Below are 57,671 nucleotides of genomic sequence, written 5' to 3'. Positions count from 1 at the left end.
TTTTTCGCAGCCCGGGCGGGTGATGAGCTTGAGACACTGGAACACCTCGTCGGTCTGGCGGTGCTCGATGCCGGCGTACAGGTCTTCCTCGTTTTCGCGCACGATCACCAAGTTCAACTTGGGGTGCTTGGTGGCCACAAAGGGGCTGTAGCTGACGCAGGGCCGCACGTTGGCGTACAGGCCCAGGGTCTTGCGAATGGTCACGTTCAGGCTCTTGTAGCCGCCGCCGCTGGGGGTGGTGATGGGGCTCTTGAGAAACACTTTGGTGCGGCGCAGGCTGTCCCAGGCCTCAGGGGCGATGCCGCTGCTGTGGCCGCTGCGGTAGAGTTTTTCACCGATCTCGATCATTTCGGGTGCGATGCGCGCACCGGCGGCCTGCAGCACCTTCAGCGTGGCCTCCATGATCTCCGGGCCGATGCCGTCTCCGTAGGCGACGGTGATCGGTGTCAGAACCTCGAGCGCGCCGGCCTCGGCGGCCCCGCCACTGACCAGCGTCTGGGATGGGTTGTCGATTTTCATGCAAGCGCCTTTCGTTATGCGGGATGAGACGGGCCGACTATAAAACGATCGACTCATGAATAAAAATACATTTTTTTGATGCAACGAATATGACCGGACCTATGAATACACGCCTGCTGCGCGCATCGCCACAGCAACTGCGCGCCTTCGAAGTCACCGCACGCCTGGGTTCGGTGACGCAGGCGGCGCGCGAGATTCACGTCAGTCAACCCACCGTCAGCGTGCATCTGCGCGAGCTCTCGGCGCTGGTGGGCGAGGCCTTGTTCGAGCCGATCGGGCGCGGCATCCGCCTGACCCCGACTGGCGAAGCGCTGCAGCAAACGGTGGCCGAAGTCAACGCCTGCTGGCAACGCTTTGAGAGCCGACTGGCCGACATGCACGGCCTGCTCAGCGGGCGGTTGCGCATCGCGGCGGTGACCACCGCCGAATACTTCGTACCCGACCTGCTGGGGCCGTTCGCGCAGCTGCATCCGGGCGTGGAGATCGATTTGGCGGTGGAAAACCGCGACCGCGTGATCGCCCGCCTGCACGACTGCGCCGACGAGCTGGCGGTGATGATGCTGCCGCCCGACGATCTGCCGCTGCAAAACCTGCCTTTCATGGACAACCCGCTGGTCGTGATCGGTCCCCAGCAGCACGCGCTGGCCGACGGCCCGCCGGTGCCGCTGCGCCAGTTGACGCATGAACGCTGGCTGATGCGCGAACCCGGCAGCGGCACCCGACTGGTGACCGAGCGCCATTTCAGCGCGCGCGGCTTTTCACCCCGCATCGCCATGAGCCTGGGCAGCAACGAAGCGCTCAAGCACGCGGTCGGCGCCGGCCTGGGCCTGGCGGTGATCTCGGCGCTGAGTCTGCGCTGGGGCGCACAGCGCGCAGACGCAGCCGATTCCTGCCCCTGGGTGCGCCTGCCGGTGGAGGGCTTTCCAATCCAGCGCCAGTGGTCGGTGGTCTGGCGCACCGACCGGCCTCTGTCGGCACCGGCGGCGCGCTTCGTCGCTTACTTGCAACAAGTACACAACGAAAACCCCGCCAGCGCCGACTGGTTGGCCTGTCAAGCCAGATAGCCTCACCACTTTCATGCTGCTGTGCACAATAGAGCGCGAACCACACCAGGAGTTTCCATGACCCGCAGCCACAGTCCCTCAGCGTCCGAGACGCCCAGCAAACCCCTGCAACTCGACCTCGCGCTGCAAGGCGGCGGCTCGCACGGCGCCTTCACCTGGGGCGTGCTGGATCGACTGCTGCAAGAGGAATGGCTGGAAATCGACGCCATCAGCGGCACCAGCGCCGGCGCCATGAACGCCGTGGCGTTGGCCGCCGGACTGATGGACGGCGGACGCGAAGGCGCGCGCCGCGTGCTGCGCTGCTTTTGGAGTCGCGTGGCCGAGCTGTCGCCGTTTCATCACATCGAGCGTCACCCCCTGGGGCCTTGGTTCAGCCCCCAAAACCCCTGGCTGGCGCCCTGGCTCGAGCCCATGAAGCAAGCCGGCCGACTGTTCGGCAGCCAGCTCTCGCCGTACCAGTTCAACCCGCTCAATCTGAACCCTCTGCGCGGCATTCTGGAGCAGACGGTAGACTTCGAGCGCGTGCGCCGTTGCCACAAAACCCGGCTCTTCATTGCCGCCACCCAGGTACGCACCGGTGCGCTGCGGGTGTTCAAGCAGACCGAACTGACACCCGACATGGTGCTGGCCTCGGCCTGCCTGCCGCTGTTGTTTCAGGCGGTGGAAATCGACGGCGAAGCCTACTGGGACGGCGGCTACGCCGGCAACCCCACGCTCATGCCGCTGATCGCCGACAGCCCGGCCGACGATTTGTTGCTGGTGCAGATCAACCCGATCGAGCGCGTCGAACTGCCCAAGCGCGCCTCCGATATTCTGGAGCGCATCGGCGAAGTCACCTTCAACACCAGCTTGCTCAAGGAACTGCGCTCGATCGCCCTGCTCAAGCAACTGATCGGGGAGGATGACCGACCGGCGCACCCATACCAACACCCCCTGTTCGAGCGCGTGGCGGCGCTGCGCCTGCACCTGCTCGACGGCGGCGCTTCGCTGGCACCGCTGGGCGCAGACAGCAAGACAAAGACCGACTGGGCGTTTTTGCACCAGTTGCATGAACTCGGGTTTGGCGCTGCCGAGCGCTGGCTGGCGCAGCACGGCGCTGCCCTGGGCCAGCGCAGCAGCTTCGATCTGACGCAGGTGATCGCCGCATGACCAGCATTCTGGGCATCGTACTGGCGCTGGCGCTGTTGATCGTGCTGGCCTACCGCGGCATCAGCGTCTTGCTTCTGGCGCCGCTGATGGCGCTGCTGGCGGTGCTGTTCAGCGCCGACGCGCCCTTGCTGGCGAGTTACACCCAGGTTTTCATGCCGGCGCTGGGCAGCTTCGTCATCGCATTTTTCCCCCTCTTTTTGCTCGGCGCGGTATTTGGCAAGCTGATGGAGGCCTCGGGCGCAGCGCAGGTGATTGCGCACGCCATCGTCACCGCACTGGGAAGCGGGCGCGCCATTTTGGCCATCGTGCTGGCCTGTGCGGTGCTCACCTACGGCGGCGTCTCGCTGTTCGTGGTGGCATTTGCGGTCTACCCAATAGCCGCCGCGCTGTTTCGCCAGGCCGATCTGCCCAAGCGGCTGATTCCGGCCACCATTGCGCTGGGCGCCTTCACCTTCACCATGAGCGCGCTGCCGGGCACGCCGGCGATCCAGAACGCGATTCCCATGCCCTTCTTCGGCACCACGCCGTTTGCCGCGCCCGGCATTGGCCTGCTGGGCGGCGCGCTGATGCTGGCGCTGGGCCTGCTCTGGCTGACACGCCGGGCGGCGGCAGCCCGGGCGCGCGGCGAGGGCTACGGACAGCACGAAGAAGCGGCGCTGCCGGTCGATCCGTCCGCCGGTCTGCCCAGCGCCGCCGTCAAGCCCGCCCCGGCGACCCGGCCCGGTGCCGACGCCAGCGTGGCAGCCGGCCGGGCGGCCTTGGCCTGCGCCCTGGCGCCGGTGCTGCTGGTGATCGTGCTCAACTACCTGCTGGCCACCTGGCTGCTGCCCGCGCTGGACACCGCCTACCTGGCCGAGCCGCGTTTTGGCGCCACCGACATCGCCAGCGTGCGCGGGCTCTGGGCTGTGGTGACGGCACTGAGCGCGGCCATCGTGCTGCTGATCGTGTTGCAGCGCAAGCGACTGGACAAGCTCAGCGACACGCTCGAACAAGGCGCCAGCAGTTCGGTGCTTCCCTTGCTCAACACCGCCTCGCAGGTCGGTTTTGGCGCCGTGATCGCCTCGCTGGCCGGTTTTGCACTGATTCGCGACGCCGTGCTGGGCATTGCGCCCGAGTACCCGCTGGTGTCGCTGTCGATTGCCGTCAACATCCTGGCCGGCGTCACCGGATCGGCCTCGGGCGGCATGACGATTGCGCTGCGCGAACTCGGCGAGCACTGGCTGGCGATGGGGCAGGCGGCGGGCATAGGGCCTGACTTGCTGCACCGCGTGACGGCGATCGCCGCTGGCGGCCTGGACGCGCTACCGCACAACGGCGCCGTCATCACGCTGCTGGGCATTTGCGGCCTGACGCACCGCCAGTCGTACGCCGACATCTTCGTCGTCGCGGTCGCCATTCCACTGCTGGCGCTGGTGGCTGTGGTGCTGCTGGGAACGGCGTTCGGGTCGTTTTAAATGAAAGTCCTGCCCGTTCTCCCTCACCCCCAACCCCTCTCCCGCACGCGGGAGAGGGGAGCGAAGTGAGTCGCGGCCCGACTTTCACGTTAACGGGCATCCGATCAACACCAGCAGCGGCCCCAGTTCGCGGTAGCGGTGGCTGGTGTGGCGAATGTAGTGAATGAAGCGCGGCGCGTCGGCCAGGTATTTTGGCTTGCCGTCGCGCAGCGTCAGGCGGGCAAAAATACCGGCTACTTTCAGATGCCGCTGCAAGCCCATCCATTCCACCGCACGGTAAAAAGCGCCAAAGTCTTGGTGCCAGTCTTCAAAATCCATCAGTCCAGCCGGACGCGCTTTTTCCCAATAGCGCACCGTGAGGTCGATGACGAAGTCTTCGTCCCAGCTCAGAAAGGCGTCGCGCAGCAAGCTGGCGATGTCGTAGCTGATCGGGCCGTGGACGGCGTCTTGAAAGCGCGCAAGGGTCGCAGAACAATCTCGGATAATCGGCGCAGATTCTACTCACCCGGGTGTCGCTGCCGTTTGCTTGCCACCTACACCTCTTTGCCGTGATCCGCCGCTTCGCACCACCGCTTCCTACCCTGCTCCACCGCCTCCCCAGGGCCGCACGCGCGCCGCTGGCACTGCCTGGCCTGTGGGCGCTGCTGGCTGCTGCCGCCTTGGCTGCACCGGCTGCGGGGCAGGCTGCAGAGAACGCCGCCGAGGCAGCGCCCGCTGCTGGCGTGCCGCTGCGCGCCAGCCCCTTGCTGCAAGAACACCTGCCGCCGCAGGTGCACGATTATTTGCCGATCTTTCTTTTTGGCGAACGCCTGTGGGGCCAGGCCGATGCGCAGGTGGTGCTCGAGGGTGCCGCCGAGCTGCGCCGCCACGACATCGTGATCCGCGCCGATCGGCTTGAATTCGACCGTCGCAGCCAGGAGGCGCGCGCGCTCGGGCAGGTGCGGGTCAACCGCAGCGGCGACCGTTTTTCCGGCCCGGAGCTGCTGTTCAACGTGCAAACCCAACGCGGCCATTTTGAGCAGCCCGAGTTTTCCTTGCTCGACGGCATCGGCCTGGGCGACGCCAGCCGGATTGAATTCCTGGGCGAAGATCAGACGGCGCTGGTCGACGCGCGCTACTCGACCTGCCCGCGCACACCCGGCGCCCAATGGCGGCCCGACTGGCTGGTGCGCGCTGCGCGCATTGACATCGACCACGCGCAGGAAGTCGGGCGCGCCCGCGGAGCCGTGCTCGAATTCCTGGGCGTGCCGATTCTGGCCGCGCCGTTTCTGAGCTTTCCCATCTCCGACAAGCGCAAGTCCGGCCTGCTGCCACCGACCTTCAACATCGACAACATCAGCGGCATCGAGTTGACGCTGCCCTATTACCTGAACCTGGCGCCGAACTTCGACGCCACGCTGTACCCGACCTTCATGAGTCGGCGCGGCCTGGACTTCGGGGCCGAGTTTCGCTACCTGCAGCCGCACTACAGCGGCCAGTTGCGCGCTTCCGTGATGCCGTCCGACCGCTTGCGCGACGACGCGCGCTGGGGCTACTCGCTGCAGCATCAGCAGCGACTGAGCGGCGACGGCCTGCGCTTGTTCGACCTCGAAGGCCCACTGGACCTGCGACTCAACATCAACCGCGTCAGCGACGACGATTACTGGCGCGACTTTCCACGCAGCCACACCGGCCTGACCGCGCGCTTGCTGGCCAGCGAAGCGGTGTTGAACTGGACGAACGGCCCCTGGGCGGCCTCGGCCGGCGTGCACCAGTGGCAGACCTTGCAAGACCTGCACGCCCCCATCGTGCCACCGTATGATCGCCTGCCCTCGCTGGCCTTGCGCTACACGCGCAACGACGCCCGCATCGCCGGCTTGGACGGCTGGGACTGGTCGCTGCTGAGCGAGCTCACCCGCTTCCAGTCCGACCCGGCGCGCACGCACCAAGTCAACGGTACGCGCGCGTTGGCGCTGGCGCAAATCGGTCGGCGCTGGCAAACGCCGGGCTGGTTCGTTCACCCGCGTGCGCAGTGGCACAGCACCCACTACCGCTTCGATGCGGCGCTGGCCGACGGCTCGCTCCAGGCCACGCGCAGCCTGCCGACCCTCAGCCTCGACAGTGGCCTGGTGTTCGAGCGCAGCGCGCGTTATTTTGGCCGCCCGTTCACCCAGACGCTGGAGCCACGCGCCTTCTTCACCTGGACGCCGTACCGCGACCAGCGTCTGCTGCCCAACTACGACTCGGCCGTCAAAGACTTCAACTTCAGTTCGATTTTTTCCGAAAATGCCTTCGGCGGCCACGACCGCATCTCGGACACGCGCGCGCTCACGGTCGGCGCCAGCTCGCGCCTGCTCGACCCCGACAGCGGCGCCGAAGTGGCGCATTTCGGACTGGCGCAGCGCTATTTGCTGCGCGATCAAAACGTTTTCCTGCCCCGGGCCAGCGGTCTGCCGGGCGGCGACCCGGTGCGCGAACGCCTGAGCGACACCCTGCTGGGCGCGCGCATTCAGTGGAGCCCGCTCTGGTCGCTCGACGCCAATGTGCAGTTCAACCACCAGACCAGAAACTCGGTGCGCAGCACGCTGAGCGCCAGCTACACGCCCGGCCCGTTCCGGTCTGTGAGCGCCGCGTACCGCCTGCAGCGCGGCGTCAGCGAACAAGTCGACCTGAGCTGGCAGTGGCCGCTGTCCGCTTTGTGGGGCCCGCCCGCCGCAGCGCAACGCCAGCCCGGCGGCGGCCGGTGCGCGCGCCAGTGGTACAGCGTCGGCCGCATCAACTACAGTGTGACCGATGGCAAGGTGGTCGATCTGGTGGCCGGGTTTGAGTACGATGCGGGTTGCTGGATCGCCCGTCTGGTGCTCGAACAGTTGCAGCGCGGCCAGGCCGCTGCGAACCAGCGCGTGCTGTTTCAGCTCGAATTGAACGGCTTTTCGCGGCTGGGCTCGAACCCTCTGCAGGTGCTGAGAGAACACGTGCCACGCTACCAGCCCCTGCGCGAAGAAATCAACCCACCAAGCCGCTTCCACCGATATGACTGAACCCACCCCTCGCAAATCTGCGCACCGGTCCCGCTTGAAGCTCTGCTTGCTGGGCCCGGCCTTGTTGTGCGGCGCGCTGGCGCAGGCACAAACCCTGCGCCCGTCGCCCCAGCTCAGTCTGGCGGCGCCGGCGGCGGCGCGCAGCGCCGACTTCATTGTCGTGCTGGTCAACGCCGAACCGATCACCAACAGCGATGTGCGCCAGCGCCTGCTGCGCATCGAACAGCAACTCAGCCAGCAAGGCAGGGCGCTGCCACCGCGGCCCCAACTGGCGGCCGATGTGCTCGAGCAACTGATCAACGAACGCGCCCAACTCCAACATGCGGCTGCGCTTGGCATCCGCGCCGACCCGGCCACGCTGGCGCAGGCCGAACAATCGATTGCCGCGCAAAATCGCATGAGCGTGCCCGCCCTGCACCGCCAACTGGCCGCCGACGGCATCGACATCCGCCGTTTCCACGACGAGTTGCGCACCCAGATCGTTTTGCGTATGCTGCAAGAGCGTGAAATTGCCGCCCGGGTGCGGGTGAGCGAAAGCGAGATCGACGACGCCCTGCGCGAGCGCCAACCGGTGGGCGACGGCGGGCTGGAGCTCAACCTGGCACACGTGCTGGTGCGGGTGCCGCAAGACACGGCTGCAGACCACGTGCAGGCGCTGCAAGCGCGCGCCCAGAGCGTGGCCGAGCGGGCCCGCGCCGGCGCCGACTTCGCCGCCCTGGCGCTCGAATTCTCCGACGCGCCCGAGCGCGTCCGTGGGGGCGAATTCGGTCTGCGCCCGGCCGATCGCCTGCCCGAACTGTTCGTCCAAGCCACCCGCGCGCTGCCGGTCGGCGCCGTCGTTGGCCCGCTGCGCAGTTCGGCGGGTTTTCATATCCTCAAAGTGCTGGAAAAGCAGCAGGCCGGCCGGCCCGACGTGCTGCTGACCGAGACACGAGCCAGCCACATTCTGCTGCTCCCGAGCGCCCAGCTCAGCCCGCAAGCCGCACTCGACCAGCTCGGGCAGTGGCGCCAGCGCATCATCAGCGGTCAAGACAGTTTCGAAGCGCTGGCGCGTGCGCACAGCCAGGACGGCTCGGCACCGCAAGGCGGCGACTTGGGCTGGGCCCGACCGGGTCAGTTCGTGCCCGAATTCGAGCAAGCCATGAACACGCTGCGCCCCGGCGAGATTTCAGCGCCGCTGGTCTCGCGCTTTGGTGTGCATCTGATCCGGGTCGACGAACGGCGCCAGGGCACGCTGAGCGAGCGCGAGCAGCGCGAGATCGTGCGCGAGCAGTTGCACGAGGAAAAGGCCGAGCAGGCACTGATCGCCTGGGCCCAGGATGTGCGAGGCCGCGCCTTCGTCGAACAGCGCGAAGCGCCGCAGCCCTGATGAAGCATCGGGCGCGCAAACGCTTTGGACAGCATTTCCTGACCGACGCGACCGTCATCGACGCCATCGTCAACGCCATCGATCCGCAAGCGGCAGAGGCGGTGATCGAAATCGGTCCCGGCCTAGCGGCGCTGACGCAGCCGCTGCTGCAGCGCCTGGGTCGGCTGGCGGTGATCGAGCTCGACCGCGACCTGGCCGCCCGGCTGCGCAGCCAGCGCCAGCTCGAGGTGATCGAGTCGGACGTGCTCAAAGTCGATTTCAGCGCCTGGGCGGCGCAGCGCATGTCCACCCGCATCCGCGTGGTCGGCAACCTGCCCTACAACATCTCGACCCCGATTCTGTTTCACCTGCTTGAGCACGCCAGCGTGGTGCAAGACCAGCATTTCATGCTGCAAAAAGAAGTGGTCGAGCGCATGGTGGCGCGCCCGGCCACGTCCGATTACGGTCGCCTGTCGGTGATGCTGCAATGGCGCTACGAGATGGAGTTGCTGTTATTGGTGCCGCCGACCAGTTTTGATCCGCCGCCGCGCGTCGACAGCGCCATCGTGCGCATGCGGCCGCTGGCCGCACCCCCAGCCATAGCCCAAAAGCGCTACGGCGAGCTGGTGCAAACCGCATTCAGCCAGCGGCGCAAAATTTTGCGCAACACCCTGGGCCCCTGGCTGGAACAAAGAAACTTTGCCGGCCACTTCGACCTGCAGCGCCGCGCCGAGGAGGTGCCGGTGGCCGAATACGTGGCGCTGACACAAGCGCTGCCGCCGTAAAGCCGCTCAGACCGCCGCCGTCCAGTAACCGGCGTTGAACGGACTGCTCATGCGCAGCGCCATCGGACTGACGTCGAGCAGCTTGTCGGTTGGCATCGGATCGTCGCTGGCCACGGCAATGGGCTCTTCGCCCTTGGGCGTGCGCGCAACCGAGAACGAATAGAAACAGCGAAACGCAATTTTGCGTTCGGCCCAGTAGTCTGCCGTGTCGCGGAAGACGTCGAGCAACTGCTCGCGCGCTTCCTTGTCGAACTTGGCGTGCGCCGGAATGTGCTCCAGCACGACGATGAAGCCGGTTTGTTGCCCCGACTTGTTGACCAAGTCGGTCATGCAGTCGTAGAGCGCATCGAAGTTCTTGCCAAAATGCGTCGGCAGCGTGTACTGCGACCCAATGCGCTCGAGCACATCCTGCTTGCTCGTGGCCTTGGCCAAGTTGGCGTACAGAAAGTGGTGGCCCAATTGCTCGGCCGCGGCCTGCAGTTCCTTGACGCTGTAGGCGCGAATCGACTGCACGATATTGGGACGTACATTACGAAGGGGCGTGTCCATCTGCGCGTCTCTTTCTAAGTTCAAAGTTGAAAATCTGTTCGGAACCCCATCTCACGGCACGATCAGCCGAAAGCTGTTGTAGTGGTCCTTGGTATAAAAACACGCATCGGTACGCTGTGGCTGCAAGCCGCCGCAAACGATTCGCCGCGCACCCCGGTCACGCTCCCCCGGCGTGGGCACGGTGTACTGGCGGTAAAAACCACGTTTTTGCAGCGGCAACAGGCGCTCACGGTTGCCAAAGACAGCGCCGTCTTTCTGGTAGCGAAACGGCCCGCCGGCGCGAATCTGCGCCAGCACCTGCTGCGCCTGCACCGGCAGTTCGTTCTCCGCCACGGCCGGGGTCTGCGCCCAATCGACTGTGCGCCCCTGCACCCAGACCGCGCTCAGCAGCAGAACCAGCGCAACCGCCAGGCCGACCAGCAGCCTATGGCTCGAAGGTTTTACCGGGTTTGCCTGCCACCCCATGAAATGTATGTGCTCCCAATGCCGTCAACCCACCTGTCGAACCGGCGGCAAGATGAACCCAGCCGCCACGCCAGATGAGTGGGTCAACCCTGTGACTCAAGCGCGCAAGTGTGCCTCAAACAACAAAAAAAAGCAAGCCGCTGCTGAATAAACAGGCATGCTCAGTGGTTAAACCGGATCGAAACTTGCCGCACGCCTTCACGGGCGGCTTCATTGCGCCACACTGGCTTCGGCCACGGTCAGCGCCGTCATGTTGACAATGCGACGCACGGTGGCGCTGGGGGTCAGCACGTGTACCGGTTTGGCCGCGCCCAGCAACACCGGGCCAATGGCGATGTTGCCGCCAGCGGCGGTTTTGAGCAGGTTGTAGGAAATGTTGGCGGCGTCGATGTTGGGGCAAACCAGCAAGTTGGCCTCGCCCTTGAGTTCGCAGCGCGGCATCAAGCCCATGCGGGCCACCGGGTCAATGGCCAGGTCACCGTGCATCTCGCCGTCCACCTCCAGCCAGGGCGCTTGTTCACGCAGCAGCTCCAGTGTTTGGCGCATCTTGATCGCACTGGGCTGGTTCGACGAGCCAAAATTGGAATGTGACAGCAACGCCACCTTGGGCTTGACGCCAAAGCGCAGCATGGTTTCGGCCGCCATCACGGTGATCTCGCACAGCTCGGTGGCGCTCGGGTCGTAGTTGACGTGGGTGTCGACCACAAACACCTGCCGCCCGGGCAGCAGCAGCGCGTTCATGCAGGCGTAAATGCGCACATCCTGCGCCGTGCGCGGGCTGCCGCCGACGCGCTTGCCAATCACCTGATCGATGTAAGCCAGGTGATCGGCGGTGCTGCCCCAGGTGCCGCAAATCATGCCGTCAACCTCGCCCTTGTGCAGCAGCATGGAGCCGATCAGCGTCAGGCGCCGGCGCATCTCGATTTTGGCCAGTTGCTCGGTCACGCCCTTGCGCTCGGCCATGCGGTGGTAGCTTTGCCAGAAGTCGCGGTAGCGCCGGTCTTGCTCGACGTTGACCACATCGTAGTCCAGTCCCTCTTTGAGGCGCAGGCCGAATTGTTCGATGCGGCGCGCGATCACCGCCGGGCGGCCGATCAGGGTGGGGCGTGCCAGGTCTTCATCGACTGCAATCTGGCAGGCACGCAGCACCCGCTCTTGCTCGCCTTCGGCGTAGGCCACGCGCTTGGTCAGCGCCTGTTTGGCCGCAGCGTAGATCGGCCGCATCAGACTGCCCGAGGCCAACACAAAGCTTTGCAGTTTTTCCAGATACGCCGCCATATCGGGCAAGGGTCTGCGGGCCACGCCGCTATCTTGCGCCGCCTGCGCCACCGCCGGCGCGATTTTCAGCATCAAGCGCGAGTCAAAAGGCTTGGGAATCAGGTACTCGGGCCCAAAGCTGAGCTGCTCGCCGGCATAGGCAGCGGCCACCTCTTCGCTTTGTTCGGCCTGCGCCAGTTCGGCAATCGCGCGCACCGCCGCGATCTCCATGTCAGCGTTGATGGTGGACGCCCCGGCGTCGAGCGCACCACGAAAAATGTACGGGAAGCACAGCACGTTGTTGACCTGGTTCGCGTAGTCCGAGCGGCCGGTGGCTATGACGGCGTCGCCGCGCACGGCCTTGACCTCATGCGGCAGAATCTCCGGCGTTGGATTGGCCAGCGCAAAAATCAAGGGGCGCGACGCCATTTTTTCCACCATGAACGGCTTGAGCACGCCGCCGGCCGACAGTCCCAGAAACACGTCGGCGCCGTCTATTGCCTCGGCCAGGGTGCGCTGGCTGGTGACCTGGGCGAACTGGACTTTGTCTTCGTCCATCAGCTCGGTGCGCCCGGTATAGACCAGCCCAGCAAGGTCGGTGGCCCAGATGTTTTCGCGCGGCAGCCCGAGTTTGACCAGCAGCCCCAGACAAGCCAGCGCGGCAGCACCGGCACCCGAGGTGACCAGCTTGATCTGCCGTATGTCTTTGCCGACCACCTTCAGTCCATTGAGCAGCGCCGCGCCGACGACGATGGCGGTGCCGTGCTGGTCGTCGTGAAAGACCGGAATCTGCATGCGCTCGCGCAAGCGACGCTCGATGTAGAAACAATCCGGCGCCTTGATGTCCTCCAGATTGATGCCGCCAAACGTGGGTTCGAGAGCGGCGATGATCTCGACCAGCTTGTCGGGGTCTTTTTCATTGATTTCGAGGTCAAACACGTCGATGCCGGAGAACTTCTTGAACAGCACCGCCTTGCCTTCCATCACCGGCTTGGCCGCCAGTGGCCCGATGTCTCCCAGCCCCAGCACCGCCGTGCCGTTGGTAATGACCGCCACCAGATTGCCGCGTCCGGTGTAGCGAAAAGCGTTGGCCGGGTCGGCGACGATTTCCTCACAGGGCGCGGCCACGCCGGGCGAATAAGCCAGTGCCAGGTCGCGCTGGTTCAGCAGTTGTTTGGTGGCATGGATCGCCATCTTGCCGGCCACGGGTTTTTCGTGGTAGTGCAGGGCGGCACGCCTGAATTCAGCGCGCTTGTCATCGGGGCTGTGGTCGTTGTTCATGGATGTGGTTTCAGTGGGCGCAAGCTCACGGCAGACGGCGCTTGCCGCGCGACAAATCGATCCCCAGCTGCTTGAGCTTGCGGTACAAGTGGGTGCGCTCCAGGCCGGTCTTGTCGGCCACCCGGGTCATGGAGCCGGCCTCTTGGGTCAGATGGTATTCGAAGTAGGCTTTTTCGAAGTCATCGCGCGCCTGGCGCAGCGGGCCTTCCAGGCAGAACGACTGTAAGGACGGTAAGGACGGCAAGGCGGTGTCGAGCGGCGGCGGGCTCAGGCTGGCGCTGGCGCTCACGGCGGCTTGCACGCTCAGTTCGACGAGCGGCTCGTGTGAGATTTTGAGCGGACTGGGTGTGGCCAGCGGCTTGAACTGCAGCTTGTTCAGACCTTGCTCGACCGACTTGAGCAGCTTGACCAGGGTGATCGGTTTTTCCAGAAAAGCCACCGCGCCGATGCGCGTGGCCTCGACCGCCGTGTCGATGGTGGCGTGCCCGCTCATCATGATCACGGGCATGGTCAGCAAGCCGCTGCTCGACCATTCCTTGAGCAGGGTCACGCCGTCGGTGTCGGGCATCCAGATGTCGAGCAGCACCAGATCGGGCCGAAACTGGGTGCGCACGCTACGGGCCTGGGCCGCGTTTTCGGCCAACTCGACCGTGTGGCCTTCGTCGTTCAGAATTTCCCAGAGCAGGTCCCGGATGCCCAGTTCGTCGTCTACGACCAGAATGGTTGCCATGATGCCGTGCGCGCGCCTCGCTGTGTTGTCAATTTGCCACTGCGAATGATAGCGAGACTTGCGCCCCGATCACCTTGGCGTCATGCATCAAGTTGCTCAACTCGACCCGGCCGCCGTGTTCATCCATGATTTTCTTCACCACCGCCAAGCCGAGTCCGGTGCCCTTGGGCTTGGTGGTGACGTAGGGCTCGAAAGCACGCTGCAGCATGTGCTCGGCAAAACCAGGGCCCTGGTCGAGCACCGTCAGGCGCACCCAGCGCCCGGAGTCGGAGCGGCGCGTGCGCAGCAGCACCAGCGCCAGTGGCTGCGAGGCGGTCGCTTCCTGCGCGTTTTGCACCAGGTTGTGCAGAATCTGGCGCACCTGTTGTGGGTCCGCCAGCACCGGCGGACAAGCGCTGTCGAGCTCGAGCTGCAGCGGCGTGGCGGCGTTGTCGTATAGCACCGAAATGTCACGCACCAGCGCGTTGAGGTCTGTCGGTTCCAACTGGGCTGCGGGCAGGCGCGCGTAATCGCGAAACTCGTTTACCAGGCGCTTCATGGCGTCTACCTGATCGACGATGGTGCGCACCGACTTGTCGAGCAAGGCCTGCTCGGTCGGCTGCAATTTGCCTTCGAGCTTCATGGCCAGGCGTTCGGCCGAGAGCTGGATCGGCGTCAACGGATTCTTGATTTCATGCGCCAGTCGACGCGCCACCTCGCCCCAGGCCTGGGCGCGCTGCGCCGAGACCATTTCCGAGACGTCGTCGAACACCAGCAGGCGTTCGTTGCCGGGCAACAAGGCACCGCGCGCAATCAGCGCGATGCCCTGCTCGAACGGGCTGGCGGCGACCGCACCCAGATCAAACGATTGCTGCCAGTGCCCCCCCTCATGCCGGTCGCGCTCGGACAGAAAAGCGGCGAACTGCTGCTGTACGGCGGCGGCAAACGGCTCCAGCCCCGGCACCTCGTCCAGCGGCTGACCCAGGTGGCGCGTCAAGGGCAAGCGCAAGATGCGAGCCGCACCCGGGTTGGCGCTGAGCACGCGACCGTGCGGGTCGAGCACCACCACCCCGGCGGTCAGATGGTCCAGAATGGTTTGCAGGTTGGCGCGCGCCGCGTCCACCTGTTCCAGGCTTTGCTGCACTGCGCTGCGGGCATCGGCCAGGTCTTGCGTCATGCCGGCAAAGCTGCGCGTCAGACCGGCGAGTTCGTCGCGCGCAATCAGGGCCAGCTTCGGCGCCAGATTGCCCGCCGCCACCTCACGCATGCCTTCGGCCAGCACCAGCAAGGGGCGCACCAGATGGTTGCCCAGCAACACCGCCAGCAGCACGGCGCCAAATACAGCCAAAAACAGCGCCAGCGTCAGGGTACCGATGTACATGCGACGCAGCCCCTCACGCGCCAGCGCGCGCTCCTGGTACTCGCGGTACGCCTGTTGCACCGCCAGCGCATCGGCCACCAGCACCGGCGACAACGGCACCACCACCTGCAGATAGCGCGGCGCGGCGTCAAAGCCAAAGCCAGCCGCGTCCACCAGCGCCAGCACCTGAATGCTCGCGCGCCGCGCCAGCTCGGCCGGCGCCTGGTCGCCGTTGCCACCTTCGTCGAGCCCTTCGACCTGCGCCAGCACGCGCACCTGGTGCACCTGGCGCAGCAAAGCAGCACTGGGCCCCTGCGGGACGAGCTCAAAACGCGACTCGCCCGCGCTGGCCAGCACACGCCCGGCCGCACCCCAAAGCACCACGTCGGTGGCGCCGAACTGTTCGCGCAGCCGCTCGAGTTCCAGCACGGCGGCGCCGCCGTTCTGGCGCGCCAGGGCCTGGGCTGCCAGCGCGGTTTTGTTGCCAAGATCGGCGCTCAGGGTATCAAGCGTGGTGCGCCCCAGGCGCAGGCCGGCGCTCAGCGCAGCCTCCACCCGCACATCGAACCAGCTCTCGATCGAGCGCGAGACGAACTGGTAAGAAACGGTGTAGATCAAAACGCCGGGCAAGATGCCCACCAGCGCGAAGATGGCAGCCAACTTGACCAGCAAGCGACTGCCAAACCGGCGCTGGCGAAAATGCAGCAGCAAGCGCAGCAACAACCACGCAATGATCAGCAGCAGCACCAGCGCCACCACCGCGTTGATGCCGACCAGCCAGGCAAAATACTGCTCGTACAGCACCTCGTTGCGTGTGGCCAGCGTGAGCAAAAACAGCAGCACCAGGCCCACCGCAGACATGAAAACCAGGGCGGCCGCCACGGCCCAGCGCAGCCCGCGCCGGCGCGGCGCGCGGGCGGCGCGCGGGCTCAGAGGAAGTGTCGATGGCATGGGTGTCGTTCGCATCGGCCTGCGGCGCACGCAGGCTCAACGCCCGGCATCGGCGGCGCCACGCTCAAGGCCCGAGCGCTGCGGGTCTGGCTCGGTGCTGACTTGCGCTGGCACCGGCAGCCGCCGCCGCACCTGAATCTGCCACTGGGGCTGGTTGACCACGCCGATCTGAAATGGGCGCGGCAGCAGCGACAAATCGAGCTGCAGGCTCCAGGCCAGCCACAAGCGGGCGCCGCCCGGGAGCTGGTCTGCCTCGGCGACCTTCCAGTCTGATACCCGCCCCAGTGCCGCCAGCGCAGCGCCCAGGCTGTCGAAGTTCTGGTGCAGTGCAGGGCGCAAACCAAGGCCGCCGTCGGCGTCGGCGTCGCTCAGGCTGAGCCGCCAGCGCCGGGTCAGCGGCTGATAGGCCAGCCGCAGGGTGCGCGTGACGCGGGCCAGGCGCTGGTCGCTCCAGTACCAGCGGTCGCGGTAAACGTCGGCCTGCCAGACAAAATGCAGCGGCACCGAACGCAGCAAGGTGTCTTGCACCACGGCCGAAGGCTGGATGTCGATCCGCGCCGACAGGTAGACGCCGTCCGGGCTGCGCTGCAAACTCTCCTGCAAGACCTGCGCGCCTTGCCCCTGCGCCACACCAGCCAGCAACAGCAGCCACGCCGCCGCCAGCGCGCGCAGCCAGCGCCGCCAACCGTCGTGGCGCGCGGCATCCTCAGGCCAGCGCCTTGTCGATGCATGCGTAGAAAAAACCGTCGTAGTCACCGGGCCGATTGTCGTTCAACTCACCCACGCTCCCCCGCACAGCGGGTAACAAGTGGCCGGGCGAAGGACTGAGCACGGCCTGCCTGTGGCGCTCCAGAAACGCTTGCACCTGCTGCTCGCCCTCGGCACGAAACACCGAGCAGGTGCAGTAGAGCAAGCGACCACCGGGCTTGAGCAGCGGCCACAAGGCTTCGAGCAGGCGGCGCTGGATCGCCACCAGTGCCTCAATGTCGCTGGCGCGGCGCAGCCAGCGCACATCGGGATGCCGGCGCACGATGCCCGATGCGCTGCAGGGCGCGTCGAGCAAAATGGCGTCGAAGGCGCGACCGTCCCACCAGTCGGCGGGTCGGGCCGCGTCGGCGCACCGCACCTGGGCACACAGTCCCAGACGCTGCAAGTTGTCATGAATGCGCTCACAGCGGCGCGCATCGACGTCGAGCGCGAGCAGATCGAGCTCGGCGCGCTCGAGCAGGTGCGCGGTCTTGCCGCCCGGCGCAGCACAGGCGTCTAGCACGCGCGCGTGCGGCCCCCAGGAGCGGCCGTCCAGCAGCAGCCCGGCGGCGAGTTGGGCTGCGGCGTCCTGTACCGAACAAGCGCCCTGGGCAAACCCGGGCAGACGCTGCACCGGCTGCGCCGCCTCCAGCACCAGCCCATCGTCGCCAACCAGACTGGACTTGCAGCCGAGCTGGAGCAAGTCCTGCCGATAGCTGCTGCGATCGGTGCGGCGGCGGTTGACGCGCAGCGTCATCGGGCCGGCCTGGTTGCCGGCTTGCAAAATGCCTTGCCAGCGCGCCGGGTGGTCGCGCTGCAAACGCTCGATCCACCACAGCGGGTAGTTCCAGCGCGCCTGTGGCTGTTGTGCCAGCAACGCCTGCAAGCGCGCGCGCTCGCGCAAAAATCGGCGCAGACAGGCGTTGACAAACGCCGCCTGTTGCGGCCTGCCGCGCCCCAGCCGAACCGCAGCGACCGCCTGATCAACCACCGTATACGCAGCGTAGCGCAACGCGCCAGCCGCGGTTTCCTGGTCCTCTTGCGCGGCGTCACGCTCAAGCAGCAGCAGCGCCAGCGCGCTGCACAACAGCGCGTGCAAGGCCGGCTCGGGGCGGCGCTGCACCAGCAAAGCGAGCACGGCGCGCGCCGTGCCCCAATGGCGCAACACGTGAAAGCTCAGCGCCTGTACGCCAGGGCGCAGTTCGGCGTCGAGCTGCGACAACACATCGCTCAACGAGCGGCCTTGTTCAACCGCCAGCACGCAGCGCGCGCAGTGTTGCAATTGGCTCGCCAGGCTGGGCGCTTGTTGCGTCAGCACTGGCGGCCCTGTCAAAGCCGCAGTCAACCCAGATGGTCCACGCGGTTTAATCGGCGGTTGCGCTGGCGCTGGAAGCCTCGGCCTGATCGGCCGCCAGCGCCAGCGCATCGGCCTCGCTGATGGCGCGGCGCTCTTCGTCGTCCATCATCTCCTTGGCCTTGCGCGCTTCGTGGAACGCCATGCCGGTACCGGCCGGGATCAGACGCCCGACGATCACGTTTTCCTTCAAACCACGCAACTCGTCGCGCTTGCCCATGATGGCGGCTTCGGTCAACACGCGGGTGGTCTCCTGGAACGAGGCCGCCGAGATGAAGGAATCGGTCGACAACGAGGCCTTGGTGATGCCCAGCAACACGTTGCTGTACGTCGCAGGCAGCTTGCCGTCGGCGCGCAAGGCGTCGTTGGTGTTGAGAATCTCGGAGCGCTCGACCTGCTCGCCGGCGATGTAACTGGAGTCGCCCGTGTTTTCCACCACCACCCGGCGCAGCATCTGGCGCACGATCACCTCGATGTGCTTGTCGTTGATCTTCACGCCCTGCAAACGATAGACGTCCTGCACCTCATCGACGATGTAGCGCGCCAGCTCTTCCATCCCCAGCAGGCGCAGGATGTCCTGCGGATCGGCCGGACCGTCGATCACGCTCTCACCCTTGTTGACCACCTGGCCTTCGTGCACCAGAATGTTTTTCTCCTTCGGGATCAGCTCGTCCCAGACCTTGCCGTCCGGGTCGGTGATTTGCAGTCGCACCTTGCCCTTGGTTTCTTTGCCAAACGAGACGGTGCCGGTCATCTCGGCCAGCCTGCCCGCGTCTTTCGGGCTGCGGGCTTCGAACAGTTCGGCCACGCGCGGCAGACCGCCGGTGATGTCGCGCGTTTTCTGACCTTCGACCGGCGTGCGTGCCAGCACGTGGCCGGGGCCTACGTCTTGTCCGTCGCGCACCTCGAGCAAGGCGCCGATCTGGAAACCGACCGCCACCGAATGATCGGTGCCCGGGATTTTCACCTCGTTGCCGCTGGCGTCTAGCAGCTTGACCAGCGGGCGCACCACCTTGGTCGAACCGCGGTGTTTGGGGTCGATCACCACCAGCGAGGACAGGCCGGTCACGTCGTTGACCTGCTTGGCCACCGTGAGCCCTTCCTCGACGTTTTCGAATTTCACCATGCCGGCGAACTCTGTGATGATGGGGCGCGTCAGCGGATCCCAGTTGGCCAGTACGGCACCGGCCTTGATGCTTTGGTCGGCCTTGACCGACAAAATGGCGCCGTACGGCACCTTGTGGCGCTCGCGCTCGCGGCCGTGTTCGTCGTGAATGACGATCTCACCCGAGCGCGCAATCACCACCAACTCGCCCTTGCTGTTGGTGACGTAGCGCATGGTGGCGTTAAAGCCAATCACGCCGCTGGACTTGGCCTGCACGCTGGAGGCAATCGCCGCGCGCGAGGCCGCACCGCCGATGTGGAAGGTGCGCATGGTCAGCTGCGTGCCGGGCTCGCCGATCGACTGCGCGGCAATCACGCCCACCGCCTCACCAATGTTGACCAGACCGCCACGGCCGAGGTCGCGGCCGTAACACTTGGCACAAATGCCAAAGCGGGTTTCGCACGTCAGTGCGGTGCGCACCTTGACCTCGTCCACGCCGGCGGCTTCGAGCTCGTCGAGCCAGTCTTCGTCCAACATCTGACCGGCCGGTGCCAGCACGGCGCGGGTTTCGGGGTGGATCACCTCTTCAGCCGTGGTGCGGCCCAGAATGCGGTCGCGCAGCGACTCGATCACCTCGCCGCCTTCGACGATGGCACGCATCAGCGTGCCTTTGCTGGTGCCGCAATCCGGGCTGTTGACCACCAAATCCTGCGTCACATCGACCAGGCGGCGCGTCAGATAACCCGAGTTGGCGGTTTTCAGCGCCGTGTCGGCCAGACCCTTGCGTGCACCGTGGGTGGAAATGAAGTACTGCAGCACGTTCAGGCCTTCACGGAAGTTCGCCGTGATCGGGGTCTCGATGATCGAGCCGTCGGGCTTGGCCATCAGGCCGCGCATGCCGGCGAGCTGGCGAATCTGCGCCGCCGAACCGCGCGCGCCCGAATCGGCCATCATGTAGATGGAGTTGAACGATTCCTGCTCGACCTCGTTGCCGTGCCGGTCAATGGTCTTTTGCTTGGCCAGTTGCGCCATCATGACCTTGGAGATTTCGTCGCCGGCCTTGCCCCAGATGTCGACCACCTTGTTGTAGCGCTCGCCAATGGTCACCAGACCGCTGGCGTATTGCTGGGCGATTTCTTTCACCTCGGCTTCGGCGCGCTCGATGATGAGCGGCTTTTCCTTCGGCACCAGCATGTCGTCCACAGCGATCGAGATGCCGGCACGGGTGGCCAGACGAAAGCCGTTTTGCAGCAGTTTGTCGGCAAACACCACGGTTTCCTTGAGGCCGCACTTGCGGAACGAGGCATTGATCAGGCGCGAGATTTCCTTTTTCTTCAGCGCCTTGTTGAGCACCTCGAACGGCAGACCCTGGGGCAAAATTTCCGACAGCAGGGCGCGACCGACGGTGGTTTCGACCAACGTGGTGCTGGCGTTGAAGTGTCCACTGGCCTTGTCCAGCGTGTGCTGGGTCAGGCGCACGCTGATGCGGCTGGTGATCTCGACCGCGCCACTGTCGAGCGCGCGTTGCAGCTCGCACAAGTCGGCAAACATCATGCCTTCGCCGCGGCCATTGATTTTCTCGCGCGTGGCGTAGTACAGACCCAGCACCACGTCTTGCGAGGGAACGATGGAGGGCTCGCCGTTGGCCGGGAACAGCACGTTGTTGCTGGACAGCATCAGGGTGCGGGCTTCAATCTGGGCTTCGACCGACAACGGGATGTGAACCGCCATCTGGTCGCCGTCGAAGTCGGCATTGAAGGCCGAACACACCAGCGGGTGCAACTGGATCGCCTTGCCCTCGATCAGGATCGGCTCAAACGCCTGAATGCCCAGGCGGTGCAGCGTAGGCGCGCGGTTGAGCAGCACCGGGTGCTCTTTGATGACCTCTTCCAGGATGTCCCACACCACCGGCGTTCCGGTCTCGACTTCCTTTTTCGCCGCCTTGATGGTGGTGGCGATGCCCATGGCCTCCAGGCGCGAGAAGATGAAGGGCTTGAACAGCTCCAGCGCCATCAGCTTGGGCAGACCGCACTGATGCAGCTTGAGTGTGGGGCCGACCACGATCACCGAGCGGCCCGAGTAATCGACCCGCTTGCCCAGCAGGTTCTGGCGGAAGCGCCCGCTCTTGCCCTTGATCATGTCGGCCAGCGATTTGAGCGCGCGCTTGTTGGCGCCCGTCATGGCCTTGCCACGGCGGCCGTTGTCCAGCAGACTGTCCACGGCTTCTTGCAGCATGCGCTTTTCGTTGCGCGCGATGATCTCGGGCGCCTTGAGCTCGAGCAGGCGGCGCAAGCGGCTGTTGCGGTTGATGACGCGGCGGTACAGGTCGTTCAGGTCGGACGTGGCGAAGCGGCCACCGTCCAGAGGAACGAGCGGACGCAGGTCCGGCGGCAGCACCGGCAACACGTCGAGGACCATCCACTCGGGCTTGATGCCCGACTTGCGAAACGCCTCCAGCACTTTCAGGCGCTTGGCGTTTTTCTTGATCTTGAGCTCGGAGCCGGTCAGGTCGTTGCGCAGCTTTTCGATTTCGCTGTCGATGTCTATGTTTTGCAGCAGATCCTTGATGCCCTCGGCGCCCATTTTGGCGACGAACTCGTCGCCGAGTTCGCGCGTTTTGGCGTCGAAGTCGTCCTCGCTCAGGATGGCGAATTTCTTCAGCGGCGTCATGCCGGGGTCGACCACCACGTAGGCTTCGAAGTAGAGCACGCGCTCGATGTCGCGCAGCGTCATGTCCAGAATCAGACCCAGACGCGAGGGCAGTGACTTGAGGAACCAGATGTGGGCGCAGGGTGCAGCCAGGTCGATATGGCCCATGCGCTCGCGCCGCACCTTGGTCTGCGTGACTTCAACGCCGCACTTCTCGCAGATCACGCCGCGGTGCTTGAGGCGCTTGTACTTGCCGCACAGGCATTCATAGTCCTTGATCGGACCGAAAATCTTGGCGCAGAACAGCCCGTCGCGCTCGGGCTTGAAGGTGCGGTAGTTGATCGTTTCGGGTTTTTTGACTTCTCCGAACGACCAGGAACGGATTTTTTCCGGCGAAGCCAGGCCGATGCGAATGGCATCGAAGTGTTCGTCGGGCGTGAACTGCTTGAACAGGTCGAGCAAGGATTTCATGGGTCTGTTTCCTTTTCTTCAGTGCATCACGAACGCTCGAGCTCGATGTCGATGCCGAGCGATCGGATTTCCTTTACCAGCACGTTGAACGACTCCGGCATGCCGGCGGTGATCGCGTGCTCGCCCTTGACGATGGACTCGTACACCTTGGTGCGGCCCTGCACGTCGTCGGACTTGACAGTCAGCATTTCCTGCAAAATGTACGAGGCGCCGTAGGCCTCCAGCGCCCAGACTTCCATTTCACCGAAACGCTGGCCGCCGAACTGCGCCTTGCCGCCCAGCGGCTGCTGGGTGACCAGGCTGTAGGGGCCGGTCGAACGCGCGTGCATCTTGTCATCGACCAGGTGGTGCAGCTTGAGAAAGTGCATGTAGCCGATGGTGGTCTTGCGCTCGAAAGCGTCACCGGTGCGGCCGTCGTAGAGCTGCGCCTGGGTGCGGGTTTCGGTCAGGCCCTTCCTCGCGGCAATGGCGTGCGGGTAGGCCAGCTTGAGCATGGTGCGAATGTCGTCTTCGCAGGCGCCGTCGAACACCGGCGTGGCAAACGGCACGCCCTGCGTGAGGTTTGCAGCCATCTCCAGCACCTGTTCGTCGCTCAGCGCCGTCAGATCCTCCTTCTTGCCGGCCTGGTTGTAGACCGTCTCGAGGAACGCGCGCAGCTCGACCACGGCGGCCTCGCGCTGCAACAGGTCGCCAATGCGTTGACCCAGCCCCTTGGCGGCCCAGCCCAGATGGACTTCGAGCACCTGCCCGACGTTCATGCGCGAAGGCACGCCCAGCGGGTTGAGCACGATGTCGGCCGGCGTGCCATCAGCCATGTAAGGCATGTCTTCGACCGGAACGATCTTGGAGACCACGCCTTTGTTGCCGTGGCGGCCGGCCATCTTGTCGCCCGGCTGCAGGCGGCGCTTGACCGCCAGATAGACCTTGACCATCTTCAGCACGCCGGCCGGCAACTCGTCGCCCTGCGTGAGCTTTTTGCGCTTTTCCTCGAACGCCAGATCAAAGCTGTGGCGCGTTTGATCCATCGAGTTCTTGATCGATTCGAGCTGTGCTGCCACCTCGTCGTCTGCCGGACGGATATCAAACCAGTGGTACTTTTCAACCTCGGCCAAATAAGCCTTATCGATCTTGCTGCCCTTGGCCAGCTTCTTTGGCCCGCCGTTAGCGGCCTTGCCGAGCAGCAGCTTTTCGATCCGGTCAAAGGCGTCGGCCTCGACGATGCGCAACTGGTCGTTCAGATCCAGACGAAAGCGTTTGAGTTCGTCGTCGATGATTTGCTGCGCACGCTTGTCGCGCGTGATGCCTTCGCGCGTGAACACCTGCACGTCGATCACCGTGCCTTGCGAACCCTGGTCTACACGCAGCGAGGTGTCCTTCACGTCGGACGCTTTTTCACCGAAGATGGCGCGCAGCAGTTTTTCTTCCGGGGTGAGCGTGGTCTCGCCCTTGGGCGTGACCTTGCCGACCAGCACATCGCCGGGCAAGACCTCGGCGCCGACGTGGATGATGCCCGAGTCGTCCAGGCGGTTGAGTTGCTGCTCGGCCAGGTTGGGGATGTCGCGCGTGATCTCTTCCGCACCCAGCTTGGTGTCGCGCGCCATCACCACCAGTTCCTCGATGTGGATCGAGGTGTAGCGGTCTTCGGACACGACCTTCTCGGAGATCAGGATCGAGTCCTCGAAGTTGTAGCCGTTCCAGGGCATGAAGGCGATCAGCATGTTCTGGCCGATCGAGATTTCACCCAGATCGGTGGACGCGCCGTCGGCAATCACGTCGCCCTTGTCCAGCTTGTCGCCCTTCTTGACGATCGGGCGCTGGTGGATGTTGGTGTTCTGGTTCGAGCGCTGGTACTTGATCAGGTTGTAGATGTCCACACCCACTTCACCGGCCAGCGCCTCGGCGTCGTTGACGCGAATGACGATGCGGGTCGCGTCCACGTAATCGACCACGCCACCGCGCTTGGCGGTGACCACGGTGCCCGAGTCGACGGCGGCCACGCGCTCGATGCCGGTGCCGACCAGCGGTTTTTCCGGCCGCAGCACGGGCACCGCCTGGCGCGACATGTTGGCGCCCATCAGTGCGCGGTTGGCGTCGTCGTGCTCCAGGAAGGGCACCAGCGAGGCGGCCACCGAGACGATCTGTGCGGGCGACACGTCCATGTACTGGATGGTGTCGGCCGGGGTCAGGATCGACTCGCCTTTTTCACGCGCAGAGACCAGCTCACCGGTCAGCTTGCCTTCCTGGTCCAGCGCCGCGTTGGCCTGGGCAATCACGTACTTGCCTTCTTCGATCGCCGACAAGTAGTCGATCTCGTTCGTTACCTTGGCATCAATCACCCGGCGGTACGGGGTTTCGATGAAACCGTATTCGTTCAGGCGCGCGTACAGGGCCAGCGAGTTGATCAGGCCGATGTTCGGGCCTTCGGGCGTTTCGATCGGGCAGACCCGGCCGTAGTGGGTCACGTGCACGTCACGCACCTCGAAGCCGGCGCGCTCGCGCGTCAGACCGCCCGGCCCCAAGGCCGAGACGCGGCGCTTGTGCGTGATCTCGGCCAGCGGGTTGGTCTGGTCCATGAACTGCGAGAGCTGCGAGGCGCCGAAGAACTCTTTGAGGGCCGCAGAAATCGGCTTGGAGTTGATCAGGTCGTGCGGCATCAGCGGCTCTTGCTCGGCCTGACCCAGACGCTCCTTCACGGCCTTTTCGATGCGCGCCAGACCGGTGCGGTACTGGTTTTCGGCCAGTTCGCCGACGCAGCGCACGCGGCGGTTGCCCAGGTGGTCGATGTCATCGACTTCACCGCGGCCGTTGCGCAGATCGACCAGAATCTTCACCACCGACAAAATGTCTTCGTTCGACAGCACCATGGCGCCGACCGACTCGCCGCGTCCGACGCGGGCGTTGAACTTCATGCGACCCACGCGCGAGAGGTCGTAGGTGTCGGGGTTGTAGAACAGGCGGTGAAACAGCGCCTGCACCGCGTCTTCGGTCGGTGGCTCGCCGGGGCGCATCATGCGGTAAATCGCCACCCGGGCGGCAAACTCGTCTGCCGTCTCGTCGCTGCGCAGGGTCTGGCTGATGTAGGCGCCCTGGTCGAGTTCGTTGGTGTAGATGCACTGCAGGTCTTGCACGCCAGCCACGCGCAGCTTCTTCAGCAGCCCCTCGGTCAGCTCGTCGTTGGCGCGCGCGATGATCTCGCCGGTGTCGGCATCGACGATGCTGCGCGCGACCACGCGACCGATCAAAAAGTCTTCCGGCACGCTGATATGCGTGCAGCCCGACTGCTCGAGTTCGCGCGTGTGGCGCAAGGTGACGCGCTTGTCTTTGGTCACCACGACCTTGCCCGCCTTGTCGGTGATGTCAAAGCGCGCCAGCTCGCCGCGCAGGCGATCGGGCACGAAGGCCATTTGTGCGCCGCTGTCCATCAGGCGGAAATGGTCGTTGACGAAGAAGTTGGCCAGAATCGCTTCCGGCGTCAGGCCAATGGCCTTGAGCAAGATGGTGACCGGCATTTTGCGTCGGCGGTCGACGCGAAAATACAGAATGTCCTTGGGGTCGAACTCGAAGTCCAGCCAGGAGCCGCGGTACGGAATGATGCGGGCCGAGAACAGCAGCTTGCCCGAGCTGTGCGTCTTGCCCTTGTCGTGCTCGAAAAACACCCCGGGCGAACGGTGCAGTTGCGAAACGATCACGCGCTCGGTGCCGTTGATGATGAACGAGCCTTTGTCTGTCATCAGCGGGACTTCGCCCATGTAGACCTCTTGCTCCTTGACTTCCTTGACCACCTTGGACTGGCTGGTCGATGACTCGCGGTCGTAAATGATGAGCTGCACCCGCGCACGCACCGCCGAACCAAAGGTCAGGCCGCGCGTCTGGCATTCACGCACGTCGAATGCCGGCCGCGCCAGGCTGTACTCGACGAACTTCATTTCGACGAAACCGTTGTGCGAGACAATGGGAAACGCGGCTTCGAAGGCCGCCTGCAAGCCCTCGCTGCTGCGCTTCTTGGGCGCGCGCTCGGCCTGCAAGAAGGCCGTGTAGGCGTCCTTTTGCATTTGCAGCAGGTAGGGAATCTCGAGCACGTCTTCACGGCTGCCAAAACTCTTGCGGATGCGTTTGCGTTCGGTGTATGAATATGTCGATGCGGATGCCATGAGATCTCCGGGTGAGGCGCTGGCGCCTGTTGGCGGGCGCGCCAGTGCTGAACTCAGCGTAACTGCTCGTCTCACCGGGTGCGCCGCGCGCCCGGTGATCTGCTTGGTGGCTGGCCTCTACCAGCCATTGGCGGACGGTCGGCGCATTGCACGCCAACCCGAACCAAGTCGTCTTCTGCAGTCGGGGTCAGAAGACACTGATAAACACACTCGTCAGAGTTTGCTTATCAGTGTTGCCGCTCCAAGGCGGGCGCAGCGGCGCCCAAAGCACCAAAGGCTGGAGGCTCCCGGGAGCGCTCCAGCCTTTGCGGCATACCGAATTACTTCAGCTCGGCCTTGGCACCGGCGTCCAGCAACTTCTTCAGCGCTGCATCGGCGTCGGCCTTGGCAATGCCTTCCTTAACGTTCTTGGGTGCACCGTCAACCAGGTCTTTGGCTTCCTTGAGGCCCAGACCAGTGATCTCGCGCACTGCCTTGATGACGGAGACCTTGTTGGCTCCGGCTTCGAGCAGCACGACGTTGAATTCGGTCTTCTCTTCGACCACTGCGGCCGCAGCGCCGCCGGCACCGCCAGCGGGGGCGGCCATGGCGGCTGCGCTGACGCCAAACTTCTCTTCGATGGCTTTCACCAAGTCGTTGAGCTCCATCACCGTCATGCTGTCGAGCGCGGTCAAAAATACGTCTTTATCGAATGCCATTTTGATTTCCTAACAATGGGTTTGAACCAAGCACCGGCGCCCTCAGGCGGCGACGGCCTCTGCTGCCGGTTCGGCAGCGTCTTCGTCTCTTTTCGCCGCCAGCGCGCTCAACACCAGAGCGGTGCGCGCAATCGGCGACATCAGCAAGCCGCACAACTGTGCCAGCAGCACTTCTTTCGAAGGAATGCTGGCCAGTTGCTTGACGCCCTCGGCATCGAGGACTTTGCCGCCGTAGACACCGCCACGAATGACCAGCTTGTCGTTGGTTTTCGCGAATTCGGCCACCACTTTGGCGGCTGCCACGGCGTCTTCAGAAAAGCCATAGATCAGCGGCCCACTCATCTGCTCGGCGCCGACGGCGAAACTGCTGCCGGCCATGGCACGGCGCGCCAGCGTGTTTTTCAACACACGCAGGCTGACGCCGTTGCTGCGGGCCGTCACGCGCAGTTTGTCCAGCGACGCCACCGTCATGCCGCGGTATTGCGCCAGCACGAGCGTTTGAGCTTTTGCGGCGAGGCTGGTCACTTCGGAAATGACTGCTTCCTTCTCACTGCGATTCAGACTCAAGGTCTACTCCTTTTATGTGCCTCGGGCCCGGGAGCCGTCGACACGCCTTAATGCAGCGACCACCTGTTTTGGAACCTGTTCCATCTGCAGCGGGATCGCCATCTGCGTTGGCCTGTCAGATTTAAGTCTTGCCGCGCCCTTGCGGGATCGACTCGACACCAACGGTCTTGGATGGCTCTGCGCTCAGCGCTTGACGCGCCGTGCAGCAGACCCACCACACCCGGGCAGCAAGCCGCCCGAATTCTTTGCTTGCGCTGCGCGCTCGATCAAGCCGTGACCGACTGCACTTCGACGCGCACGCCCACACCCATGGTGGACGACAGCGCGAGCTTGCGCAGGTAAACGCCCTTGCTGGTGGCTGGTTTGGCCTTGCTCAAGGCATCGAGCAGCGCCACCAGGTTGCCGCGCAGCTTGTCGGCGTCGAACGAACGACGGCCAATGGTGCCGTGCACGATGCCGGCCTTGTCGACGCGGAACTGCACCTGACCGGCTTTGGCGTTGCGCACCGCTTGCGCCACGTCGGCCGTGACGGTGCCGACCTTGGGGTTGGGCATCAGGCCGCGCGGGCCCAGCACCTGACCCAGCGTGCCGACCACGCGCATGGTGTCGGGCGAGGCAATGACGACGTCGAAATTCATGTTGCCGGCCTTGATGTCGGCCGCCAAATCGTCCAGTCCGACGATGTCGGCGCCGGCAGCCCGGGCTTCATCAGCCTTGGCGCCCTGGGCAAACACCGCCACACGCTTGGTCTTGCCGGTGCCGTTGGGCATGACGACGGCGCCGCGCACCACCTGATCCGACTTCTTGGCGTCAACGCCGAGCTGAATCGCCACATCGATCGACTCGTCGAATTTGGCGTTGGCACACGCTTTGACGATAGCGAGCGCGTCCGCCAGCGGGTACAGCTTGTTGCTGTCTACTTTGCCGGCAAAGGCTTTTTGTTTTTTGCTCAGTTGGGACATTTACACACCCTCCACAATCACGCCCATCGAACGGGCCGAGCCGGCAATGGTGCGCACCGCCGCGTTGATGTCGGCGGCACTCATGTCCTTCATCTTCACCTTGGCGATCTCTTCGAGCTGGGAGCGGGTGATCTTGCCGACCTTGTTCTTGTTCGGCACCGGTGAACCCTTGTCGAGCTTGATCGCCTTCTTGATCAAGGTCGTCGCCGGTGGCGTCTTGATGATGAAGGTAAAGCTCTTGTCGGCAAAAGCGGTGATCACCACCGGCAGCGGCAGACCCGGCTCGACACCCTGGGTCTGGGCGTTGAACGCCTTGCAGAACTCCATGATGTTGAGGCCGCGCTGACCCAGCGCCGGTCCAATGGGTGGGGAAGGATTGGCCTTACCAGCTGGCACTTGCAGCTTGATGAAGCCGACGATTTTTTTCGCCATGCTCAAACTCCTGCGAGTTCAGACGGCCACCGCTTGTGCGGCAGCCTCCTCGCTTTGGGTGACCCGAAAACAAAGAAAGGCGCAAACGTCGGGCCGACCCGTGTGCGCCATGAAAAGACTTAGGTCTTTTCGACCTGGTTGAATTCCAGCTCGACCGGCGTGGCGCGGCCAAAGATCGTGACCGACACGCGCATCTTGTTTTTCTCGTAATTGACGTCTTCGACCGTGCCGTTGAAGTCGGTGAACGGGCCGTCCTTGACGCGAATGTATTCGCCGACGACAAACTCGACCTTGTGGCGCGGTTTGTCTGTACCTTCTTGCATCTGGTTGACGATTTTTTGCACTTCCTGCTCGGAAATGGGCGCCGGTCTGTTCTTGGCGCCGCCCACGAAGCCGGTCACCTTGCTGGTGTGCTTGACCAAATGCCAACTGTCGTCGTCCATCACCATTTCCACCAGCACATAGCCAGGGAAGAATTTACGTTCGGTGGTGCGGCGCTGGCCGTTTTTCATCTCCACCACTTCTTCGGTCGGCACCAGGATGCGGCCAAACTTGTCCTGCATACCGGCGCGCTTGATGCGTTCCAGGATGTTGCGCTCGGCGGCTTTTTCCATGCCGGCGTAGGCATGCACCACGTACCAGCGCATGCCTTGCGCGGCCACTGCAGCGCTCACAGAGGTACTTTGCTCGGTCATCATTCCCTCCAGCCCAAAATCAGGTCGTAAAACACCCAGGAAATCAGCTGGTCGGTCAGCCACAGAAACAAAGCCATGATGAACACGAACACGAACACATACAGCGTCATGTGAATGGCTTCTTTGCGCGCGGGCCAGACCACTTTCTTGGTCTCGCGCCAGGCGTCCTGGGCAAAAGCCCACAAGCGCCGGCCCGACTCGGAAACCCCGAACACCCCGACAGCAGCGGCCAGGCAGGCCAGCAGGGCCGCCCAGCGCAGCAGCACGTCTTGCTGCGGCAAGAGATAAAACGCGACGAAGGCGCCCAGCACGAACGCCAGGGCGAGCGCGATTTTTGCCTTGTCAGCGCCGCTGCTTACGGTTTCAATTTCAGGAGTAGCCATGAAAATCCAGACGATGCGATAGAAAAAAACACGCCCACATCTCAAAAACCCGAGACAGGCAAGCCCACAGAAGCCACTTGGACTTCGGCGGGCTTGAAACCACAGTGCAGGAAAATATTCAGCGCCGCGCGCAGGCCTGCAGTGTGGCAGGGGCAGTAGGAATCGAACCTACAACCTTCGGTTTTGGAGACCGACGCTCTGCCAATTGAGCTATACCCCTATGGTTTGCTTTCGCTGACGCACGCTTAAGCCAAAATCTTCGCCACCACGCCGGCCCCGACGGTGCGCCCACCCTCGCGGATGGCAAAGCGCAGGCCTTCTTCCATCGCAATCGGGTTGATCAGCTTGACCGTGATCGAGACGTTGTCGCCCGGCATCACCATCTCTTTGCCTTCGGGCAGCTCGATCGCACCGGTCACGTCGGTGGTGCGAAAGTAGAACTGCGGCCGGTAGTTGTTGAAGAACGGCGTGTGGCGCCCACCCTCGTCTTTGGACAGCACGTAGATCTCGCCGGTGAAGTGCGTGTGCGGCTTGATCGAGCCGGGCTTGCACAGCACCTGGCCGCGCTGCACGTCTTCGCGCTTGGTGCCGCGCAGCAAAATACCGACGTTATCACCCGCCTGGCCCTGGTCGAGCAGCTTCCTGAACATCTCGACGCCGGTGCAGGTGGTCTTTTGCGTCGCCGCAATGCCGACAATCTCGATTTCCTCGCCGACTTTGACGACGCCGCGCTCGATGCGCCCGGTGACCACGGTGCCGCGCCCGGAGATGGAGAACACGTCTTCCACCGGCATCAGGAAGGTGCCGTCGACCGCGCGCTCGGGCAGCGGAATGTAGGTGTCGAGCGCGTCGGCCAGCTTCATGATGGCGCCTTCGCCCAGCTCGCCTTTGTCGCCTTCGAGCGCCAGCTTGGCCGAGCCGTGCACGATCGGGGTCGCATCACCCGGAAAGTCGTACTTGTCGAGCAGCTCGCGCACCTCCATCTCGACCAGCTCGAGCAGCTCGGCGTCGTCGACCATGTCGCACTTGTTCAGAAACACGATGATGTAGGGCACGCCCACCTGGCGCGCCAGCAAGATGTGCTCGCGCGTCTGCGGCATGGGGCCGTCGGCGGCCGAGCAGACCAGAATGGCGCCGTCCATTTGCGCCGCACCGGTGATCATGTTCTTCACATAGTCGGCGTGGCCGGGGCAGTCGACGTGTGCGTAGTGGCGGTTGGCCGTTTCGTACTCGACGTGCGCGGTGTTGATGGTGATGCCGCGCGCTTTTTCTTCCGGCGCCGCGTCGATCTGGTCGTAGGCCTTGGCCGAGCCGCCAAACTTGGCCGCCAGCACCGTGGTGATGGCCGCCGTCAGCGTGGTCTTGCCATGGTCGACGTGACCAATGGTGCCGACGTTGACGTGCGGCTTGGTCCGCTCAAATTTTTCTTTTGCCATTTTTCAACTCCAAAATCAAAATTGCCGATACACCGATACAAAAAACTGGTGCCCTTGGCGGGAATCGGACCCGCGACCTCTCCCTTACCAAGGGAGTGCTCTACCACTGAGCCACAAGGGCAAGGCGCCTGCTTTTTCCAGGCGACCACAAATTCAGCACCGCGCCGGCACATTGCCCCGGCAGCGGCAAATCAGTCAAGCATACAGCCTGGAGCGGGAGACGGGAATCGAACCCGCATCATCAGCTTGGAAGGCTGGGGTTCTACCATTGAACTACTCCCGCCCGATGCAGCCTGGCCACACGGCCCAGACCACCCAAACGCGGTACCCCGATCGCTCACAGCGCATAATCGACTGGTGGAGGAGGCTGGATTCGAACCAGCGTACGCGTTAGCGGGCAGATTTACAGTCTGCTGCCTTTAACCACTCGGCCACCCCTCCAAAACACAGCCGGTGATTATGCCATGCATTTGGTGCTTTTTTCCTGAGTTGCTCACCAAACAATCGCGTCGCCCGTTTTCGCCTTCAGCCAGCGATTGGCCTGACCCAGGTGTGCGCAACCCAAGAACGGCTGCGGCGCACGGGCCGCCGACAGCGGCGACGGATGCCTGGCGCACAGCACCTGGTGCCGCGCAGCGTCGATCAAGTCGATCTTCTGTTGCGCCTGCGCGCCCCAGAGCAGAAAAACCTTGGGTGCGCCGGCTTGGCTGCAGTGCCGAATGACGGCGTCGCTCAACGCCTCCCAGCCCCGCCCGACGTGGCTGGCAGGCAAGCCGTCTTCCACCGTGAGGCAGGTGTTGAGCAGCAGCACGCCTTGCTCGGCCCAGTGCAGCAGCGAGCCGCAAGCCGGCATCGGCAAACCAAGATCGCGCTGCCGCTCTCGGAAGATGTTGCGCAGACTGGGCGGCAGCGGCTGCCCCGGTGCGACCGAAAATGCCAGCCCTTCGGCCTGCCCCGGACCGTGGTAGGGGTCTTGTCCCAAAATCACCACCCGCACGCGCGCAAGCGGCGTCAGATGCAAGGCGCGCAGCGGCAGCGGCGGGTAAATGAGCGCGCCAGTGGCCAGGCGTTGGCGCAAAAAACGCAGCAACGCGCAGGCCTTGTCGCTGGCCCAGAAGGTCTGCAGCAGCGCTGCCCAATCGGGCGCCACCGGCCAATGTGCCGGGTCGGCATGTTCGAGTCGCGTGGGCGGCGCTGCGCCCGACGCCGGCGGCTGTGGCCTCACCTGGGCTGCTCAGGCAAACAGCTCGACCAGCGCCAGCCCCGGCTCGGGCGCGCACATGAAGGCCTCACCGACCAAGAACGCCTGCACCCCCGCTGCGCGCAGGCGCAGCACGTCGTCGCGCGTGCGAACACCGGACTCGGTCACCAGCAGCCGATCGGCCGGCAGATGCGGCAGCAGGTCGTGTGTGGTTTGCAGCGAGACTTCAAAGCTGCGCAGATCGCGGTTGTTAACGCCGATCAGTGGCGTGCGCAGCCGCAGCGCGCGCTCCAGCTCGCTGCGGCCGTGCACCTCGACCAGCACCGCCATGTTCAGGCTCAGCGCCAGCGCCTCCAGATCGGCCATGCGGGCGTCGTCCAGGCAGGCGGCAATCAGCAAAATGGCGTCTGCCCCTAGCGCGCGCGCCTCGTAGACCTGGTAGGCGTCGACCATGAAGTCCTTGCGCAGCACCGGCAGCTCGCAACTGGCGCGCGCTTGCTTGAGGTCATCCGAGCTGCCCTGAAAGAACTGCCGGTCGGTCAGCACCGAGAGGCAGGCCGCGCTGACCTGGCCGTCGCCCTCGGCGTAGCTCTGGGCCACGTCGGCCGGCACGAAGTCTGCGCGCAACACCCCTTTGCTCGGACTGGCCTTTTTGATCTCGGCGATCACGGCGGCCTGCCCGGCGTCGATCTTGGCGCGCAGCGCGCCCTCGAAGTCGCGCGTCAGCACCCGGCCCTCGGCGTCGGCGCGCACCACGGCGAGCGGCTTTCTCTTTTGCGCCGCCGCCACTTCTTCGTGTTTGACGGCCACGATGCGCTGGAGTATGTCGTTCATGCGGTCAAGCCTTGGGGGTGGTAAGGGCAGCGAGCTCAAGATGCCGCTGCGGTGGTGAATGCAATCAGCTCGCGCAGGCGGCGCGCCGGCGCGCCCGATTCCAAGGCCAGGCGCGCGCGCGCTATACCGGCTGCCATATCGGGGCAGACATTGGCCGCGTACAGCGCCACGCCGGCGTTGAGCAGCACGATGTCGCGCGCCGCGCGCAGGCCGGGTGCGTCGCCGGAGGATTCAAGCACGCCCAGCAGCATGGCCTTGGAATCCTCGGGTGTCTGCACCCGCAGCGTGCGGCTGCTGGCCATGCGCAGACCAAAATCTTCCGGGTGAATCTCGTACTCGCTGATCTGGCCGTTTTTCAACTCACCGACCAGCGTGGCCGCACCCAGCGACACCTCGTCCATGCCGTCGCGGCCGTAGACCACCAGCGCATGCTGCGCCCCCAGGTCTTGCAGCACGCGCACCAAAATGCCCACCAGGTCGGAGTGGAACACGCCCAACAAGATGTGTGGCGCAGCAGCCGGATTGGTCAGCGGTCCCAGAATGTTGAACAGCGTGCGGATGCCGAGTTCGCGCCGCACCGGCGCGACGTTCTTCATGGCCGGGTGGTGGTTGGGCGCAAACATGAAGCCAATGCCCACCTGCTCGATGCAGCGTGCAATCGCCGCCGGCGCCAGGTTGATGTTGACACCCAGGGACTCGAGCACGTCGGCGCTGCCGCTCTTGCTGGAGACGCTGCGTCCGCCGTGCTTGCTGAGCTTGGCGCCCGCCGCGGCGGCAACAAACATGGCGCAGGTGGATATGTTGAAGGTGTGCGAGCCGTCGCCGCCGGTGCCTACGATGTCGAGCAGATGCGTCTTGTCGGCCACCGGCACCGGGATGGAGAACTCGCGCAGCACCAGCGCGGCGGCGCTGATTTCGCCGCTGGTCTCGCCTTTGACGCGCAGGCCGGTGAGGAAGGCGGCCAGCCACACGGGCGACATCTCGCCGCGCATGATCAGCCGCATCAAATGCCGCATGTCGTCGGGCAGGATTTCGCGCCGCTCGATGAGGACTTGCAGGGCTTGCTGTGGGCCAATGGGCATGTTCTATCCTTGCGGCACGGGTGTTGGCCCGGTCGGGCGCTGCGCAGAGGGCGGCTGCGGCTGCAAAAAATTCTTCAGCAGGGCGTGACCGTGCTCGGTCAAGATGCTCTCGGGGTGGAACTGAACGCCTTCAATCGCCAGCGTCTGGTGCTTGACGCCCATGATCTCGCCGTCGTCGGTCCAGGCTGTCACCCGCAAGCAATCGGGACAACTGGCGCGCTCGATCGCCAGCGAGTGGTAGCGGTTGACCGTGAACTGCCGCGGCAAATGAGCGAACACGCCCTCTTGCGTGGTGGTGATGAGGCTGGTCTTGCCGTGCATGAGCGCCTGCGCGCGCACAATACGCCCGCCAAAGGCGGCGCCTATGCTCTGGTGCCCCAGGCACACGCCCAGAATAGGCAGACGGCCGGCGAAGCGTTGGATGGCAGCCACCGAGATGCCGGCTTCGGCCGGCGAACACGGGCCGGGCGAGATTACCAGACGGTCGATCTGCCCGGCGTCGACGCGGCGCTCGACCTCATCCAACGTGATCTCGTCGTTGCGCACCACAGTCACGTCGGCACCGAGTTCGCCCAAGTACTGCACGATGTTGTAGGTGAACGAGTCGTAGTTGTCGATCATCAACAGCTTCATGGCTCGGGGCTCCTGCTGCAAACGGGCGAATTCGCCGCGTTCGAATTCGATAAAGGCGTCGATCATGGCGCGGTAGGTGGCCTCGAGCACTGCCTCGGGCGCGCCCTGCTCGCGCGCCTGCTCGCGCACCCGCGCAATGATGAAGTCGATCCGCGCCTGGTCATGAATCTGATGCGCCCACCGCTTGATGCGCGCGGCCTGCGCCACGCAGCGCGAGCGCTCGACCAGCAAAGCGACGATGCGGTCGTCGAGCGCGTCAATCAACTGACGCAGCTCGGCCATGGTCTGGCACTGCGCGGGCACAGACGCTCTCACTCCAAGCCCTCCTGCACCAATTCGGCCGCGCGCAACAGCGCGCGCGCCTTGTGTTCGGTCTCGCGCCACTCCATCTCGGGCACCGAATCGGCCACCACGCCGGCGGCCGCCTGCACGTAGAGCGTCTGATCTTTGATGATGCCGGTGCGAATGGCAATCGCCACGTCCATGTCGCCCGCGTAGCTCAGATAGCCGCAGGCGCCGCCGTACAGACCCCGCTTGCTGGGTTCGAGCCGGTCGATCAGCTCCATCGCGTGCACCTTGGGCGCACCGGTCAGCGTGCCGGCCGGGAAGGTGGCCTTGAGCACGTCCATGTTGCTCAGGCCGTCTTTGAGCAGGCCCTCGACGTGGCTGACGAGGTGCATCACATGGCTGTAACGCTCGACAGCAAACGTCTCGGTCACTTGCACCGATCCCACCTGCGCGATGCGACCGATGTCGTTGCGCGCCAGATCGATCAGCATCACGTGTTCGGCGCGCTCCTTGGGGTCGTTGAGCAGCTCCTGCTCTGCCGCCCGGTCCAGCTCGGGCGTGGCCCCGCGCGAGCGGGTGCCGGCCAGCGGGCGGATGATGAGCTTTTGCCCCTGCTCGCAGCGCTCCTGGCGCACCAAAATCTCCGGCGACGCCCCCACCACGTGAAAGTCACCGAAGTGGTAGTAGTACATGTAGGGGCTGGGGTTGAGCGAACGCAGCGCACGGTACAGGCTGAGCGGCGGCTCGGTGAAGCGCGTTTTGATGCGCTGGGCCAGTTGCACCTGCATGAAGTCACCCGCGGCGATCAGTTCCTTGGCGCGCTGCACGGCAGCGATGTAATCGGCCTGGGCAAACTCGCGCTGCACCGGGTGGTTGGCGCTGGGCTTGAGCGGCGGCGCGCCAACCGGTTTTTGCAGCGCCGCGCGCAGCTCGCACAGGCGCTCTTGGGCGCGAACGTAGGCCTGCGGCTGCGCCGGGTCGGCGTAAACGATCAGGTACAGCTTGCCCGACAGGTTGTCGATGACGGCCATCTCCTCGCATTGCAGCAGCAAAATGTCGGGGCAGCCCAGGGTGTCGGGCGGACAACTGTGTACGAGCTTGCTTTCGATGTGGCGCACCACGTCGTAAGCAAAATAGCCTGCCAGACCGCCGCAAAAGCGCGGCAAGCCTGGACGCTGCGCGACCTTGAAACGCTGCTGGTAGGCAGCAATGAAGTCCAGCGGGTTGCCGCTGGCGCGCTCGCGCAGCACGCCGTCGTGCACCACTTCAGTTTGCGCCGCCGCGCCAAATCCGCTCACGCGCAGCAGGGTGCGCGCGGGCAAGCCGATGAAGCTGTAGCGGCCAAAGCGCTCGCCGCCGACCACCGATTCGAGCAAAAACGAATAACGCCCGCCGTCTTGGCTGTGCGCCAGCTTGAGGTAGAGCGACAGCGGCGTTTCCAGGTCGGCAAAGGCCTCGGCCAGCAGAGGAATGCGGTTGTAGCCCTGCTCGGCCAGACGGGTGAATTCAGGTTCGGAGATCATGTGCGCTGAAGGGTTCGACACCGCCGCAAGAACCGCTGTGCGGCGCTGGCCTGGAACGGTGTGTGCTGGGGATTCAGGCGGCTGTGCCGCGCCCGGCAACTGCACAGGACGGGACTGGCACGCTCACGCGGGCTTGCGCCAAGGCCAAACGCTTCTGCCAGCCAGAGGCGGAACATGGGTGACCCAGAGGAGGCAGAACTTGAGCATGGCAGTAAAGTGTAGCAAAGAGCCAGCAGCCCATAAGGCTGATTATCATGGTCACGCTGAGATGCAGCCCCAATCAAGCCGAGCGCGCGCTTTTGCCAGCGCTCATGCATCCCGCTTATGCCCTAACCCCAAGACGAACCGGACCCATCATGAATGTCATCACCCTTTGGCGCGCCCGCGCCTGGACACTCCCCCTGATCCTGTTTTTGCTGTTGACACTCTCGCTGAGCCTGAAGCCGCTGGGCGCTGCGGCCCAGACGGTCAGCGTCAGCGGGGTGACACTGGAAAACCGCATCATGCTCGGCGGCAGCGCCTTGCAACTCAACGGCGCGGGCGTGCGTACCCGGGCGGTGTTCAGGGTCTACGTGGCCGGTCTGTATCTGAGCCGCCCGGCCACCAACCTGGAAGAGGTGCTGGCTGCACCCGGTCCCAAGCGCTTGTCGGTCACCATGCTGCGTGATATCGACACGGCCGTCTTGGGGCGCCTGTTTGCGCGCGGAATTGAAAACAACATCGACCGCCGCACGTTCTCGCGCCTGATCCCTGGCGTGATTCGCATGAGCCAGATCTTCACCGACCACCGGCAGCTCAGAGCTGGCGACACCTTCACGATCGACTGGCTGCCGGGCAGCGGCACCGTCATCAGCGTCAAAGGCCAGGTAGCCGGCGAGCCTTTCACGGAGCCGGAGTTTTTCGATGCCATGATGCGCATCTGGCTTGGCGCGCAGCCGGCCGAACAGGCGCTCAAAGACGCCTTGCTCGGCCGCAGCCCCTGAGCCTGCCGCAGCCCCTGAGACCAGCGCACCTTCGATGTCCATCACGACGGCTTGCAGCGCCGGCCAATGCCTGCGCATCAGGCCGCCAGCGCGCTGCGCATCTGTTCGACTGCGGCCCTGCCATCGGGTCGATCAAAAGGGGGGCTGCCACATGAACGGCCTATATTCACAGACCTGCAAGGTCTTGCCGAGTGGCGTTAACATGACGCCCATGTCCAAATATCAGTTCATCTGCGAAGTCGAGCCGCAGTACCTGGGTGAGCAGTCCACGCCCGACGAAGGTCTGTACGCCTTTGCCTACACCATCACCATCACCAACACGGGCGAGGTGGCGGCGCAACTGATCGCACGCCACTGGATCGTGGACGACGCCAGCGGCCACAGCGAAGAGGTGCGCGGGCTGGGCGTGGTCGGCCACCAGCCCTTGCTGCGACCCGGAGAATCGTTTCAGTACACCAGCGGCACGCGCTTGCGCACGGCCGTCGGCAGCATGCGTGGCAGTTTTTTTTGCGTTGCCGAAGACGGCACTCGCTTTGAGGCCCCGGTGGCCGAATTTGCACTGCGCGCGCAGGCCAATGCACCCGAGGCGCGCGTGCTGCACTGAAAGGCTTCGCCCGCATTGCGTTGCACCCTTTCGCTGCCATGAAATGGTTTCCCCGCTGGGCTGCGCTGGCCTTGGTTTTGCTGCTGCTGGTGGGCTTGGCGCTGCTGCTGCACCAGCGCCCCAGCCTGGTACAAGTCGATCTCGTCACGCGCGGCGCGATTGCTCAGTCGGTGCTGGTCAGTGGTCGCATCAACGCGGCGGCGCGGCTGGAACTGGGATCCGAGGTAAGCGCCACGGTACAAGAGGTGCTTGCACGCGAGGGCGATCGCGTGCGCGCCGGCGCTGTGCTGGTGCGCCTGTCAGACGCCGAGGCGCAGGCCGCGCTGCAACAGGCGCAGGCGCTGCTGGCTGAGGCGCGTGCGCGCGCGTCACAACAAGTCACGCTGAATGCACCGCTGGCCGAGCAGACGCTGCGGCAGGCGCAAGCCCAGGCGCAAGCCGTCGAGCGCGAACATCTGCGCGTGCGTGAACTGGTGGCACAGGGCTTTTTCTCACAGCAGCGGCAAGACGACAGCCAGCGCGCGCTCGAGACCGCGCGCAGCGCACTGGCGCAGGCCCAGTTGCAGGTGCAAGCGCAGCAGCGCAACGGGGTCGAGTCGCAACTGGCGCGCGCGCGCGTGCAGCAGGCCGAGGCGGCGCTGGCGCTGGCGCAGGCGCGGCTGGCGCGGCTACTCATTAAAAGCCCGATGGACGCGCTGGTGCTGGCGCGCCATGTCGAGCCCGGTGGCATGGCGCAGCCCGGTCGGGCGCTGTTGTCCCTGGCTGCGCTGGGCGGCTTGCGCATCGACGTCGCCGTCGACGAGCAGCACCTGGGCTTGCTGAGCCTGGGCATGCCTGCGCGCGCGCTGGCCGATGCCTTCCCGAATCAGCCGTTCGAGGCCACGCTCAGCCACCTGAGTCCGGCAGTCGATCCGCAGCGCGGCACGCTGGAGCTGCGACTGGCGCTAGACCCTGCGCCGGCCTTTGTGCGCCCGGACATGACGGTGTCGGTGGAGCTGCTTGGCCCCAGTCGAACGCAGGCGCTGCTGCTGCCGGCGCTGGCGCTGCGCGCAGCGGATACGTCTTCGCCCTGGGTGCTGCGCGTGCGCGACGGCCGCGCCGAACGCGTGCCGGTGCAGTTGGGTCTGCGCGGCATCGGCATGATTGAAGTCCTCAGTGGCCTGGCTGAAGGTGATTGGGTGATTGCGCAGACCGAGGCCACCGTGCCGGGCGAGCGGGTGCGCCCGCGTGCACCGGCAGCGCCAGCGCACGGGCTGCAACTGCCGGGTTTGGTGGTGCGCTGAGATGTCGGCTGGCCTGTGTAAGCAGCAATGACCCGTCAGCGCCGCCCTTTTGCCGCCTCGCTGCGCTGGATGCCCTTCGAGCTGCTGCTGGCGCTGCGTTTTTTGCGCGAGGGCCGCATGCAAAGCGCGCTGATTCTGGCCGGCGTCACTGGTGGCGTGGCGGTTACTATTTTTCTCACCCAACTGATCAACCAGTTGCAAAGCGGCATCATAGACCGCGTGATGGGCGCGCAGGCGCATGTGGTGCTGCGTCCGCTGGAAGAGGCGACGCTGCGCGTGCCGGCGCCGCCCGACGGCCCTGCGCTGGCAGCGCTGGTGCAGCCGCGCGAGCAGCGCCTGCGCTCACTTGACCAGTGGGAACGCGTGGCCGCACAGGTTGCAGCCACACCGCAGGTGCTGGCGGTCTCACCCGTGGTCAGTGGCCCGGCCTTTGCAGCAAGCGGCGCTGCCAGCCGGAGTGTGGCGCTGCTGGGTGTGTTGCCTGATGCCTACCGCCGCGTGGTGCAGATGGACGACAAAATGCTGCACGCTCGCTTTGATGTCAGCGGGAACCGGGCACTAATCGGCGTCGAGCTGGCGCGCGAACTTGGCCTGGGCGTGGGCGACCGGCTGCGCCTGAGCAGCGCCAGCGGGCGCAGCGAGACCTTGCTCGTCGGCGGCTTGTTTGACATGGGCAACCGCGAACTCAACCGCCGCTGGGTATTCGTCACGCTCAGGCTGGGGCAGACGCTGCTGGACTTGCCGGGTGGCGTCACGCATATCGACGTCCGGGTGCGCGATCTGTTTGGCGCCGACGCGGTGGCGAATGTGCTGCGCGCGCAAACCGGTCTGACGGTCGAGAGCTGGATGCAGACCAACGCCGGCCTGCTCAACGCGCTGTCGAATCAGTCCGTCTCGAACAACCTGATACGCAGCTTCGTGGTCCTCATCGTCGCCCTGGGGATCGCCAGCGTGCTGGTGGTCAGCGTGGTGCAAAAGCAGCGCGAAATCGGCATTCTGCGTGCCATGGGCGCCGGACGGCGTCGCGTCATGGCGATTTTTTTGCTGCAAGGTGGACTGGTCGGCCTGGTCGGCTCGGTATTGGGCACCGCACTGGCTTTCAGCCTGCTGCAGGTGTTTTCTCGCATTTTCAAAAGCCCGGACGGCAGCGCCTTGTTTGCCCCCATGCTCGATCCGCTGCTGGTGCTGCTGGCCGCGCTGCTGGCCTGCGTGGTCGGCCTGCTGGCCGCGGTCATTCCTGCGCGCAGCGCCGCGCGCATGGATCCGGTGCAGGCGATCCGCAGCTAGGGTCTCGTGTTCATGCACACCGAACCCGGCCCTGTCTTGCGCCTGCGCGACATTCGCAAGAGCTACCACCTGGGCACGCCGGTACAAGCCGACGTGCTGCACGGCATCGACCTGGCGCTGCAAACAGCCGAATTTGTTGCCCTCAAGGGGCCTTCGGGTTCGGGCAAAAGCACGCTGCTCAACATCATCGGCTTGCTCGAGCGGCCCAGCTCGGGTCAGTTGGAAATTGCTGGCCGCTCCACCGACGGGCTGGGCGACGCCGCTCTGACTGCGCTGCGCGGCGGCACGATTGGCTTTGTGTTTCAGTTTCACCACCTGCTACCGGCCTTCACCGCACTGGAAAACGTGCTGCTGCCGTCGCTGATTGCGCGCGGCAGCGCCACGCCGCAGGCGCTGGCCTGGGCCAGCGAATTGCTGGCGCGCGTTGGCCTCAAAGGAGCCGAATACAAGCGCCCGGGTGAACTCTCGGGCGGCATGCAGCAACGGGTGGCGATAGCGCGCGCACTCTCGCTGCGCCCGCCCTTGATTCTGGCCGACGAACCGACCGGCAACCTCGATACCGTCACCGCCAACGAGATTTTTGCCCTGCTGCGTGAGTTCAATCAGGACCACGGCAGCGCCTGTCTGATCGTCACTCACGACGCGCGCCTGGCTGCTGGCTGCGACCGCGTGATCGAACTGGTCGACGGCAGGCTGGTTTCGTTTTGACGCTGCTCTGGTGTGGTAGTGTCGCACCAGAGCCCGTGGCTGCTCCGGCCAAAATGGTACGCTTTTTCAATCCACTTCTGCGCTCCTGTGCATGACACCGAACGGAATCCAACGCCGCCACCTGCTTTGCGCCACAGCCGGCCTGACGGCGGCCACCTTGCTGCCCACGGTTTCGAGCGCGCGTGATCGCTTTCCCTCGCGCCCGATCACCCTGATTGCGCCCTGGCCTGCCGGTGGCAGCAGCGACACGGTGTTGCGCGCTTTCGCCCAAAGCGCCGGCCGCTCCTTAGGCGTGCCGATGCTGGTGGAGAACCGACCCGGTGCCGGCGGCACGCTGGGCGCAGCCGCCATGCTCAACGCCCGCCCTGACGGCTACACCTTGACGCAACTGCCGCTGAGCGTGTTTCGCTTGCCGCACATGCAAGCCACGCGCTTCGATCCGGTGCGGGATATCAGCCACATCATTGGCCTGGTGGGCTATACCTTTGGCATCGTGGCCACGCCCACCGCAGCGTTTTCCAGCTTGCAAGAACTGGTGCGCTACGCGCGCGCGCGCCCAGGCACACTGGAGTACGGTCACAGCGGCCACGGCACCACGCCGCACCTGGCAGTGGAGGAGTTCAGCCGCCTGGCCGCCATCGAGCTGAACCCGATTCCTTTCGGTGGCACGGCCGACGCCTTACAGGCCATTTTGGGCGGCCATATCCGCGTCATGAGCGGAACGACCGAATTTGCCCCGCATGTGCGCAGCGGTCGGCTGCGCCTGCTGGCCACGCTGGGGCAACAGCGCAGCCCGGCGTTTGCCGACGTGCCGACCGTCAAGGAAAGCGGCTGGAACACCATCAGCGAGTCGCCGTTTGGCATTGGCGGCCCGCGCGGCCTCGACCCTCTGGTGCAGCAAGGTCTGCACGACGCTTTCAAGCAGGCCTTGCACGACCCCCAGGTGCAGTCGGTGCTGGAGCGCTTTTTCATGCCCACCATCTACATGAACAGCGCCGACTACGCGGCCTACGCCGAGCGCACCTTCAGGGCCGAGCGTGCCACCATCGAGCGGTTGGGTCTGGCCCGCAGGGGCTAACCCGGTTCGGCTGACGCGACTACCCGGTTGCTTGCAAGGCCTTGTTGAGTTGGGCGAGCGGCTGCCGCTCGAAGCGGCATCGAATCGGCCCGGTTCGAGCACGCACAGCACCAGGCTCGCAGGCACGGCGCCGCTTCACCTCCAAAACCGGCTCGCGGCCGGTTTATCGTGGCTGGGGAGCTGCGCCGTTCACTTTTTCTGCCGGTACTTGCGCAGGGCCGCAATCTGGGCCGCCATGATGGCGAGCTCGGACGTCGCCTTGGCCAGGTCGATGTCGCTCTTGGCGTTCTTGAGCGCTTCTTCTGCTTGCTTGCGCGCATCGCCGGCCTTGGCTTCGTCGAGGTCTTTGCCGCGAATGGCGGTATCCGACAGCACGACGACGTGGCGCGGCTGCACTTCCAGGATGCCACCGGCGACGAAGACGAATTCCTCTGTGCCGTCGGCCTTTTCAATCCGCACCGCGCCGGGCCTGATGCGGGTGATGAGCGGCGTGTGGCCGGGCAAAATACCCAACTCGCCGGCCTCACCCGGTAGCGCGACAAATTTGGCCGGCCCGGAAAAAATGGACTCCTCGGCGCTGACCACGTCGACTCGAATGGTATTCATGGAATTCCTTGAATGAGACTGGGCGCTTGCACGTCGAACCCAGCGTTTGCGGCGAGCGGGTCAGACGGGTGCGCGCAGCGAATTTCTTCAGGCCGTCTTCTTGGCTTTTTCGAACGCTTCGTCTATCGTTCCTACCATGTAGAACGCTTGCTCGGGCAGATGGTCGCATTCGCCCGCAGCAATCATCTTGAAGCCGCGAATTGTCTCGCTCAAAGGCACATACTTGCCGGGCGAGCCGGTGAACACCTCGGCCACATGGAACGGCTGCGACAGGAAGCGCTGAATCTTGCGCGCCCGCGACACCGCCAGTTTGTCTTCCGGTGCCAGCTCATCCATGCCCAAAATGGCAATGATGTCGCGCAGTTCTTTGTAGCGTTGCAGTGTGCCCTGAACGGCGCGCGCCACTTCGTAGTGCTCTTTCCCTACCACCAGCGGGTCGAGCTGACGGCTGGTCGAATCCAGCGGGTCAACAGCCGGGTAAATACCCAGAGCGGCGATGTCGCGCGAGAGCACCACGGTGGAGTCCAAGTGGGCGAAGGTGGTGGCGGGTGAGGGGTCGGTCAAGTCATCGGCCGGGACGTAGACGGCCTGGATCGATGTGATCGAGCCGACCTTGGTCGATGTGATGCGCTCTTGCAGACGGCCCATTTCTTCGGCCAAGGTCGGCTGGTAGCCCACGGCCGAAGGCATGCGCCCCAGCAGCGCCGATACTTCGGTACCGGCCAGCGTGTAGCGGTAGATGTTGTCGACGAAGAACAGCACGTCGCGGCCTTCGTCGCGGAAGGCTTCGGCCATGGTCAGACCGGTCAGCGCCACGCGCAAACGGTTGCCAGGCGGTTCGTTCATCTGACCGTAGACCATCGCGACCTTGGAGTCTTCCAGTTTCTCGAGATTGACGACACCGGAGTCGGCCATCTCGTGATAGAAGTCGTTACCCTCGCGGGTGCGCTCTCCCACGCCAGCAAACACCGACAGACCGCTGTGCGCTTTGGCGATGTTGTTGATCAGCTCCATCATGTTGACGGTCTTGCCCACGCCGGCGCCGCCGAACAGGCCGACTTTACCGCCCTTGGCAAACGGGCACACCAGGTCGATCACCTTGATGCCGGTTTCCAGCAGCTCTTGCGACGGCGACAGTTCGTCGTAAGCCGGCGCCTTGCGGTGGATGGATGCGGTCAGCGTCTGATCGATCGGGCCGCGCTCGTCGATCGGCGCTCCCAGCACGTCCATGATGCGGCCCAGCGTGACTTTGCCGACGGGCACCATGATGGGTTCAGCGGTGTTGAACACCAGCATGCCGCGGCGCAGCCCATCGCTCGAACCCAGGGCGATGGTGCGCACCACGCCGTCACCGAGCTGCTGCTGAACTTCCAATGTCAGTGTCGAGCCCTGCATTTTCAAGGCGTCGTAGATGCGCGGCATCTGGTTGCGAGGAAATTCGACGTCGACGACGGCGCCAATGCACTGGACGATCTTGCCCTGAACAGCGCTTTTCGTTGCTGCGTTTTCTTGAGACATGATGGATACCTTTTCGATTGCTCTAAATTCTGTTTCAGGTCAGACTGCTGCGGCACCAGCGACAATTTCAGACAGCTCTTTGGTGATTGCTGCCTGCCGGGTCTTGTTGTAGACCAGCTTGAGTTCGCCAATCACGCTGCCGGCGTTGTCGGTCGCAGCCTTCATGGCCACCATGCGCGCCGATTGCTCGGAAGCCATGTTCTCTGCCACCGCCTGGTAGACCTGGGCCTCGATGTAGCGCAACAGCAATTCGTCTATCACCGATGGCGCGTCGGGCTCGTAAATGTAGTCCCAGTCACGCCCACCGGCGCCGTCGTGCAAGGTGTCGGCGTTGAGCGGCAGCAATTGCACAAGCACCGCCTCTTGCTTCATCGTGTTGATGAATCGGGTGTAGCACAGGTAGACCGAGTTGACGCGGCCTTCAGTGTAGGCATCAAGCAGCACCTTGACCGGGCCAATCAGACGATCGAGGTGCGGCGTGTCTCCCAAAGCCGTGACGCTGGAGACCACCTGGGCGCCGATGCGGTTGAGAAAACCCAGACCTTTGTTGCCAATCGCCACGGTTTGCGCCTTCATGCCCTGCGCCTGCACGTCCCTGAGCTTTTGCGTCACGACACGCAACACATTGGTGTTGAGGCCACCGCACAGGCCTTTGTCGGTCGTGACGACGACAAAGCCGGCGGACTTGGCGTCGTTGTGCTGCATGAACGGGTGCGTGTACTCCGGGTTTGCGCGGCTGAGGTTGCCGGTGATCTGACGCACGCGCTCGGCGTAGGGCCGGGCTGCGCGCATGCGCTCCTGCGCCTTGCGCATTTTTGAAGCAGCAACCATTTCCATGGCTTTGGTGATCTTCCTGGTGTTTTCCACCGACTTGATCTTGCCGCGAATTTCCTTGCCTGCTGCCATTGTGTTTCCTTCAAGAAGTCAATGGACCGCTGTCAATAGACGCCGGTTTTCTTGAAGTCGGCAATCGCGGCTTCCAACTGCGCCTGCGCGTCTTTGTCCATGGCGCGGTCGGCCTCGAGTTTGCTCAGCAATGCAGCGTGTTTGTGCTTGAGATGCCCGTGCAGCCCGGCTTCGAACGGCAGCACCTTCTTGACTTCGACATCGTCCAGGTAGCCCTTGTTGACGGCAAACAAGGAAGCCGCCATCAGTGCAATCGACAGCGGGCTGTACTGCGCCTGCTTGAGCAGTTCGGTCACGCGCGCGCCGCGGTCGAGCTGCTTGCGGGTGGCCTCGTCCAGGTCGGAGGCGAACTGCGCGAATGCAGCCAGCTCACGGTACTGGGCCAAGTCGGTGCGGATACCGCCGGACAGGCCTTTGATCAGCTTGGTCTGGGCCGCACCGCCGACGCGCGAGACCGAAATACCGGCGTTGATGGCAGGCCGGATGCCCGCGTTGAACAGACTGGTCTCCAGGAAAATCTGGCCGTCGGTGATCGAGATCACATTGGTTGGCACGAAAGCCGACACGTCTCCCGCCTGCGTTTCGATGATGGGCAGGGCGGTCAGCGAGCCGGTCTTGCCTTTGACTTCGCCCTTGGTGAAGGCTTCGACGTAGTCGGCGTTGACGCGCGCGGCGCGCTCAAGCAGACGACTGTGCAAATAGAACACGTCACCGGGATAGGCTTCGCGGCCGGGCGGGCGGCGCAGCAAGAGAGAGACCTGACGGTAGGCCACGGCCTGCTTGGACAGGTCGTCGTACACAATCAGCGCGTCCTGACCGCGGTCGCGGAAGTACTCGCCCATGGTGCAGCCCGAGTAGGCCGACAGGTACTGCATGGCGGCCGATTCAGAGGCCGATGCCGCCACCACAATGGTGTACTCCATCGCACCGGCTTGCTCGAGCGCGCGCACCACGTTTTTGATCGACGACGCCTTTTGACCAATGGCGACATACACGCAGGTCATGTTCTGACCCTTTTGGTTGATGATGGCGTCGATCGCCACCGCCGTCTTGCCGGTCTGGCGGTCGCCAATGATCAGTTCGCGCTGGCCGCGGCCCACCGGCACCATCGAGTCGATCGACTTCAGGCCGGTCTGCACCGGCTGGTCGACCGATTTGCGCGCAATCACGCCGGGCGCCACTTTTTCGATCACGTCGGTCAGCTTGGCGTCAACCGGGCCTTTGCCGTCGATAGGGGCACCCAGCGCGTTGACAACGCGGCCGATGAGCTCGGGACCGACCGGCACCTCCAGAATGCGACCGGTGCATTTGACGGTTTCACCTTCGCAGATGTGTTCGTACTCACCCAAAATCACGGCACCCACCGAGTCGCGCTCGAGGTTGAGCGCCAGACCGAAAGACGGTACACCGTCCTTGTTGGCTGGGAATTCGAGCATTTCGCCCTGCATCACATCGGACAGGCCGTGCACGCGGACAATGCCGTCGGTCACCGACACCACGGTGCCCTGGTTGCGCACATCGCTCGATGCGCTCAGCCCCTCGATGCGGGACTTGATCAGTTCGGAGAGTTCGGCGGGATTGAGTTGCATGACTCTTTCCTTCTTTCGTTAATGGTGATGCGAAGGCGCCCGAAGGAGCAGCCCTCAGGCCGTCAAGGCGGTTTTCATTTGTTGCAGGCGGGCTTTGATCGACGTGTCCAACACCTCGTCGCCGACCACCACGCGGATGCCACCGATCAAGTCTGGCTGCAACTCGACCTGGAGTTTCAGCTTGCGGCCAAAGCGCTTTTCCAGCACCCCCGACAAGTCTTGCAGCGCTGCAGGGTCGATCTCAAACGCGCTGTGAACCACTGCGTCAAAAACGCCCTGCTGCGCGTTTTTCAGCTCATGAAACTGGGCCGCGATCTCGGGCAGCGCAGCAAGGCGGCCATTGTCGATCACGGTGCGCAAAAAGTTCTGCGCCAGCAGCGGCAGCTCGCTCGGCAGCACGGCGACGATCAGGTCAAACACCTGGGCCGACGACGCCTTGGGGCTGTCAGCGAACTCGCGCAACGCCGCGTGGGCGGCAACGACAACCAACTCGTCGAGCCAGCCGCAAGCAGCGTCCGGAGCGGCGGCGCTGGCCTGGAACAGAGCCTGCGCATACGGGCGGGCGATAGTGGCAACTTCAGCCATGGTTTACCTTTGGATGCCTGGGGACGCTGGCTTGGGGATCACAGCTCAGCCTTGAGGCGGCCCAGCAACTCGGCGTGTACCCCGGCGTTGACTTCGCGCCTGAGGATTTGCTCGGCCCCCTTGATCGCCAGCGCAGCCACCTCCTCGCGCAGAGCCTGACGCGCCTTGACGACTTGCTGCTCGGCTTCCAGGCGCCCGGCAGCGATGATCTTGGCCGCCTCTTCGCTGGCACGCAGCTTGGCTTCCTCGATCACCGTCAGGGCACGCCGTTCGGCCTCTGCCAGCCGCGTGGTCGACTCGTTGCGCGACTGATTCAATTCGGCTTCGACGCGTTTGTTGGCAACTGCCAACTCGGACTTGGCCTGCTCGGAGGCAGCCAAGCCCTCGGCAATCTTCAGCGCACGCTCATCAAGCACTTTGGCAATTGGTGGCCACACGAACTTCATCGTGAACCAGACCAGAATCGCAAAAACGATGGCCTGCGCAAAGAGGGTTGCATTGATATTCATCGCAACGCCTTTCTGTGAGTGGTGAAAATGTTAACGCATGCGCGCAATACGGCTGCAGGCAACGGCGCAGCCAACTGCAGGCAACGGCGCAGCCGGCAGCAGCCGACGTCACCTCAGGTCGGCAGCCCTGCCAGTGGCAGCACGAACGGGTTGGTAAAGGCGAACAGCAGCGCCACGGCGACGGCAATCAGGAAGGCGGCGTCGATCAGGCCGGCCAGAACGAACATCTTGGTCTGCAAATCGTTCATTATCTCTGGTTGCCGGGCCGCCGCTTCAAGGTATTTGCCACCCATCAGCGCAATGCCGATCGAAGCGCCGACGGCGCCAAAGGCGACGATCAAACCACAAGCCAGCGCGACCATAGCCGAAACGTTTTCCATGATGATTCCTTAAAAACAAGAAGTTGACGAAAGACAAAAAACCAACCGATGCACACGCCAGACGGCGTGAGATCAGTGCGCATCATGCGCCTGCCCGAGGTAAATCAGGGCCAGCATCATGAAGATGAACGCTTGCAAGGTGATGACGAAGATATGGAAAATAGCCCACGCCGTGCCAGCGATCAAATGCCCGAGGAATAAGAAGCCACCGCCCAGCGACAGCGCGGCAAAACCACCCAGCAGGGCGATCAGCATGAACACCAGCTCGCCGGCAAACATATTGCCAAACAGCCGCATGCCGTGCGAAACGGTTTTGGCGATGTACTCGATCACCTGCATGCTGAAGTTGAAGATGCCCAATGGGATGGCAATGAAAATATTTTTGCTGGTGCCAAAAGGCGCGCTGACCAGCTCATGCCCCCAGCCGCCCCAGCCCTTGATCTTGATGTTGTAGTAAAGGCACATCAACAGCACGGCGAACGCCAGTCCGAGGGTGGTCGCCAGGCTGGCCGTGGGCACCACGCGCAGGTAGTGCGGCAAGCCGAGCGCCGGCCCGACGGTACCCCAGATATGGGGAAACAGGTCGACCGGAATCAAATCCATGGCGTTCATCATGAAGACCCACAGCGCCACCACCAGCGCCATCGGGGCGATCACTTTGCGGCTGGCGGCGTTGCGAATGTTGGCCTTGGCCTGCTGGTCTACGTATTCGACCAGCAACTCAAAAGCGGCCTGAAAACGCCCCGGCACGCCGGCGCTGGCGTGGCGCACGATGCGCCACATGACAAAGCAAATCAAAGCCCCCAGCAAGGAACTGACCACCACCGAGTCGATGTTGATGACGGTGAAATCAACGATGAAATCCTGCTCTTTGTTGGTCAGATGGACCAAATGCTTGCGAATGTATTCGCTGGGGGTCGGGCCAATATCTTCTAAAGCCATTTTGTTAACCGATCTATCGGAACTTCAACCGTTTTGAATTGAGCGCCGGCGCTGGATCATGAAGCCAAACCAGTTCACCTTCAACACCACCACCAGGCCCGCCAGCAAGGCGAGCCAACTCAGATCAGAGACCACCTGAGGCGCCACCCACAACATGAGCACCGCCAACGCAATCTTGACTCCCTCCCAAAACAAGAACGCCGCCATCGCGATGCGTTCAAACCCGGGAGAGAGCCGGGCCGTGACGCTCATCGTGACCCCAAAGGCCATCACCGCACTCGGCAGCACTACCGCAGCAGCACCATAAAGAACCGACCAAGCCAGAGCAGCCGACTGCGTCAGCCCCCAACCCAGCGCAGCCGCCACCAAACCTACCAGCAACTGCACGCCAAGCAAGCGCCAGACCGAGAAAACAGGTTGACCAGCGCGCCATTGCTGCGCTTGCTCGCGCGACAAGGGCTTGAAATCGGGCTCCTGCACCCCAACTTCATGCTCATCGCTGAAATCTCTGACTTGTTTCACCAAGCCTTGTGACGTTTGCATTGTAGTCGTGACAAATGTCGATCTTGTTGCGGGTGTGTGAGCTGCTGCAAAGCCGCGAATTATACGTAGAAACCCCAGCCTGGCTAGAAGTGTCGGCTGCGCGACCCGCTTCAGATCGTGTTTTTTCTTGCCCTGGAACCGGCGGTCTGCGCAGGTCGCTCCTGAGGCGGCCCGCGCCGAGTAGGCCCGATTACTCCCTCGTGCAAACCGATCCGGTGCGCTTGCCCGGATAATTCGTTCATGAACGTGCCCTCACAGACCACACCCGAGCCGTCGCTGATTGTCTATCCTTGCCGTTTTCCGATCAAGGTAATGGGTGCGAATGCAGATGGTTTTGTGACCGCCATGGCCCAGGTGGCACTCGCCTGTGATCCTGGCTTTGATCTGAGCACGCTGGAGCAGCGCCCGAGCAAGACGGGGCGTTATCTTGGCCTGACCTTGTGGGTTTGGGTACTGAACCGCGCGCAACTCGATGACTTGTATCGCAGCCTGAGCTCGCATCCTATGGTCAAGATCGTGCTATGAAGATGGCGTTGCATTACCTGGGCCGGGTGGAGTATGCAAGCACCTTGGCAGCCATGCAGTCCTTCAGTGCAGCGCGCACTGCACAGACGCCCGACCAGTTGTGGCTGTGCGAGCACCCGCCGGTGTTCACCCAAGGTCTGGCGGGACGCTCTGATCATTTGCTGGCACCGGGTGCCATTGCGGTGGTGCAAACCGACCGCGGCGGTCAGGTCACTTACCACGGCCCCGGTCAACTGATCGCCTACCCGCTGATCGACCTCAGGCGCGCCGGCTACTTTGTGAAGGAGTATGTGTACCGGCTGGAAGAAGCGCTGCTGCGCACCCTCAACCATTACGGGGTCAGCGGCCACCGCGTGGCTGGCGCACCAGGCGTTTACCTGCGGCTGCGTGACCCCTTCGGCCACGCCTTGCTGGCGCAGCGACCGCAGCAACGTGCGCCCGGCAGCGCAGCCGCCAGCCCCGACTTCAACGGCCTGGGCAAAATTGCCGCGCTGGGCATCAAGATCAGTCGCCACTGCGCCTACCACGGCGTGGCGCTCAATGTGGCGATGGACCTGAGTCCTTACGATCGCATCAACCCCTGTGGCTATATGGGCTTGCAGGCGATAGACCTTTCTACAATCGGTCTGCAAGTCACCTGCGATGAGGTGGCGCAGGTGCTGGGTCTAAATCTTTGCGCCATTCTGAGCCCCTGATGCGGCACAAATTCTGATGAGCACTTCCGACACCGCCCCTGAGGCACCCGCCTACGACGCCCGCGTCAAACAAAAAAGCCAGGCCAAGACGGCGCGCATCCCGATCAAAATTGTGCCCGCGCCGGCGCTGAAAAAACCTGACTGGATTCGCGTCAAAGCCAGCTCACCCAGTAGCCGTTTTCACGAAATCAAGCGCATTTTGCGCGCCAACCAGTTGGTCACCGTGTGCGAAGAGGCGAGCTGTCCCAACATCGGCGAATGTTTCGGCAAGGGCACCGCCACCTTCATGATCATGGGCGATAAGTGCACGCGCCGCTGTCCGTTCTGCGACGTGGGCCACGGTCGCCCGGATCCGCTGGACGTGAACGAGCCCGAGAACCTGGCGCGCACGATTGCCCAGCTCAAACTCAAGTACGTGGTCATCACCAGCGTGGACCGCGACGACCTGCGCGACGGCGGTGCAGGCCACTTCGTCGAATGCATTCGCAAGACGCGCGAGCTGTCTGCGGGCACGCTGATCGAAGTGCTGGTACCCGACTTCCGCGGTCGCGACGAGCGTGCGCTAGAGATTCTGAAGGCCGCACCGCCCGACGTGATGAACCACAACCTGGAAACCGTGCCGCGCCTGTACAAACAGGCTCGCCCAGGCTCGGACTACGCCTTTAGCCTGAACCTGCTGAAAAAATTCAAGGCCCTATTCCCGCATGTTCCCACCAAGAGCGGCCTGATGCTGGGGTTGGGCGAAACCGACGAAGAAATTTTGGACGTGATGCGCGACCTGCGCGCGCACGGCATCGAGATGCTGACCATCGGCCAGTACCTGGCCCCGAGCAGCCACCATCTGCCCGTGCAACGCTACGTGCACCCGGATACTTTTCGTCTGTTTGAGCAAAAGGCGTATGAGATGGGATTCAGCCACGCCGCCGTGGGCGCTTTGGTGCGCAGCTCCTACCACGCCGACGTGCAGGCGCAAGCGGCGCTGGCGCACGCCCTCCCTGCCCAGCCTTGAGCGGCGCAGCGGGCAGTCGGCGTCGGCTGCTTGGCCTGCGGGTGTGAAACGCCGCGCTACGCGGCCCAGCGCCGGGCTGCTTTATGGCAAGCTGCGCCGCTGCTGCTTGCCTCATACAGGGCTGCACGTCCTGTGTCTGCGCCGCGCAAGGCGTTCTGGCTCAGGATGTTCGGAATTCACCCGATACTGCACTTGACAGCGGTACATTTCGGCGTTTCAGACACACCCTTATCCTGTGTGCAAAGTCGGCGCTTGTTCTTGTCATCCGTGCTTTCGATCTGATATTTCGTACCATCTACCCGTTGCCTGCGCTGCCAGACTGGGCTGGCGCCGCACCACACATGAACGCTCCCGATCCGAACCCGCCAGCCAACCCGCTCGATACCGCCCGCTGGCGGGATTGGACCTTGCTGCTCGCCAGCCGACGCGGCCCTGCTGCTGCCACCGATCTTGCTGCACCTGCCGCTGCGTCTTTGACGGTGCAGCCTGCGCTTGTGCGCGATCTTGAAATGTCTGCCGCACCCGGTCTGAACGAACGCCGACTCAATCTGGTCGAGCACACCGCCGCTGTGGGCTGCTGGACTATCGATCCGTCCAACGGGCAGCTTGAGCACTCGGTCGGTTGCGCCGTGGTGCTGGGTCTGACCTCGGCCAGCCCTCTGGGCACGCTAGACGAGCTGCTGCACTGCTTTGCGCCCATGGCGCGCGTCCAGTTGCGCCAGCAGCTCGAGCGCTGCACCCGCCATGGGACGATGATCGAGACGCAAGCGCAACTTCTGACGCCGGGGTCGAACCCCAAATGGGTGCGAACGCTGGGCCACGCGGTGTACGACGGCGCCGGCCAGTTGCTGCACATCGAAGGCACGGTACAGGATATTTCTGCACAAAAGCAGGCACAGGATGAAGCCGTTCGGCTGGCCAATCGACTGGCCGCCACACTGGCCAGCATCAGCGAGGCTTTTGTGACGCTCGATCGCCAGTGCTGTTTTGCTTACGCGAACCAGGAGAGCGAACGCCTGCTGCAGCAAACCAGCGCCGACATGCTGGGGCGTCCCTTGTGGCATGGCATGGGGCCCGTCCTGGAGCAGCGGCTGCGCCTGCAACTGGGACGCGCCCTCAGAAGCAAGCACCGGGTCGAGCTGGAGGATTTTTTCCCCTCGCTGGGCAAGTGGCTGGAGCTGCACGCCTACCCGTTTGCCGAAGGGTTGACGGTGTATTTGCGCGACGTCACCGAACGACGCCGCTCGCAAGAACAACTCTTGCTGCTGCAAACCAGCGTGTCCCGGCTCAACGACATTGTCGTCATTGCCGAACTGTGTGCCGACAACGGTCCAGAGCCGCTGATCGTTTTCGTCAATGACGCTTTCGAGCGTCACACCGGCTACAGCCGCGCCGAAGTGCTGGGACAATCCCCGCGCATACTGCTCGAACTCGATGACCGCCTGCAGGACCTGTTGTCGCATTTGCAACAGGTCGATCAGGCTCGCACCGAGCTGCGGCTGCAGCGCAAAAAAGGGGGCTCCTTCTGGATCGAGCTGGAAGTCATGTCAGTGCAAGCCAGCGCTGAGCAGGCGCGCCACTGGGTGGCGGTCGCACGCGATATCACGCAGCGCAAAAACGCCGAAGACATGATCCGCCACATGGTGCTATATGACGCTCTGACCGATCTGCCGAATCGCCAGTTGCTGCTCGACCGGCTGCAAAAAGCCCTCACACACTGCGCCCGCTCGGGTCAGCACGGTGCGCTGATGTTCATAGACCTGGATCATTTCAAGGTCATCAACGACACGCTGGGTCACCACATCGGCGACCATTTGCTGCAACATGTGGCCAAGCGCCTGACGCAAAGCGTGCGCAAGACCGACACCGTCGCGCGCCTGGGTGGTGACGAATTCGTCGTCATGGCCGATGATCTGGGGCTCGACCGCAAAACGGCGCTTCAAAAGGCGGGCGCACTGACCGAAAAAGTGCTCAATATGCTGCGCGACCCATTTCAGCTCGCGGGCCACCAGCACTTTGCCACGCCAAGCATTGGCGTGACGGTTTTCGACGGCCTGCAGCGCGAGGTCGGTGAACTGCTCAAACAAGCCGACCTGGCAATGTATCAAGCCAAGTCGCAGGGGCGCAACGCCGTCTGTTTTTTCGACCCCACCATGCAAGCCACGATGAGCGCCAGCGCTGCCATCGGCGCCGATCTGCGCATGGGGCTGCGCCAACAGCAATTCGAGGTGCACTACCAGCCGCAGGTGGATCGCCTGGGCGAGGTCGTGGGCGTAGAAGCGCTGCTGCGCTGGCAACACCCCCAGCGCGGCCTGGTGCGACCCAACGACTTCATCCCCGTGGCAGAAGACACCGGTCTGATTTTGCCGCTCGGTCAATGGGTGGTGCAAACCGCTTGCGAGCAACTCGCCGCCTGGGCCCACAATTCATCGACTGCTCACTTGAGCATTTCTGTCAACGTCAGCGTGCATCAGTTCCGTCACCCTGACTTTGTCGATCTGGTGTTGCAAGCAATCGAGCAAACCGGCATCCGAGCGCCGCAACTCAAGCTCGAGCTGACCGAGAGCCTGCTGGCCGACCGCATGGAGATCACGATTCAGAAAATGGGTCGGCTCAGGGCGCTCGGGGTCACACTGGCCATTGACGATTTTGGCGTCGGTTATTCCTCGCTGTCGTGTCTCAAACGCTTGCCGCTGAGTCAGCTCAAGATCGACAAAGGCTTTGTGGCCGACGTCCTGAGCGACCCACACGACGCAGCGATCGCACGCGTCATCATTGAGCTGGCCCAGAGCCTGCACCTGCAAGTGGTGGCCGAAGGGGTGGAAACCCGGGAACAACGTGATTTTCTGGCCTCCCAGGGTTGTGAATACTTTCAGGGCCACTTGTTTGCCCCTGCGCTGCCCATCAAGCAGCTCGAAGCCTTCCTGTACAGCGCCCCAAGCCGCCGCCTGCTTCAGGCGTAACCCTCACGCGCGCCTCAGTTCAAGCCAAATCAGGTCGTTGGACGCGCCCAACTGAGCGGTCTTCTGCCAGATTTGGGTTCAACGGCGTGGCGCCGAGCATAAGCATCTGCACCGGCGGCAGTTTGTGAATGCGCTGCAGCAGCTCGCGAATGCTGGTGCTGGCGGTTTTTTCACGCAAGGTCTTGACTTGGCTGCGCACCGTAGACGGCGCCACCCCATGGCGGCGGGCAATCTGGGTCACATTCAAACCCCGGCACAAGCCCATCAGCACCGCCTCCTCGCAGCGGGTCAGGCCGCTGGAGCGGGCAAACATGGGCAGCGCCAAGTTCTCCCAAATGTTCTGGCGCGACATAATCACCAACACCCGGGATGCATCCATAGCCAGCGGCTCTTTCAGAGGAACGAACGCGGTAGGCAATTCGCGCTGTCTGGCGTACAACAGCAGCAGTTCACGCTGGCCGCGGCAGGCGCGCTGAATCGATCGATTGATCTGTGCCGTCAGGTCGCTGCTGCAACCGACCAGGAAACCGCCCCGTGCAAGTACGATGTCCGCCGTCTGCATCTCTTGCTGCGCCAAGCGGTTGTGCTGCAGGATTTTGCCCTGCTCGTCGAGCATCAGTATGCCGTAATCAACAGCATCGAGCACGCCCAGCGCAGCCACAGCGGCCACACCTTCACTCACATCTGACACTGGCAGCATAAAGCAACTCCATAAACGCTTCACATTGTCTCAAATGTAATTCGCCAATATGAAATGTGTCAAGATATTTATGTGTGCGGCTTGATTTTATCGAACGTCCGGTCAGCAAACGCCAGACCGACCGCCGACAGCCGTTCAGTCCGCCGCAAACCGCACGCGCAGGTAGGCCACGATGGCGCTCGAGTCGGTCAGCCACTGGCTCTGCCCGGCGGCGTCGATGATCTTCAGGCAAGGCACCTTGGTGGCGCCGCTGCCTTGCAGCAGTTCGGCGCGCTGTGCTGCGTTGTGCTGCGCGTCGCGCAGCTCTATGGGCAGCGAGAGGCGGCGCATTTCCTGCCGCACTTTGATGCAGAACGGACAGGTGCTGAACTGGTAGAGCGCCAAGTTCTGGCACTGCAGGTTGACGGTGGTTTGCGCGACAGGCTCGCGCAGCACGCCCTTGGGCTGGGTGAGGCGTTCTTTGATCAACATGAACGGACCGAGCACGATCCGAAGAGTTTTGAAGCCGACGCGGATGAGTTTTTTCATGAGTCGTTTGTTGGAAGCGGGCAATTATTAATCCAGCCATGTGAAGCCTTGAGCCGCATAGCGAACAGGGCGGCCCCGCAAGCAGCTCATGATCCGCAATACCGTGCCGACTGGCGTGACTGAACCGCACCGGGATTCGATGAGGCCTGTTGGCTTGAGTCAGACCGAACTGCTCTGCTGGTCACCTTGTCTGTTTGTTTCTTTGGATTTTCTATCATTCAGCCCCAGCAGGGGCCGCTGGAGCCCCCACGGTTGGGCCATGTATTCATGGTTCAAGCCCTCTCTGTTTCGCTGACTCTTTGGCAGATGTTGTTGTGGATGAGGCTTGTGCCTGCGTGCGCCAATAGTTCGCCTCTGCCTCGGTCAGCGCAATGCAGCCGATGGAGGGGTATTCGCCCTGCAGCCACGCTTGCACTGCCACTGGGCTTAGCCCGGATATTTCACCGTACCCCCCGTAAAAGAGGACGACATTGCCCTTGTGTGCCCAAAATCGAGGTATCGAATCTTGATCAAACGAGCGGGCAATGCCGAAGCCAAACTGTACCGAAAAAATTGACGTTGGAACGCTGGACTTTGGCCGATTGGGCAGGCGTGTGGTGGAGGGCAGA

Annotated in this window: 49 protein-coding genes, 4 tRNA genes and 3 pseudogenes (1 of these 56 running past the window's edge); 16 read left to right on the top strand and 40 right to left on the bottom strand. The window is 63.8% G+C overall.

Annotated elements, in window-relative coordinates:
* Positions 1-519, bottom strand: the beginning of a protein-coding gene (locus EST26_RS04150; protein WP_291065628.1) for an NADP-dependent isocitrate dehydrogenase. It extends 1,005 nt beyond the left edge of the window; 519 of the gene's 1,524 nt are visible here — the first part of the coding sequence; it begins with the start codon at positions 517-519; its stop codon lies off the left edge, out of view.
* 101 nt (positions 520-620) lie between these two features.
* On the opposite strand from EST26_RS04150, the gene EST26_RS04145 reads away from it, so the two are divergent.
* Genes EST26_RS04145 through EST26_RS04135 form a run of 3 tightly spaced genes read left to right on the top strand, consistent with a single transcriptional unit; the run spans position 621 to position 4,186 of the window.
* Positions 621-1,583 carry a LysR family transcriptional regulator gene (locus tag EST26_RS04145; protein WP_291065627.1) on the top strand — a complete coding sequence of 321 codons (963 nt, stop codon included), beginning with the start codon at positions 621-623 and terminating at the stop codon, positions 1,581-1,583.
* A 57-nt stretch (positions 1,584-1,640) separates the two neighbouring features.
* Positions 1,641-2,732 (top strand): patatin-like phospholipase family protein, encoded by a 1,092-nt coding sequence (locus EST26_RS04140; RefSeq protein WP_291065626.1) that lies wholly within the window; start codon positions 1,641-1,643, stop codon positions 2,730-2,732.
* Positions 2,729-4,186, top strand: coding sequence for a GntP family permease (locus EST26_RS04135; RefSeq protein ID WP_291065625.1), 1,458 nt, complete (start codon positions 2,729-2,731; stop codon positions 4,184-4,186). Before EST26_RS04140 ends, EST26_RS04135 begins: the two co-directional genes overlap by 4 nt.
* 84 nt (positions 4,187-4,270) lie before the next feature.
* Here the strand turns inward: EST26_RS04135 and EST26_RS04130 are convergent.
* Positions 4,271-4,639: pseudogene (locus EST26_RS04130) on the bottom strand (aminoglycoside phosphotransferase); the annotation flags it as partial.
* A 95-nt stretch (positions 4,640-4,734) separates the two neighbouring features.
* Between EST26_RS04130 and lptD the strand changes: the two are divergent.
* From lptD to rsmA, 3 genes are read left to right on the top strand one after another with little or no spacing between them, the layout of a single operon-like run.
* Entirely contained in the window at positions 4,735-7,206 is a 2,472-nt protein-coding gene (lptD, locus tag EST26_RS04125; protein ID WP_291065624.1) for an LPS assembly protein LptD, read from the top strand.
* Positions 7,207-7,240: 34 nt separating this feature from the next.
* Entirely contained in the window at positions 7,241-8,575 is a 1,335-nt protein-coding gene (locus EST26_RS04120; RefSeq protein WP_291065623.1) for a peptidylprolyl isomerase, read from the top strand.
* Positions 8,575-9,339: a 16S rRNA (adenine(1518)-N(6)/adenine(1519)-N(6))-dimethyltransferase RsmA gene (gene rsmA, locus EST26_RS04115; RefSeq protein WP_291065622.1), complete on the top strand. Its 765-nt coding sequence runs from the start codon at positions 8,575-8,577 to the stop codon at positions 9,337-9,339. The genes EST26_RS04120 and rsmA overlap by 1 nt, the downstream gene beginning before the upstream one ends.
* A 153-nt stretch (positions 9,340-9,492) precedes the next feature.
* On the opposite strand, the pseudogene EST26_RS04110 reads toward rsmA, so the two are convergent.
* The 26 genes and pseudogenes from EST26_RS04110 to trpE form a co-directional block, all read right to left on the bottom strand.
* A pseudogene (locus tag EST26_RS04110) lies at positions 9,493-9,888 on the bottom strand (barstar family protein); the annotation flags it as partial.
* Positions 9,889-9,939: 51 nt separating this feature from the next.
* Complete coding sequence (locus EST26_RS04105; protein WP_291065620.1) at positions 9,940-10,353, bottom strand: ribonuclease domain-containing protein; 414 nt, start codon at positions 10,351-10,353, stop codon at positions 9,940-9,942.
* A 210-nt stretch (positions 10,354-10,563) separates the two neighbouring features.
* Entirely contained in the window at positions 10,564-12,891 is a 2,328-nt protein-coding gene (locus EST26_RS04100) for an NADP-dependent malic enzyme (protein WP_291065619.1), read from the bottom strand.
* Positions 12,892-12,916: 25 nt separating this feature from the next.
* The gene (locus EST26_RS04095; protein WP_291065618.1) at positions 12,917-13,621 is read right to left on the bottom strand and encodes a response regulator; all 705 of its coding nucleotides are present in this window, start codon (positions 13,619-13,621) and stop codon (positions 12,917-12,919) included.
* Positions 13,622-13,649: 28 nt separating this feature from the next.
* A complete protein-coding gene (locus EST26_RS04090; RefSeq protein ID WP_291065617.1) occupies positions 13,650-15,911 on the bottom strand; it encodes an ATP-binding protein in 2,262 nt (753 codons plus the stop codon).
* A gap of 36 nt (positions 15,912-15,947) precedes the next feature.
* Positions 15,948-16,667, bottom strand: a complete 720-nt coding sequence (locus EST26_RS04085; RefSeq protein ID WP_291065616.1) for a DUF4390 domain-containing protein — start codon at positions 16,665-16,667, stop codon at positions 15,948-15,950.
* Positions 16,618-17,991, bottom strand: coding sequence for a 16S rRNA (cytosine(967)-C(5))-methyltransferase RsmB (rsmB, locus tag EST26_RS04080; protein ID WP_291065615.1), 1,374 nt, complete (start codon positions 17,989-17,991; stop codon positions 16,618-16,620). Before rsmB ends, EST26_RS04085 begins: the two co-directional genes overlap by 50 nt.
* 31 nt (positions 17,992-18,022) lie before the next feature.
* The gene (rpoC, locus tag EST26_RS04075; protein ID WP_291065614.1) at positions 18,023-22,237 is read right to left on the bottom strand and encodes a DNA-directed RNA polymerase subunit beta'; all 4,215 of its coding nucleotides are present in this window, start codon (positions 22,235-22,237) and stop codon (positions 18,023-18,025) included.
* 26 nt (positions 22,238-22,263) lie between these two features.
* A complete protein-coding gene (gene rpoB / locus EST26_RS04070) occupies positions 22,264-26,388 on the bottom strand; it encodes a DNA-directed RNA polymerase subunit beta (protein ID WP_291065613.1) in 4,125 nt (1,374 codons plus the stop codon).
* 320 nt (positions 26,389-26,708) lie between these two features.
* On the bottom strand, positions 26,709-27,086 hold the full coding sequence (gene rplL, locus EST26_RS04065; protein WP_291065612.1) for a 50S ribosomal protein L7/L12: 378 nt from the start codon (positions 27,084-27,086) through the stop codon (positions 26,709-26,711).
* Positions 27,087-27,128: 42 nt separating this feature from the next.
* Positions 27,129-27,653, bottom strand: coding sequence for a 50S ribosomal protein L10 (rplJ, locus tag EST26_RS04060; protein WP_291065611.1), 525 nt, complete (start codon positions 27,651-27,653; stop codon positions 27,129-27,131).
* 266 nt (positions 27,654-27,919) lie between these two features.
* Positions 27,920-28,615, bottom strand: a complete 696-nt coding sequence (gene rplA, locus EST26_RS04055) for a 50S ribosomal protein L1 (RefSeq protein ID WP_291065610.1) — start codon at positions 28,613-28,615, stop codon at positions 27,920-27,922.
* A complete protein-coding gene (gene rplK, locus EST26_RS04050; protein WP_291065609.1) occupies positions 28,616-29,047 on the bottom strand; it encodes a 50S ribosomal protein L11 in 432 nt (143 codons plus the stop codon).
* A 119-nt stretch (positions 29,048-29,166) separates the two neighbouring features.
* A complete protein-coding gene (nusG, locus tag EST26_RS04045; RefSeq protein ID WP_291065608.1) occupies positions 29,167-29,745 on the bottom strand; it encodes a transcription termination/antitermination protein NusG in 579 nt (192 codons plus the stop codon).
* Positions 29,742-30,125 carry a preprotein translocase subunit SecE gene (gene secE / locus EST26_RS04040; RefSeq protein ID WP_291065607.1) on the bottom strand — a complete coding sequence of 128 codons (384 nt, stop codon included), beginning with the start codon at positions 30,123-30,125 and terminating at the stop codon, positions 29,742-29,744. The genes nusG and secE overlap by 4 nt, the downstream gene beginning before the upstream one ends.
* Positions 30,126-30,269: 144 nt before the next feature.
* Positions 30,270-30,345, bottom strand: a tRNA-Trp gene (locus EST26_RS04035).
* Positions 30,346-30,370: 25 nt separating this feature from the next.
* Complete coding sequence (tuf, locus tag EST26_RS04030) at positions 30,371-31,561, bottom strand: elongation factor Tu (protein ID WP_291065065.1); 1,191 nt, start codon at positions 31,559-31,561, stop codon at positions 30,371-30,373.
* Between the two features lie 46 nt (positions 31,562-31,607).
* Positions 31,608-31,682 (bottom strand) — tRNA-Thr (locus EST26_RS04025).
* Positions 31,683-31,770: 88 nt separating this feature from the next.
* A tRNA-Gly gene (locus tag EST26_RS04020) sits at positions 31,771-31,844 on the bottom strand.
* A gap of 72 nt (positions 31,845-31,916) precedes the next feature.
* Positions 31,917-32,002 (bottom strand) — tRNA-Tyr (locus tag EST26_RS04015).
* 52 nt (positions 32,003-32,054) lie between these two features.
* On the bottom strand, positions 32,055-32,786 hold the full coding sequence (locus EST26_RS04010; RefSeq protein ID WP_291065606.1) for a uracil-DNA glycosylase: 732 nt from the start codon (positions 32,784-32,786) through the stop codon (positions 32,055-32,057).
* A 9-nt stretch (positions 32,787-32,795) separates the two neighbouring features.
* Positions 32,796-33,596 carry an indole-3-glycerol phosphate synthase TrpC gene (trpC, locus tag EST26_RS04005; protein ID WP_291065605.1) on the bottom strand — a complete coding sequence of 267 codons (801 nt, stop codon included), beginning with the start codon at positions 33,594-33,596 and terminating at the stop codon, positions 32,796-32,798.
* Positions 33,597-33,631: 35 nt separating this feature from the next.
* Complete coding sequence (gene trpD, locus EST26_RS04000) at positions 33,632-34,678, bottom strand: anthranilate phosphoribosyltransferase (RefSeq protein ID WP_291065604.1); 1,047 nt, start codon at positions 34,676-34,678, stop codon at positions 33,632-33,634.
* Between the two features lie 3 nt (positions 34,679-34,681).
* Positions 34,682-35,311 (bottom strand): aminodeoxychorismate/anthranilate synthase component II, encoded by a 630-nt coding sequence (locus EST26_RS03995; protein WP_291065752.1) that lies wholly within the window; start codon positions 35,309-35,311, stop codon positions 34,682-34,684.
* 51 nt (positions 35,312-35,362) lie between these two features.
* Positions 35,363-35,593, bottom strand: a pseudogene (locus EST26_RS03990) (chorismate mutase); the annotation flags it as partial.
* Positions 35,594-35,622: 29 nt separating this feature from the next.
* Positions 35,623-37,122, bottom strand: a complete 1,500-nt coding sequence (gene trpE, locus EST26_RS03985) for an anthranilate synthase component I (protein ID WP_291065603.1) — start codon at positions 37,120-37,122, stop codon at positions 35,623-35,625.
* Between the two features lie 356 nt (positions 37,123-37,478).
* Between trpE and EST26_RS03980 the strand changes: the two genes are divergently transcribed.
* From EST26_RS03980 to EST26_RS03955, 6 genes are all read left to right on the top strand, one after another.
* Positions 37,479-38,105: a chalcone isomerase family protein gene (locus tag EST26_RS03980; protein ID WP_291065602.1), complete on the top strand. Its 627-nt coding sequence runs from the start codon at positions 37,479-37,481 to the stop codon at positions 38,103-38,105.
* A 211-nt stretch (positions 38,106-38,316) separates the two neighbouring features.
* Positions 38,317-38,709 carry a Co2+/Mg2+ efflux protein ApaG gene (gene apaG, locus EST26_RS03975; protein WP_291065601.1) on the top strand — a complete coding sequence of 131 codons (393 nt, stop codon included), beginning with the start codon at positions 38,317-38,319 and terminating at the stop codon, positions 38,707-38,709.
* A gap of 38 nt (positions 38,710-38,747) precedes the next feature.
* Complete coding sequence (locus EST26_RS03970; protein WP_291065600.1) at positions 38,748-39,992, top strand: efflux RND transporter periplasmic adaptor subunit; 1,245 nt, start codon at positions 38,748-38,750, stop codon at positions 39,990-39,992.
* A 27-nt stretch (positions 39,993-40,019) separates the two neighbouring features.
* Positions 40,020-41,279, top strand: a complete 1,260-nt coding sequence (locus tag EST26_RS03965) for an ABC transporter permease (protein WP_291065599.1) — start codon at positions 40,020-40,022, stop codon at positions 41,277-41,279.
* 12 nt (positions 41,280-41,291) lie between these two features.
* The gene (locus EST26_RS03960; RefSeq protein WP_291065598.1) at positions 41,292-41,987 is read left to right on the top strand and encodes an ABC transporter ATP-binding protein; all 696 of its coding nucleotides are present in this window, start codon (positions 41,292-41,294) and stop codon (positions 41,985-41,987) included.
* A gap of 91 nt (positions 41,988-42,078) precedes the next feature.
* A complete protein-coding gene (locus tag EST26_RS03955; RefSeq protein ID WP_291065597.1) occupies positions 42,079-43,065 on the top strand; it encodes a tripartite tricarboxylate transporter substrate binding protein in 987 nt (328 codons plus the stop codon).
* A gap of 189 nt (positions 43,066-43,254) precedes the next feature.
* Here EST26_RS03955 and EST26_RS03950 read toward each other — a convergent pair whose 3' ends face one another.
* The 9 genes from EST26_RS03950 to EST26_RS03910 form a co-directional block, all read right to left on the bottom strand.
* On the bottom strand, positions 43,255-43,671 hold the full coding sequence (locus EST26_RS03950; protein WP_291065596.1) for a F0F1 ATP synthase subunit epsilon: 417 nt from the start codon (positions 43,669-43,671) through the stop codon (positions 43,255-43,257).
* 87 nt (positions 43,672-43,758) lie between these two features.
* Complete coding sequence (gene atpD / locus EST26_RS03945) at positions 43,759-45,189, bottom strand: F0F1 ATP synthase subunit beta (RefSeq protein ID WP_291065595.1); 1,431 nt, start codon at positions 45,187-45,189, stop codon at positions 43,759-43,761.
* A 39-nt stretch (positions 45,190-45,228) separates the two neighbouring features.
* Positions 45,229-46,095, bottom strand: a complete 867-nt coding sequence (gene atpG, locus EST26_RS03940) for a F0F1 ATP synthase subunit gamma (protein WP_291065594.1) — start codon at positions 46,093-46,095, stop codon at positions 45,229-45,231.
* A 32-nt stretch (positions 46,096-46,127) separates the two neighbouring features.
* Positions 46,128-47,684 carry a F0F1 ATP synthase subunit alpha gene (gene atpA, locus EST26_RS03935; RefSeq protein WP_291065593.1) on the bottom strand — a complete coding sequence of 519 codons (1,557 nt, stop codon included), beginning with the start codon at positions 47,682-47,684 and terminating at the stop codon, positions 46,128-46,130.
* A 54-nt stretch (positions 47,685-47,738) separates the two neighbouring features.
* Positions 47,739-48,269 carry a F0F1 ATP synthase subunit delta gene (locus EST26_RS03930; RefSeq protein WP_291065592.1) on the bottom strand — a complete coding sequence of 177 codons (531 nt, stop codon included), beginning with the start codon at positions 48,267-48,269 and terminating at the stop codon, positions 47,739-47,741.
* Between the two features lie 38 nt (positions 48,270-48,307).
* Positions 48,308-48,778: a F0F1 ATP synthase subunit B gene (locus tag EST26_RS03925; protein ID WP_291065591.1), complete on the bottom strand. Its 471-nt coding sequence runs from the start codon at positions 48,776-48,778 to the stop codon at positions 48,308-48,310.
* Positions 48,779-48,891: 113 nt separating this feature from the next.
* On the bottom strand, positions 48,892-49,158 hold the full coding sequence (gene atpE, locus EST26_RS03920) for a F0F1 ATP synthase subunit C (RefSeq protein ID WP_291065590.1): 267 nt from the start codon (positions 49,156-49,158) through the stop codon (positions 48,892-48,894).
* 72 nt (positions 49,159-49,230) lie between these two features.
* Complete coding sequence (atpB, locus tag EST26_RS03915) at positions 49,231-50,100, bottom strand: F0F1 ATP synthase subunit A (RefSeq protein ID WP_291065589.1); 870 nt, start codon at positions 50,098-50,100, stop codon at positions 49,231-49,233.
* A gap of 24 nt (positions 50,101-50,124) precedes the next feature.
* Entirely contained in the window at positions 50,125-50,487 is a 363-nt protein-coding gene (locus tag EST26_RS03910; RefSeq protein WP_291065751.1) for an ATP synthase subunit I, read from the bottom strand.
* Between the two features lie 396 nt (positions 50,488-50,883).
* Here EST26_RS03910 and EST26_RS03905 point away from each other — a divergent pair, with 396 nt between their 5' ends.
* From EST26_RS03905 to EST26_RS03890, 4 genes are all read left to right on the top strand, one after another.
* Positions 50,884-51,168, top strand: a complete 285-nt coding sequence (locus EST26_RS03905; protein ID WP_291065588.1) for a DUF493 family protein — start codon at positions 50,884-50,886, stop codon at positions 51,166-51,168.
* Positions 51,169-51,170: 2 nt separating this feature from the next.
* Entirely contained in the window at positions 51,171-51,863 is a 693-nt protein-coding gene (lipB, locus tag EST26_RS03900; RefSeq protein ID WP_291065750.1) for a lipoyl(octanoyl) transferase LipB, read from the top strand.
* A gap of 16 nt (positions 51,864-51,879) precedes the next feature.
* The gene (lipA, locus tag EST26_RS03895; RefSeq protein ID WP_291065587.1) at positions 51,880-52,872 is read left to right on the top strand and encodes a lipoyl synthase; all 993 of its coding nucleotides are present in this window, start codon (positions 51,880-51,882) and stop codon (positions 52,870-52,872) included.
* Between the two features lie 341 nt (positions 52,873-53,213).
* The gene (locus EST26_RS03890; RefSeq protein ID WP_291065586.1) at positions 53,214-55,835 is read left to right on the top strand and encodes an EAL domain-containing protein; all 2,622 of its coding nucleotides are present in this window, start codon (positions 53,214-53,216) and stop codon (positions 55,833-55,835) included.
* A 19-nt stretch (positions 55,836-55,854) separates the two neighbouring features.
* Here EST26_RS03890 and EST26_RS03885 read toward each other — a convergent pair whose 3' ends face one another.
* The 3 genes from EST26_RS03885 to EST26_RS03875 all read right to left on the bottom strand — a co-directional run.
* Positions 55,855-56,535, bottom strand: a complete 681-nt coding sequence (locus EST26_RS03885) for a hypothetical protein (protein ID WP_291065585.1) — start codon at positions 56,533-56,535, stop codon at positions 55,855-55,857.
* A gap of 135 nt (positions 56,536-56,670) precedes the next feature.
* The gene (locus tag EST26_RS03880) at positions 56,671-57,063 is read right to left on the bottom strand and encodes a glutathione S-transferase N-terminal domain-containing protein (RefSeq protein WP_291065584.1); all 393 of its coding nucleotides are present in this window, start codon (positions 57,061-57,063) and stop codon (positions 56,671-56,673) included.
* 265 nt (positions 57,064-57,328) lie between these two features.
* Positions 57,329-57,671, bottom strand: a 343-nt coding sequence (locus tag EST26_RS03875; protein ID WP_291065583.1) for a hypothetical protein, incomplete at its 5' end; no start/stop codon positions are given.

Origin of the sequence: Hydrogenophaga sp. (assembly GCF_014773545.1) — a bacterium.
GTDB lineage: Bacteria > Pseudomonadota > Gammaproteobacteria > Burkholderiales > Burkholderiaceae_C > Hydrogenophaga.
Note: the sequence above shows the minus strand (reverse complement) of the source record. Positions and strands in the feature narration are given on the sequence as shown.

Excerpts from the sequence above, each read along its gene's own strand:
- EST26_RS04135 (WP_291065625.1), top strand. The coding sequence starts at position 2,729 with ATGACCAGCATTCTGGGCATCGTACTGGCGCTGGCGCTGTTGATCGTG.
- trpD (WP_291065604.1), bottom strand. The coding sequence starts at position 34,678 with ATGCCCATTGGCCCACAGCAAGCCCTGCAAGTCCTCATCGAGCGGCGC.
- atpG (WP_291065594.1), bottom strand. The coding sequence starts at position 46,095 with ATGGCAGCAGGCAAGGAAATTCGCGGCAAGATCAAGTCGGTGGAAAAC.
- apaG (WP_291065601.1), top strand. The coding sequence starts at position 38,317 with ATGTCCAAATATCAGTTCATCTGCGAAGTCGAGCCGCAGTACCTGGGT.
- rplK (WP_291065609.1), bottom strand. The coding sequence starts at position 29,047 with ATGGCGAAAAAAATCGTCGGCTTCATCAAGCTGCAAGTGCCAGCTGGT.
- EST26_RS04145 (WP_291065627.1), top strand. The coding sequence starts at position 621 with ATGAATACACGCCTGCTGCGCGCATCGCCACAGCAACTGCGCGCCTTC.
- EST26_RS03905 (WP_291065588.1), top strand. The coding sequence starts at position 50,884 with ATGAACGTGCCCTCACAGACCACACCCGAGCCGTCGCTGATTGTCTAT.
- EST26_RS03925 (WP_291065591.1), bottom strand. The coding sequence starts at position 48,778 with ATGAATATCAATGCAACCCTCTTTGCGCAGGCCATCGTTTTTGCGATT.
- EST26_RS04105 (WP_291065620.1), bottom strand. The coding sequence starts at position 10,353 with ATGGGGTGGCAGGCAAACCCGGTAAAACCTTCGAGCCATAGGCTGCTG.
- nusG (WP_291065608.1), bottom strand. The coding sequence starts at position 29,745 with ATGATGACCGAGCAAAGTACCTCTGTGAGCGCTGCAGTGGCCGCGCAA.
- atpB (WP_291065589.1), bottom strand. The coding sequence starts at position 50,100 with ATGGCTTTAGAAGATATTGGCCCGACCCCCAGCGAATACATTCGCAAG.
- secE (WP_291065607.1), bottom strand. The coding sequence starts at position 30,125 with ATGGCTACTCCTGAAATTGAAACCGTAAGCAGCGGCGCTGACAAGGCA.
- EST26_RS03970 (WP_291065600.1), top strand. The coding sequence starts at position 38,748 with ATGAAATGGTTTCCCCGCTGGGCTGCGCTGGCCTTGGTTTTGCTGCTG.
- rpoC (WP_291065614.1), bottom strand. The coding sequence starts at position 22,237 with ATGAAATCCTTGCTCGACCTGTTCAAGCAGTTCACGCCCGACGAACAC.
- lipB (WP_291065750.1), top strand. The coding sequence starts at position 51,171 with ATGGCGTTGCATTACCTGGGCCGGGTGGAGTATGCAAGCACCTTGGCA.
- rplA (WP_291065610.1), bottom strand. The coding sequence starts at position 28,615 with ATGTCCCAACTGAGCAAAAAACAAAAAGCCTTTGCCGGCAAAGTAGAC.
- EST26_RS03950 (WP_291065596.1), bottom strand. The coding sequence starts at position 43,671 with ATGAATACCATTCGAGTCGACGTGGTCAGCGCCGAGGAGTCCATTTTT.
- EST26_RS04090 (WP_291065617.1), bottom strand. The coding sequence starts at position 15,911 with ATGCCATCGACACTTCCTCTGAGCCCGCGCGCCGCCCGCGCGCCGCGC.
- atpD (WP_291065595.1), bottom strand. The coding sequence starts at position 45,189 with ATGTCTCAAGAAAACGCAGCAACGAAAAGCGCTGTTCAGGGCAAGATC.
- trpC (WP_291065605.1), bottom strand. The coding sequence starts at position 33,596 with ATGAACGACATACTCCAGCGCATCGTGGCCGTCAAACACGAAGAAGTG.
- atpA (WP_291065593.1), bottom strand. The coding sequence starts at position 47,684 with ATGCAACTCAATCCCGCCGAACTCTCCGAACTGATCAAGTCCCGCATC.
- EST26_RS03955 (WP_291065597.1), top strand. The coding sequence starts at position 42,079 with ATGACACCGAACGGAATCCAACGCCGCCACCTGCTTTGCGCCACAGCC.
- EST26_RS03960 (WP_291065598.1), top strand. The coding sequence starts at position 41,292 with ATGCACACCGAACCCGGCCCTGTCTTGCGCCTGCGCGACATTCGCAAG.
- lipA (WP_291065587.1), top strand. The coding sequence starts at position 51,880 with ATGAGCACTTCCGACACCGCCCCTGAGGCACCCGCCTACGACGCCCGC.
- EST26_RS03995 (WP_291065752.1), bottom strand. The coding sequence starts at position 35,311 with ATGAAGCTGTTGATGATCGACAACTACGACTCGTTCACCTACAACATC.
- trpE (WP_291065603.1), bottom strand. The coding sequence starts at position 37,122 with ATGATCTCCGAACCTGAATTCACCCGTCTGGCCGAGCAGGGCTACAAC.
- rpoB (WP_291065613.1), bottom strand. The coding sequence starts at position 26,388 with ATGGCATCCGCATCGACATATTCATACACCGAACGCAAACGCATCCGC.
- EST26_RS04100 (WP_291065619.1), bottom strand. The coding sequence starts at position 12,891 with ATGAACAACGACCACAGCCCCGATGACAAGCGCGCTGAATTCAGGCGT.
- EST26_RS03980 (WP_291065602.1), top strand. The coding sequence starts at position 37,479 with ATGAATGTCATCACCCTTTGGCGCGCCCGCGCCTGGACACTCCCCCTG.
- EST26_RS03930 (WP_291065592.1), bottom strand. The coding sequence starts at position 48,269 with ATGGCTGAAGTTGCCACTATCGCCCGCCCGTATGCGCAGGCTCTGTTC.
- EST26_RS04095 (WP_291065618.1), bottom strand. The coding sequence starts at position 13,621 with ATGGCAACCATTCTGGTCGTAGACGACGAACTGGGCATCCGGGACCTG.
- rplL (WP_291065612.1), bottom strand. The coding sequence starts at position 27,086 with ATGGCATTCGATAAAGACGTATTTTTGACCGCGCTCGACAGCATGACG.
- EST26_RS03890 (WP_291065586.1), top strand. The coding sequence starts at position 53,214 with ATGAACGCTCCCGATCCGAACCCGCCAGCCAACCCGCTCGATACCGCC.
- tuf (WP_291065065.1), bottom strand. The coding sequence starts at position 31,561 with ATGGCAAAAGAAAAATTTGAGCGGACCAAGCCGCACGTCAACGTCGGC.
- atpE (WP_291065590.1), bottom strand. The coding sequence starts at position 49,158 with ATGGAAAACGTTTCGGCTATGGTCGCGCTGGCTTGTGGTTTGATCGTC.
- EST26_RS03885 (WP_291065585.1), bottom strand. The coding sequence starts at position 56,535 with ATGCTGCCAGTGTCAGATGTGAGTGAAGGTGTGGCCGCTGTGGCTGCG.
- rsmA (WP_291065622.1), top strand. The coding sequence starts at position 8,575 with ATGAAGCATCGGGCGCGCAAACGCTTTGGACAGCATTTCCTGACCGAC.
- EST26_RS03965 (WP_291065599.1), top strand. The coding sequence starts at position 40,020 with ATGACCCGTCAGCGCCGCCCTTTTGCCGCCTCGCTGCGCTGGATGCCC.
- EST26_RS03880 (WP_291065584.1), bottom strand. The coding sequence starts at position 57,063 with ATGAAAAAACTCATCCGCGTCGGCTTCAAAACTCTTCGGATCGTGCTC.
- EST26_RS04140 (WP_291065626.1), top strand. The coding sequence starts at position 1,641 with ATGACCCGCAGCCACAGTCCCTCAGCGTCCGAGACGCCCAGCAAACCC.